Annotated in this window: 50 protein-coding genes and 1 pseudogene (2 of these 51 running past the window's edge); 16 read left to right on the top strand and 35 right to left on the bottom strand. The window is 67.9% G+C overall.

All coding sequences use genetic code 11. The annotated features are described in order from the left end of the window. The 5 genes from AC1G9C_RS02645 to AC1G9C_RS02625 all read left to right on the top strand — a co-directional run. On the top strand, positions 1–207 hold the 3' portion of the coding sequence (locus AC1G9C_RS02645) for an NADPH-dependent FMN reductase (RefSeq protein ID WP_021442511.1). 348 nt of this gene lie to the left of the window's left edge; only the last 207 of its 555 coding nucleotides appear in the window; its start codon lies beyond the left edge, outside the window; its stop codon occupies positions 205–207. A gap of 54 nt (positions 208–261) precedes the next feature. Further along, on the top strand, positions 262–1,188 hold the full coding sequence (locus AC1G9C_RS02640; protein WP_021442512.1) for an ion channel: 927 nt from the start codon (positions 262–264) through the stop codon (positions 1,186–1,188). 76 nt (positions 1,189–1,264) lie between these two features. After that, positions 1,265–1,840 carry a TetR/AcrR family transcriptional regulator gene (locus tag AC1G9C_RS02635; protein ID WP_480409382.1) on the top strand — a complete coding sequence of 192 codons (576 nt, stop codon included), beginning with the start codon at positions 1,265–1,267 and terminating at the stop codon, positions 1,838–1,840. Beyond that, on the top strand, positions 1,837–2,724 hold the full coding sequence (locus AC1G9C_RS02630; protein WP_021443314.1) for an alpha/beta hydrolase family protein: 888 nt from the start codon (positions 1,837–1,839) through the stop codon (positions 2,722–2,724). The genes AC1G9C_RS02635 and AC1G9C_RS02630 overlap by 4 nt, the downstream gene beginning before the upstream one ends. 405 nt (positions 2,725–3,129) lie before the next feature. Next, the gene (locus AC1G9C_RS02625) at positions 3,130–3,789 is read left to right on the top strand and encodes an endonuclease (RefSeq protein WP_480409381.1); all 660 of its coding nucleotides are present in this window, start codon (positions 3,130–3,132) and stop codon (positions 3,787–3,789) included. Between the two features lie 33 nt (positions 3,790–3,822). Here AC1G9C_RS02625 and hutC read toward each other — a convergent pair whose 3' ends face one another. The 9 genes from hutC to hutI form a co-directional block, all read right to left on the bottom strand. Further along, on the bottom strand, positions 3,823–4,536 hold the full coding sequence (gene hutC / locus AC1G9C_RS02620; protein WP_480409380.1) for a histidine utilization repressor: 714 nt from the start codon (positions 4,534–4,536) through the stop codon (positions 3,823–3,825). Positions 4,537–4,691: 155 nt separating this feature from the next. Beyond that, positions 4,692–5,831, bottom strand: a complete 1,140-nt coding sequence (locus tag AC1G9C_RS02615) for a hypothetical protein (RefSeq protein ID WP_480410382.1) — start codon at positions 5,829–5,831, stop codon at positions 4,692–4,694. Positions 5,832–6,097: 266 nt separating this feature from the next. Then, positions 6,098–7,630 carry a histidine ammonia-lyase gene (gene hutH, locus AC1G9C_RS02610; RefSeq protein ID WP_480409379.1) on the bottom strand — a complete coding sequence of 511 codons (1,533 nt, stop codon included), beginning with the start codon at positions 7,628–7,630 and terminating at the stop codon, positions 6,098–6,100. A 12-nt stretch (positions 7,631–7,642) separates the two neighbouring features. Beyond that, positions 7,643–9,178 (bottom strand): HAL/PAL/TAL family ammonia-lyase, encoded by a 1,536-nt coding sequence (locus AC1G9C_RS02605; RefSeq protein ID WP_480409378.1) that lies wholly within the window; start codon positions 9,176–9,178, stop codon positions 7,643–7,645. Then, positions 9,171–10,766 carry a BCCT family transporter gene (locus AC1G9C_RS02600; RefSeq protein WP_480409377.1) on the bottom strand — a complete coding sequence of 532 codons (1,596 nt, stop codon included), beginning with the start codon at positions 10,764–10,766 and terminating at the stop codon, positions 9,171–9,173. Before AC1G9C_RS02600 ends, AC1G9C_RS02605 begins: the two co-directional genes overlap by 8 nt. Before the next feature lie 89 nt (positions 10,767–10,855). Further along, positions 10,856–12,514, bottom strand: a complete 1,659-nt coding sequence (gene hutU / locus AC1G9C_RS02595; RefSeq protein ID WP_480409376.1) for a urocanate hydratase — start codon at positions 12,512–12,514, stop codon at positions 10,856–10,858. A 39-nt stretch (positions 12,515–12,553) separates the two neighbouring features. Beyond that, positions 12,554–13,879 (bottom strand): YjiH family protein, encoded by a 1,326-nt coding sequence (locus AC1G9C_RS02590; protein ID WP_480409375.1) that lies wholly within the window; start codon positions 13,877–13,879, stop codon positions 12,554–12,556. 91 nt (positions 13,880–13,970) lie between these two features. Next, complete coding sequence (gene hutG / locus AC1G9C_RS02585; RefSeq protein WP_480409374.1) at positions 13,971–14,906, bottom strand: formimidoylglutamase; 936 nt, start codon at positions 14,904–14,906, stop codon at positions 13,971–13,973. Beyond that, positions 14,896–16,113: an imidazolonepropionase gene (gene hutI, locus AC1G9C_RS02580; protein WP_480409373.1), complete on the bottom strand. Its 1,218-nt coding sequence runs from the start codon at positions 16,111–16,113 to the stop codon at positions 14,896–14,898. Before hutI ends, hutG begins: the two co-directional genes overlap by 11 nt. Positions 16,114–16,356: 243 nt before the next feature. Between hutI and AC1G9C_RS02575 the strand changes: the two genes are divergently transcribed. Beyond that, a complete protein-coding gene (locus AC1G9C_RS02575) occupies positions 16,357–16,950 on the top strand; it encodes a HutD/Ves family protein (RefSeq protein ID WP_480409372.1) in 594 nt (197 codons plus the stop codon). Between the two features lie 84 nt (positions 16,951–17,034). On the opposite strand, the gene AC1G9C_RS02570 is transcribed toward AC1G9C_RS02575, so the two are convergent. The 3 genes from AC1G9C_RS02570 to AC1G9C_RS02560 form a co-directional block, all read right to left on the bottom strand. Beyond that, positions 17,035–18,417, bottom strand: coding sequence for an aspartate aminotransferase family protein (locus AC1G9C_RS02570; RefSeq protein ID WP_480409371.1), 1,383 nt, complete (start codon positions 18,415–18,417; stop codon positions 17,035–17,037). A 61-nt stretch (positions 18,418–18,478) separates the two neighbouring features. Further along, positions 18,479–19,900, bottom strand: a complete 1,422-nt coding sequence (locus tag AC1G9C_RS02565; RefSeq protein ID WP_480409370.1) for an APC family permease — start codon at positions 19,898–19,900, stop codon at positions 18,479–18,481. 58 nt (positions 19,901–19,958) lie between these two features. After that, positions 19,959–21,452: an aldehyde dehydrogenase gene (locus AC1G9C_RS02560; RefSeq protein ID WP_480409369.1), complete on the bottom strand. Its 1,494-nt coding sequence runs from the start codon at positions 21,450–21,452 to the stop codon at positions 19,959–19,961. A gap of 204 nt (positions 21,453–21,656) precedes the next feature. On the opposite strand from AC1G9C_RS02560, the gene AC1G9C_RS02555 reads away from it, so the two are divergent. Together AC1G9C_RS02555 and AC1G9C_RS02550 are read left to right on the top strand one after the other, a co-directional pair. Beyond that, a complete protein-coding gene (locus tag AC1G9C_RS02555) occupies positions 21,657–22,571 on the top strand; it encodes a LysR substrate-binding domain-containing protein (RefSeq protein ID WP_122110197.1) in 915 nt (304 codons plus the stop codon). A 183-nt stretch (positions 22,572–22,754) separates the two neighbouring features. Then, complete coding sequence (locus tag AC1G9C_RS02550; protein ID WP_480409368.1) at positions 22,755–23,156, top strand: GFA family protein; 402 nt, start codon at positions 22,755–22,757, stop codon at positions 23,154–23,156. Between the two features lie 66 nt (positions 23,157–23,222). Here the strand turns inward: AC1G9C_RS02550 and argE are convergent, their stop codons facing one another. From argE to bioB, 15 genes and pseudogenes are all read right to left on the bottom strand, one after another. Continuing rightward, positions 23,223–24,380 (bottom strand): acetylornithine deacetylase, encoded by a 1,158-nt coding sequence (gene argE / locus AC1G9C_RS02545; protein WP_480409367.1) that lies wholly within the window; start codon positions 24,378–24,380, stop codon positions 23,223–23,225. A gap of 143 nt (positions 24,381–24,523) precedes the next feature. After that, the gene (locus tag AC1G9C_RS02540; RefSeq protein ID WP_122110194.1) at positions 24,524–25,198 is read right to left on the bottom strand and encodes a DUF1028 domain-containing protein; all 675 of its coding nucleotides are present in this window, start codon (positions 25,196–25,198) and stop codon (positions 24,524–24,526) included. Between the two features lie 10 nt (positions 25,199–25,208). Then, positions 25,209–25,631 carry a RidA family protein gene (locus AC1G9C_RS02535; RefSeq protein ID WP_021442260.1) on the bottom strand — a complete coding sequence of 141 codons (423 nt, stop codon included), beginning with the start codon at positions 25,629–25,631 and terminating at the stop codon, positions 25,209–25,211. A 4-nt stretch (positions 25,632–25,635) separates the two neighbouring features. Next, entirely contained in the window at positions 25,636–26,976 is a 1,341-nt protein-coding gene (locus AC1G9C_RS02530; RefSeq protein ID WP_480409366.1) for a flavin-containing monooxygenase, read from the bottom strand. A 299-nt stretch (positions 26,977–27,275) separates the two neighbouring features. Beyond that, a complete protein-coding gene (locus tag AC1G9C_RS02525) occupies positions 27,276–29,054 on the bottom strand; it encodes an acyl-CoA dehydrogenase C-terminal domain-containing protein (RefSeq protein WP_480409365.1) in 1,779 nt (592 codons plus the stop codon). A 163-nt stretch (positions 29,055–29,217) separates the two neighbouring features. Then, the gene (locus AC1G9C_RS02520) at positions 29,218–31,011 is read right to left on the bottom strand and encodes an acyl-CoA dehydrogenase C-terminal domain-containing protein (protein WP_480409364.1); all 1,794 of its coding nucleotides are present in this window, start codon (positions 31,009–31,011) and stop codon (positions 29,218–29,220) included. A 104-nt stretch (positions 31,012–31,115) separates the two neighbouring features. Beyond that, a pseudogene (locus AC1G9C_RS02515) lies at positions 31,116–32,401 on the bottom strand (GGDEF domain-containing protein). A 151-nt stretch (positions 32,402–32,552) separates the two neighbouring features. After that, positions 32,553–34,358 (bottom strand): phenylacyl-CoA dehydrogenase, encoded by a 1,806-nt coding sequence (locus AC1G9C_RS02510; protein ID WP_122110072.1) that lies wholly within the window; start codon positions 34,356–34,358, stop codon positions 32,553–32,555. 168 nt (positions 34,359–34,526) lie between these two features. Then, positions 34,527–35,258: a putative metalloprotease CJM1_0395 family protein gene (locus tag AC1G9C_RS02505; RefSeq protein ID WP_480409363.1), complete on the bottom strand. Its 732-nt coding sequence runs from the start codon at positions 35,256–35,258 to the stop codon at positions 34,527–34,529. A gap of 294 nt (positions 35,259–35,552) precedes the next feature. Next, positions 35,553–35,852 carry a hypothetical protein gene (locus AC1G9C_RS02500; protein WP_021445032.1) on the bottom strand — a complete coding sequence of 100 codons (300 nt, stop codon included), beginning with the start codon at positions 35,850–35,852 and terminating at the stop codon, positions 35,553–35,555. A 98-nt stretch (positions 35,853–35,950) separates the two neighbouring features. Next, on the bottom strand, positions 35,951–36,637 hold the full coding sequence (bioD, locus tag AC1G9C_RS02495; RefSeq protein ID WP_480409362.1) for a dethiobiotin synthase: 687 nt from the start codon (positions 36,635–36,637) through the stop codon (positions 35,951–35,953). Between the two features lie 82 nt (positions 36,638–36,719). Continuing rightward, positions 36,720–37,550 carry a malonyl-ACP O-methyltransferase BioC gene (gene bioC / locus AC1G9C_RS02490; protein WP_480409361.1) on the bottom strand — a complete coding sequence of 277 codons (831 nt, stop codon included), beginning with the start codon at positions 37,548–37,550 and terminating at the stop codon, positions 36,720–36,722. Between the two features lie 30 nt (positions 37,551–37,580). Next, complete coding sequence (locus AC1G9C_RS02485) at positions 37,581–38,309, bottom strand: alpha/beta fold hydrolase (RefSeq protein WP_480409360.1); 729 nt, start codon at positions 38,307–38,309, stop codon at positions 37,581–37,583. Then, complete coding sequence (gene bioF, locus AC1G9C_RS02480; protein WP_480409359.1) at positions 38,302–39,471, bottom strand: 8-amino-7-oxononanoate synthase; 1,170 nt, start codon at positions 39,469–39,471, stop codon at positions 38,302–38,304. The genes AC1G9C_RS02485 and bioF overlap by 8 nt, the downstream gene beginning before the upstream one ends. 92 nt (positions 39,472–39,563) lie before the next feature. Further along, positions 39,564–40,619 carry a biotin synthase BioB gene (bioB, locus tag AC1G9C_RS02475; protein ID WP_021444586.1) on the bottom strand — a complete coding sequence of 352 codons (1,056 nt, stop codon included), beginning with the start codon at positions 40,617–40,619 and terminating at the stop codon, positions 39,564–39,566. A 207-nt stretch (positions 40,620–40,826) separates the two neighbouring features. Here bioB and AC1G9C_RS02470 point away from each other — a divergent pair, with 207 nt between their 5' ends. The 5 genes from AC1G9C_RS02470 to rarD all read left to right on the top strand — a co-directional run bounded on the left by AC1G9C_RS02470 (position 40,827) and on the right by rarD (position 44,839). Next, positions 40,827–41,120 carry a hypothetical protein gene (locus tag AC1G9C_RS02470; protein ID WP_122110078.1) on the top strand — a complete coding sequence of 98 codons (294 nt, stop codon included), beginning with the start codon at positions 40,827–40,829 and terminating at the stop codon, positions 41,118–41,120. Between the two features lie 42 nt (positions 41,121–41,162). Further along, a complete protein-coding gene (locus AC1G9C_RS02465; protein WP_480409358.1) occupies positions 41,163–41,894 on the top strand; it encodes a double zinc ribbon domain-containing protein in 732 nt (243 codons plus the stop codon). A gap of 60 nt (positions 41,895–41,954) precedes the next feature. Further along, on the top strand, positions 41,955–42,719 hold the full coding sequence (locus tag AC1G9C_RS02460) for a TOBE domain-containing protein (RefSeq protein WP_480409357.1): 765 nt from the start codon (positions 41,955–41,957) through the stop codon (positions 42,717–42,719). A 56-nt stretch (positions 42,720–42,775) separates the two neighbouring features. After that, positions 42,776–43,750 carry a serine/threonine protein kinase gene (locus AC1G9C_RS02455; RefSeq protein WP_122110081.1) on the top strand — a complete coding sequence of 325 codons (975 nt, stop codon included), beginning with the start codon at positions 42,776–42,778 and terminating at the stop codon, positions 43,748–43,750. 195 nt (positions 43,751–43,945) lie between these two features. Then, positions 43,946–44,839: an EamA family transporter RarD gene (rarD, locus tag AC1G9C_RS02450; protein ID WP_021442079.1), complete on the top strand. Its 894-nt coding sequence runs from the start codon at positions 43,946–43,948 to the stop codon at positions 44,837–44,839. Between the two features lie 239 nt (positions 44,840–45,078). On the opposite strand, the gene AC1G9C_RS02445 is transcribed toward rarD, so the two are convergent. After that, positions 45,079–45,597, bottom strand: coding sequence for a glycine cleavage system transcriptional repressor (locus AC1G9C_RS02445; protein ID WP_480409356.1), 519 nt, complete (start codon positions 45,595–45,597; stop codon positions 45,079–45,081). A gap of 34 nt (positions 45,598–45,631) precedes the next feature. Next, positions 45,632–46,081, bottom strand: coding sequence for a GNAT family N-acetyltransferase (locus tag AC1G9C_RS02440; protein ID WP_021442081.1), 450 nt, complete (start codon positions 46,079–46,081; stop codon positions 45,632–45,634). Positions 46,082–46,584: 503 nt separating this feature from the next. Between AC1G9C_RS02440 and AC1G9C_RS02435 the strand changes: the two genes are divergently transcribed. The 3 genes from AC1G9C_RS02435 (at position 46,585) to AC1G9C_RS02425 (ending at position 51,610) form a co-directional block, all read left to right on the top strand. Further along, entirely contained in the window at positions 46,585–48,762 is a 2,178-nt protein-coding gene (locus tag AC1G9C_RS02435) for a malate synthase G (protein ID WP_480409355.1), read from the top strand. Positions 48,763–48,977: 215 nt separating this feature from the next. Beyond that, entirely contained in the window at positions 48,978–50,909 is a 1,932-nt protein-coding gene (locus tag AC1G9C_RS02430; RefSeq protein WP_480409354.1) for a putative nucleotidyltransferase substrate binding domain-containing protein, read from the top strand. After that, the gene (locus tag AC1G9C_RS02425) at positions 50,906–51,610 is read left to right on the top strand and encodes a 3'-5' exonuclease (protein WP_122110090.1); all 705 of its coding nucleotides are present in this window, start codon (positions 50,906–50,908) and stop codon (positions 51,608–51,610) included. Before AC1G9C_RS02430 ends, AC1G9C_RS02425 begins: the two co-directional genes overlap by 4 nt. Before the next feature lie 99 nt (positions 51,611–51,709). Here AC1G9C_RS02425 and trhP read toward each other — a convergent pair whose 3' ends face one another. The 6 genes from trhP to creD all read right to left on the bottom strand — a co-directional run. Then, the gene (gene trhP / locus AC1G9C_RS02420; RefSeq protein WP_480409353.1) at positions 51,710–53,017 is read right to left on the bottom strand and encodes a prephenate-dependent tRNA uridine(34) hydroxylase TrhP; all 1,308 of its coding nucleotides are present in this window, start codon (positions 53,015–53,017) and stop codon (positions 51,710–51,712) included. Between the two features lie 148 nt (positions 53,018–53,165). Then, positions 53,166–53,672, bottom strand: a complete 507-nt coding sequence (locus AC1G9C_RS02415) for a hypothetical protein (protein ID WP_397497742.1) — start codon at positions 53,670–53,672, stop codon at positions 53,166–53,168. Positions 53,673–53,763: 91 nt separating this feature from the next. Then, positions 53,764–55,533 (bottom strand): sodium:solute symporter family protein, encoded by a 1,770-nt coding sequence (locus AC1G9C_RS02410; protein WP_021442140.1) that lies wholly within the window; start codon positions 55,531–55,533, stop codon positions 53,764–53,766. Positions 55,534–55,539: 6 nt separating this feature from the next. Next, positions 55,540–55,800, bottom strand: coding sequence for a DUF4212 domain-containing protein (locus AC1G9C_RS02405; protein ID WP_021442141.1), 261 nt, complete (start codon positions 55,798–55,800; stop codon positions 55,540–55,542). A 411-nt stretch (positions 55,801–56,211) separates the two neighbouring features. Continuing rightward, positions 56,212–56,514: a hypothetical protein gene (locus tag AC1G9C_RS02400; RefSeq protein WP_480409352.1), complete on the bottom strand. Its 303-nt coding sequence runs from the start codon at positions 56,512–56,514 to the stop codon at positions 56,212–56,214. 48 nt (positions 56,515–56,562) lie between these two features. Continuing rightward, positions 56,563–56,616, bottom strand: partial view of a cell envelope integrity protein CreD gene (gene creD / locus AC1G9C_RS02395; protein ID WP_480409351.1) — the 3' end only. It continues 1,290 nt past the right edge of the window; only the last 54 of its 1,344 coding nucleotides appear in the window; the start codon falls outside the window, past its right edge; the stop codon is at positions 56,563–56,565.

Below are 56,616 nucleotides of genomic sequence, written 5' to 3'. Positions count from 1 at the left end.
CCGGGGGCCATCGGCGGCTTCGGCGCCAACCATGCGCTGCGCCAGTGCATGGTGTTTCTCGACGTCTACATGATGCAGCAGCCGGAGGCCTACCTCGGCGGCGCCGGCAGCTTCTTCGAGGAGGCCGGCATGCTCGGCGACGGCATCAGGCCCTTCCTGCAGAAGTTCATCGACGCCTATGCCGCCTGGGTGGCGCAGCACGCCTGACACCGGGGCGGGCGGCACGGGCTAGGCTTGAGGAAAGCGCCACGAGGCTCGGCCATGGCAACCATCCAGCCCGACGAGGGCTTCTGGCAGGACGCCGAAACGGACAAGCAGCACGCCGCACTGCGCGCCGCCCTCGAGCAGCGCGCGCGCAGCGGCCAGCCGATGCTCGGCTTCCAGCTGAAGAAGGCCGAGCTGGCCGGCATCGATCTGGTCAACCACGGCAGCCGCGCCGGCTTCGTCCTGCGCGATGCCGACCTGTACCGCGCCGACCTGCAGCACGCCCATCTGTTCGCCCTCGACCTGCGCGGCAGCTCGCTGATGAAGGCCGACCTGCGCCAGGCCAACCTGCACTGCGTCGACCTGCGCGACTGCAACCTGCTGGGCGTGCGCCTGGAAGGCGCGCGACTGGACAACGTGGTGTGGGATCGCCAACTGCTGCAGGAGCGGGTGGCGCGCGAGCTGCTGCGCCGCGGCGACGCCAGCGCGGCGCAGCAGCAGTTTCAGGAGGCCGAGGAAACCTATCGCAACCTGCGCCTGCACCTGGAACAGGCCGGGCTGTTCGAGCAGGCCGGCTACTTCTTCCACCGCGAGATGCTCATGCGGCGCCTGCAGATGCCACGGCTCTCGGCGCGGCGCCTGCTGTCCTGGCTGGTCGACCTGTTCTGCGGCTACGGCGAGAAACCGCTCAACGTGGTGCTGTTCTCCCTCGGCCTGATCGGCGTCTGCGGCCTGCTGTACTTCCTCACCGGGGTCAACCAGGGCGGCCAGACACTGGGCCTGAGCCTCGACCGCAGCCTGCTGGGCAACCTGCAGGACCTGCTCGCCTGTCTCTACTACAGCGTGGTCACCTTCACCACCCTGGGCTACGGCGACATCACGCCCGGCGGCCTGGCGCGGCTGATCGCCGCCGTCGAAGCCTTCGTCGGCAGCTTCACCATGGCCCTGTTCGTGGTGGTGTTCGTGAAGAAGATGACTCGCTAGCCTGGCGCATTTGCCGCCAGACGCGACCGGAATGCCGCTTGCCCGCCTAGACCGACCGGTCTACATAATCTCTCCCATGAACAAGACCACCCGCGACAAGCTGATCGACGCCATGATCGACGCCCTGCAGCGCAAGGGCCTGCACGGCGTCGGCCTGAGCGAACTGCTGGCCGACGCCGGCGCGCCCAAGGGCAGCCTCTACCACCACTTTCCCGGCGGCAAGAGCGAACTGGCGGTGGCCGCCATCGAGCGGGTCGGCCAGCGCGCCGAACAGGCCTTCGCCGTGCTGTTCGAGCACCAGCCCGAGCCGCTCGACGCCCTCGCCGCCTGGCTGCATGGCGCCCTCGGCCAGCTGCAGGGCAGCGCCTTCGAGCGCGGCTGTCCGCTGGCCACGGTGGCGCTGGAAAGCGGCCCCGAGGACGAGGACATCCGCGCCGCCCTGGCCACGGCCTTCGCCGCCATTCGCCGGGCGCTGCAACGCCAATTGCAGGCACACGGTTACCCCGAGGCCGAAAGCCTCGCCGCGCTGTTCGTCGCCCTCTACGAAGGCGGCCTGCTGCAGGCCCGCGTCGCCGGCAGCGCCGAGCCGCTGCGCCAGGCCGCCGACGCCCTGTTCCACCTGACCCGCCAGCAACGAGTGCCACTGCCATGAACCACGACCGCCCGACCATCCTCAGCGAAGCCGTAGCACTGGCGGCCCGCGACGGCTACCCGCTGACCGCCACCCTGTACCACGCGCGCGAACCCCGCGCGCAGTTGCTGATCGCCGGCGCCACCGGGGTGCCGCAGGGCTTCTACCGGCGTTTCGCCGAACACGCCGCCGCCCGCGGCTTCAGCACCCTGACCCTGGACTACCGCGGCGTCGGCCAGTCCAAGCCGGCCAGCCTGCGCGGCTTCGACATGGATTACCTGGACTGGGCGCACCTCGACCTGGCCGCCGCGGTGGATCAGCATCGGCACGGCGAACGCCCGCTGTTCATGGTCGGCCACTCCTTCGGCGGCCATGCCTTCGGCCTGCTGCCCAACCATGATCAGGTGACCGGCTTCTACACCTTCGGCACCGGCGCCGGCTGGCACGGCTGGATGCCCAAGGCCGAACAAGTGCGGGTGCTGGCCATGTGGCGGCTGATCGGCCCGCTGATGACGCGCTACAAGGGCTACCTGGCCTGGAGCAAGCTGGGCATGGGCGAGGACCTGCCGCTGGGCGTGTACCGCCAGTGGAAGCGCTGGTGCCGCTACCCGCGCTACTTCTTCGACGACCCGCAGATGCCCGGTCTGGCCGAACGCTTCGCCCGAGTCGCCACGCCCATGGTGGCGCTCAACACCCTGGACGACCTGTGGGCGCCGCCCGCCTCGCGCGATGCCTTCATGGCCGCCTACGTCAACGCGCCCTACCAGGCGCGCACGCTCGATTCGCAGGCCGAAGGCCTGGGCACTATCGGTCATATGGGTTACTTCCGCCCCGCCGCCCAGCGCCTGTGGGACGAGACGCTGGACTGGTTCGAGCGACTGCACGCCGAGCGACGCGCGGCCTGAGCCGATAGTGGTAGGGATGGGTGTGCGCGGCGCACCCTGCGGCGAGCTAGGCCAGCAGCGCGGGAATCCGAAGAGGTCGGGCGAACGCCCCAAAAAAGAAAACCCCGCGTTTGCGGGGCCTTGCAGACTGTAGTCCTGACATCCTTGATCTGCTCACCGTCCTGGCGGCTGTCCAGTGTGTCCCTGTTCGTTTGTGCGCTTCCTGCGCTGAATCCGTAAGCAGAAGAGTACGCCCGTGCCGAATCGCCCGACAGTGGCGATAAGCGGCAGCCTGTGTAAGCCATGGCTTACAGGCAACCAACCAAGCATTCGCTCGGGGTTATCTTGTGACGCGCGTCTTGCTAGACTCCGGCTTGTCCTACAAAAACAACAGACTCCGTCAACGGCGGTCATTGGGGCTCGATCATGCGCGCAGTCACCCTGATTCTCGGTTGCCTGGCAACAGCTTTTGGCACGTTCGTCCTGGCTTCTGGCCAGACTCAACTGGGCGATCCCAAGCAGGCCATCGCACAGGCCTTCTGGCAGGATCTCTACGGCGCCGGCGGCACCACGCTGTATTGCGCCAAGCCCTTCGACGGCGAGAGCGGCACCGTCACCGCCAGCCCGATCTACAGCAGCAAGCAGCTCAAGAGCGCGCTGCGCTGCGTCACCGACCGTCAGTGCACCATCATGAATCCGCGCTATCCCTACATCGCCGCGGACCTGCACAACCACTATCCAGCCCTCACCCGCGTCGAGCTGGCGCGGCGCAACGCCCAGTTCGCCGACCTGGCCGACGATGTGCCGAGCAAGTTCGCCGACATCGGCTGCGACCTGAAGACCAGCTTCCAACTGGTGGAACCGCGCGACGAGGCCAAGGGCAATATCGCCCGGGCGATCTTCTACATGCACGTCGAGTACGACCTGCCCATCGTCGGCCTGGTGTCGATGTACAAGGCCTGGCACCGGCTGGATCCGCCGGATGCCGAGGAGAAGGCGCGCAACGACAAGATCGAGGCGCTGCAGGGCACCCGCAACCGCTTTATCGACGATCCGTCATTGGTGGATCAGCTAATCAGCGATTGACGCGGGGGGTGCCGCGCGCACCCTACGGGCGGGTTATCCCCGGCGCTTATGCAGCGACCGCAGCTTGTAACGGTCGCCGGGATGGATCAGCCGCGCGTAGCTGATCAGGTGATCCTCCGACCAGGTGCGGCGGATCACGCTCAAACAAGGCATGGCCGGGTCGATCTGCAGCAGTTCGGCGGTAGGTGCATCCACCAGCACCGCCTCGACCACGTGCTCGATGTCCGAGATCGGGCAGCTGGCCACCAGCACCTCGTTGGGCGTGTGCTGGCTGAAGTCGGTGTCCAGGTAATGCGGCACCCAGCGCGGGTTGACGAAGCGATCCTCGAGCTGGATCGGCAGGCCGTCCTGCAGGTGCACCAGGATGCTGTGAAACACCTCCGCGCCCAGGCGCAGGCCGAGGCGCAGGGCCACCTCGTCGTCGGCGGCGATGGCCTCGCAGCGCACCACCCGGTTGTCGTAGACATGGCCGCGGCCGCGTACCTCGGCGGCGATGTTCATCACCTCATGCAGCGGCGACTCGGCCTTGCGGTCGGTGACGAAGGTGCCGAGTCCGGCCTGGCGCACCAGATAGCCCTGCTGCACCAGATTCTGGATCGCCTTGTTGGCGGTCATCCGGCTGACACTGAAATCGCGCGCCAGCTGCTCCTCCGGCGGGATCTGGTGGTTGACCGGATAGGCGCCGTCGCGGATGCGCTCGAGCAGGTATTCCTCGATCGCCCGGTAGCGGGGGGTTGTGCTGGTCACTGCGATTCCTTGGGTTGTACCCGAAGCGCAGATGATAGCCTCCCCTCTCGCCCGCGCGTAGGGACAACGGCGTGCGATTGCCACAATATGGGGCACAGGCCGGCGGATCGCCGACCTGTGCCTGTGACGCACTCAGCGCACCGCTTCAGGCTGACTCAGAAGTAGTAGCCGATATTGGCGTAGAGCTGATTTTCCCACTGGTCGCTGCCGCCACTGCCGAGGCTCTGGGTGTAGCTGCTGCCGCCCAGGTAAGGATCGTTCTTGCCATGCAGCCATTCCAGGGCGATCCACAGCTCCTTGAAGGAAAACGAGGTGCCCAGGATAAAGCGCTCGGAATCCTTGAAAGAACTTTCCGACTTGTCGAAGCGGCTGTAGTTGCCGTACAGCTTCACGCCGGAAAACAGCCAGTAGTTGCCCGGCAGGTCGTAGCTGAGGTCGGCCAGGTACAGGTTGCCCTTGGACGCCACGTTGAAGGTGCCGTCGAAACTGCCGAAGGTCACGACCTTGTCGGTACCGGCATTCTTCGGCTCCATCTGCTGCCGCGTCGCCTGCAGTTGCACGCCCCAGGGGCCGTTCTGCCCCAGGTAATGCGCAGCGAACACCGAGCGCCGGCCATCCTTGCCGGTGTCCTGGTTCTCCAGGGTCGAGGTCAGCAGCGAGCCGCCGATTTCCGACGACCAGCCGCCGACCCTGAGCTTGCGCGCCAGACGCAGCACCAGCTTGTTCTGCTCGTCGTTGTCGCTGCCGTCGGCCACGTAGTCGTCGGCGTCGGCGACGTTGGTCGAGAAGGACTTGCCGCCGCGGCTGGTGCCCGTCCACTGGCCGCCGTCACTGGGGTAGAAAGCGGCGTGGAGGCTCCAGTCAGCATCGTCCTTGATGTATTTGACGCCGAGGTTGTGCACGTCCTCCAGGCCGATGACGTTGCCCAGACCCAGGTAGAAGGTGCTGCCGTAATAGGGCAACAGGCCAAAGGGCATCTGATTGATGCCGACCTGCACCTGCTGCGTTTCATCGAACTTGTAACCTATCCAGGCCCAGGCCGGGAAAGAGACGTCGCCAATGCTGTCGACATAATCGTAGGGATAGGAGCCGCCATAGAAACGATACTGCGCCGAGCCGATCCAGGTCTCCGAACGGTAATTCACGTCGATGCGAAAAGTATCGAAGGACAACTTCTGGATATCCCGATCCGGGTCGTAGTCGAAACGCGCCCGCAGCGCCCCGCCGACGTCCAGATTCTCGGTCACCGGCGCCGCTGCCACGCCTTGCGCGAATAGCAGCGCGGCGCAAAACATATAGCGCGGTCGGTGTTTCTTATAGTTATCGAACAACATATGGTCACCCTCTATTTTTGTGTTTTTACGGACAAAGCCCTGCCGCAATGCCATGCAGCAGCTGGCACTCTTGTTGAACGTTGGAAACAGGCACGCAGGGGCTAGCCCCGCCCTGCAAGCGACGCGGAAGTTATTGCGAGTCGATGTTTAGCGCGCGGTTAGTTGTCCATGCACAGCCGCCCCTGGCTGTGCATGGCATCCGCCATCGCTGGCGCCGCGTCGGAGGGTTAGCCCGACGGCAACAGCCCGGCCGGCAGCAACGGCGTCAGCACCCGTTCGGCCAGCAGGTCGTTCGCCGCGGCGATATCCGGGGCGAAGAAACGGTCTTCCACGTAGTAGGGCACCTTGGCGCGCAGCGCCTGACGCGCCTGCTCCAGCGCCGGCGAGCTCTTCAGCCCTTCGCGGAAATCCAGGCCCTGACAGGCGCCCAGCCATTCCACGGCGAGCACGCCGCGGGTGTTGGCGGCCATTTCCCACAGGCGCTTGCCGGCCGCCGGGGCCATGGACACGTGGTCTTCCTGGTTGGCCGAGGTGGGCAGGCTGTCGACGCTGTGCGGGTGGGCCAGGGCCTTGTTCTCGCTGGCCAGTGCGGCGGCGCTGACCTGGGCGATCATGAAGCCGGAGTTGACCCCGCCGTTGGCCACCAGGAAGGGCGGCAGCTGCGACATGTGCTTGTCCATCATCAGCGAGATGCGGCGCTCACTCAGCGCACCGATCTCGGCGATGGCCAGGGCCAGATTGTCGGCGGCCATGGCCACCGGCTCGGCGTGGAAGTTGCCACCGGAAATCACCTCGCCCTCGGCGGCGAACACCAGCGGGTTGTCCGATACCGCGTTGGCCTCCACCGCCAGCACCTCGGCGGCCTGGCGCAGCTGGGTCAGGCAGGCGCCCATCACCTGCGGCTGGCAGCGCAGCGAGTAGGGGTCCTGCACCTTGTCGCAGGCGGCGTGGGAGCGACCGATCTCGCTGCTGGCGCCGAGCAGATGGCGATAGGCGGCGGCCGCGTCGATCTGCCCGCGCTGGCCGCGGGCGGCGTGGATGCGCGCATCGAAGGGCGCTCGCGAACCGAGCATGGCCTCGACGCTCAACGCCCCGCAGACGCTGGCGGCGGCGTACAGGTCCTCGGCCTCGAACAGCCCGCGCAGGGCGTAGGCGGTGGACACCTGGGTGCCGTTGAGCAGGGCCAGGCCCTCCTTGGCCGCCAGGCACATCGGCTCCAGGCCGGCCAGCGCCAGCGCTTCGGTGGCCGGCAACCACTCGCCCTTGTGCCGCGCCTGGCTCTCGCCGAGCAGGATCAGCGACATATGCGCCAGCGGCGCCAGGTCGCCGGAGGCGCCCACCGAGCCCTTGAGCGGGATATGCGGGTAGACCTCGGCGTTGACCAGGGCGATCAGCGCCTCGATCACCTGCCGGCGGATGCCGGAGAAACCACGCGCCAGGCTGTTGATCTTCAGCAGCATGATCAACCGCACCATGGCGTCGTCCAGCGGCTCGCCGATGCCGGCGGCGTGCGACAGCACCAGCGAGCGCTGCAGCTTTTCCAGGTCGGCGTTGGCGATGCGGGTCTGCGCCAGCAGGCCGAAGCCGGTGTTGATGCCGTAGGCGGTGCGGCCCTCGGCGACGATCTGGTTGACGCAGGCGACGCTGGCGTCGATGGCCGGATAGGCGCTGGCATCCAGGGTCAGGCACACGGGCGTCTGGTAGGCGACGCGCAGGTCGGCCAGGGTCAGCTGGCCGGGGCGAATATGCAGAACGGGCATGACTCTACTACCTCAACAGTCGATGGGCGCCAGCTGCTCGCGCAGCGCGGCCAGAGTGTGGGCGTCGCGCAGCAGCTGGTAGCAGGCGCGGATATCCAGGTACAGCGGGTGTTCTTCGGTGTAGTGGGCGACCCGCTCGCGCAGGCGTTGCCAGGCGTGCCCGGTGCCGGTGCCGAAGGGCCGGTGCTCGATGAAATCGAAGGCCTGGGCCGCCAGCAGGTACTCGATGGCGAGCACATGGAAGGCGTTGTCGAGCGCCTTGTCCAGCTTCAGCGCGGCGCTCTCGCCCAGGCTCAGGTGATCCTCCTGCAGACCCGAGGTGAGGAAGTTGTCGGTCACCGCCGGCAGCGCCAGGCGCTTGTTGTCCGCCACCAGCGAGGCGGCGCTGTACTGGGCGATCATCATCCCCGACTTGACCCCGCCCTCGGCGGTGAGGAACGCCGGCAGGCTGTTGGCCTGCGGCGTCACCAGACGGAAGGCGCGGCGCTCGGCGATGCTGCTCCACTCGCACACGGCGATGGCCAGCAGGTCGCAGGCCAGCGCCACCGACTCGCCGTGGGGGTTGGCCTGGGAGATGATCCGATGGCCCTCGCCCTGGCGCACCACCAGCGGGTTGTCGGTGGCCGAGTTGAGCTCGTCGACCACCTGCCGGGCGGCGTGCCGCAACTGGTCGCGGCAGGCGCCGTGGACCTGGGGAATCGAACGCAGGCTGAGGGCATCCTGCAGGCGCTCGCCCTGACTCAGCTCCAGCACCCGACTGCCGGCCAGCAGCCGGCGCAGGTTGGCGGCGCTGCGCTGCATGCCGGGGTGCGCCTTGCGCTGGATCGCCGCCGGGTCGATGGCGTCGAGCTGGCAGCCGAGCGCCTCGAAACTCATCGCCGCGACGACGTCGGCCCAGTCGGCCAGGGCGCTGGCATCGGCCAGGGCCAGGCAGGCCAGGCCGGTCATCGCCGGGGTGCCGTTGACCAGGCTCAGGCCATCCTTGGGCCCCAGCGTCAGCGGCGCCAGGCCGATGGTCTGCAACGCCTCGCTGGCGGCAAGACGGCGGCCGGCCAGCTCCACCTCGCCGACGCCGAGCAGGGCCAGGCCGATATGCGCCATGTGCGAGAGGTAGCCGACCGAGCCCTGCGCCGGCACCTGCGGCAGCAGGTCGTGCTCGAGCAGCTGCAGCAGCCCCTCCACCACCTGGCGGCTGACGCCCGAATGACCGTGGCTGTAGTTGACCACCGCGCAGCAGATGATCGCCCGTACCTGCTCGGCGCGCAGCGGCGCGCCGATGCCGCAGGCGTGGCTCATCAGGGTATGCCGCGACAGGCGCTGCAGCTCGTCGGGCGCCAGCACCACGTTGCACAGCGCGCCCAGCCCGGTATTGATGCCGTAGTGCGCCTGGCCCGAACCGGCCATGGCCAGCACCGCCGCCCGCGCCTCGTCGATGCGTGCCCAGGCCCCCGCCGACAGGCGCAGCGGCCGGCGCTGGCGGGCCACGGCCACCACCTGCTGCCAGTCGACCGCGCCGTCGCCGATGACGATTTCCGCCTGACTATTCATTCACCACTCCCGCCAGCGGCGCCGGCTCGTCGACTCGTTCGCCATTCGGCTCGTGCCGCTTGAAGATAAACACCCGGGCTGCCGCGGCGACAATCAGGATGAACAGGAACAGCACGCTGAAACCGCCGGCCGCGGCCAGGTACTTGATGCCCTCGACGCCCTGCGCGCCACCGCCGTAGGCGACCATGATGAAGGCAATGACGCCGATCGACAGGCCCCAGATCACCTTCTGCCGCTTCGGCGACTCCTCGTCCGCACGGATGTCGTGGGTGCAGATCGAGGCGATGGTCGAGGTCATCGAGTCGGCCGCGGTGGCGAAGGAGAGGATCAGGGTGAAGATCGCCAGCGGCACCAGGATCACCGCCAGCGGCAGGTGCTGGAGGAAGCCCCAGAGCCCGGCGACCGCGCCGTTCTCGCTGACGATGCGCACCAGGTCGAGAGTGCCGTCGAGCTGCCACTTGATCGCCGAGCTGCCCCAGATGGCGAACCAGACGATGCCGAACAGCGACGGCAGGATCCAGTTGATCACCAGGAACTCGCGCAGGGTGCGGCCATAGGAGATGCGCGCGAGGAACAGGCCCATCAGCGGCGCATAGGCGATCCAGATCGACCAGTCGTACATGGTCCACCAGGTCACCAGCGCCTCGCCGCCGGACTCCTTGGTGTCGAACGACCAGAGGAAGAAGTTGCTCAGCCAGTAGCCGATGGAGGTGGTCGACAGGCTGAGGATGTAGCTGATCGGCCCGACCACCAGCAGGATGACCACGAAGGCGTAGAAGATGTAGGCGTTGATCGACGACAGCAGGCGGATGCCGCGTTTGAGCCCCGACAGCGCCGAGGCGATGAAGATGGTCGCGATCACCAGGGTCAGCAGCAGCCAGGTCATCGGCGTCGGGCGGATGCCGTACTGCGACTCGATGCCCGAACTGATCAGCGCCAGGCCGGCGCCGAGCGACGAGGCCAGACCGAGGGCGATGGCCAGCACCGACACCACGTTGACCAGCGAGCGCACCAGCGGCCGCTGTTCGTGACGGCCGATCACCGGAATCAGGGTCGAGGCGATGGAGAACGCCTGGCGGCGGTTGTAGTGCATGTAGCCGATCATCAGGCCGACCACCGAATACATGGCGTAGGGAATGAAACTCCAGTTATGGAAGCAGCGCGCCAGGGCGAAGATCGCCGCCTCGGCGCTGCCGGGGGCGAAGGTCTGGTTGCCGATCTCGCCGTAGACGTTGCCCAGGTAGATGATCGGCTCGTTGACCGAGTAGGTCACCACGCCGGTGGCGATGCCGCCGGTCAGCGCCATGGCGAAGGTGGTGGCCATGGAAAACGCCGGTTTGGCGTGCGCCCCACCGAGACGAATGTCGCCGGCCTTGGAGAAGAAGATGTAGGCGGTGACCGCCAGTGCGGAAATGGCCAACAGCTGGTAGAGCCAGGCGAAATCGACCAGGGAGAAGTAGAAGATGCCCTTGGCCACCCGGACCAGGGCCGCGTTGTCGACCAGCCCCAGGACGACCGCGAGAAGAATGATGGTGAAGGCGGGGACGAACACCCCCACGTTCAGGCGTTTACGGCTACTTGTATTCATTGTTGCCTGCCTTTTCTGGGAACAGCGTTAGGAGGTCTGCCGACGCCGTGGGCCTCTGCCGCCCACGCCGCCGGCGTTGCGCACGATGCTCAGAGCATCGGCAGATCGAGGCCCTGTTCCCTGGCGCAATCGATGGCGATCTGGTAACCGGCATCGGCGTGACGCATCACCCCGGTGCCCGGGTCGTTGCGCAGCACACGGCCCAGGCGGGCGCGGGCCTCGGGCGTACCGTCGGCGACTATCACCACCCCGGAATGCTGCGAGTAGCCCATGCCCACGCCGCCGCCATGGTGCAGCGAGACCCAGGTGGCGCCGCCGGCGGTATTGAGCAGGGCGTTGAGCAGCGGCCAATCGGACACGGCGTCGGAGCCGTCCTGCATGGCCTCGGTCTCGCGGTTGGGGCTGGCCACCGAGCCGGAGTCCAGGTGGTCACGGCCGATCACCACCGGCGCCTTCAGCTCGCCGCTGGCGACCATGTCGTTGAACGCCTGGGCCAGGCGCGCGCGGTCCTTCAGGCCGACCCAGCAGATGCGCGCCGGCAGGCCCTGGAAGGCGATGCGCTCGCGGGCCATGTCCAGCCAGCGGTGCAGGTGCTCGTCGTCCGGGATCAGTTCCTTGACCTTGGCGTCGGTCTTGTAGATGTCCTCGGGGTCGCCGGACAGCGCGGCCCAGCGGAACGGGCCGATGCCCTGGCAGAACAGCGGACGGATATAGGCCGGGACGAAGCCGGGGAAGTCGAAGGCGTTGGCCACGCCCTCCTCTTTCGCCATCTGGCGGATGTTGTTGCCGTAGTCGAAGGTCGGCACGCCCATCTTCTGGAAGTCGAGCATGGCGCGCACGTGCACCGCCATCGACTGCTTGGCGGCCTTGACCACCGCCTCGGGCTGGCTCTTGCCGCGGGCCACGTACTCCTCCCAGCTCCAGCCGGACGGCAGGTAGCCGTGCAGCGGGTCGTGGGCACTGGTCTGGTCGGTGACCATGTCCGGGCGCACGCCGCGGCGCACCAGCTCCGGCAGCACGTCGGCGGCGTTGGCGCAGAGGGCGATGGACACCGCCTTGCCCTCGGCGCAGTACTTGTCGATGCGCGCCAGAGCGTCGTCGAGATCGCTGGCCTGCTCGTCGACGTAGCGGGTGCGCAGGCGGAAGTCGATGCTCGATTGCTGGCACTCGATGTTCAGCGAGCAGGCGCCGGCCAGGGTGGCGGCCAGCGGCTGGGCGCCGCCCATACCGCCCAATCCCGCAGTCAACACCCAACGGCCCTTGAGGTTGCCGCCGTAGTGCTGGCGGCCGGCCTCGACGAAGGTCTCGTAGGTGCCCTGGACGATGCCCTGGCTGCCGATATAGATCCAGCTGCCGGCGGTCATCTGCCCGTACATGGCCAGGCCCTTGCGGTCCAGCTCGTTGAAGTGCTCCCAGTTGGCCCAGTGCGGCACCAGGTTGGAGTTGGCCAGCAGCACGCGCGGGGCGTCCGGGTGGGTCTCGAACACGCCCACCGGCTTGCCGGACTGGATCAGCAGGGTCTGGTTGTCTTCCAGGCGCTTGAGCACCTCGACGATCTTGTCGAAGCACTCCCAGTTGCGCGCGGCGCGGCCGATGCCACCGTACACCACCAGCTCCTTGGGGTTCTCGGCCACCTCGGGGTCGAGGTTGTTCATCAGCATGCGCAGCGGCGCTTCGGTCAGCCAGCTCTTGGCGGTCAGCTGATTGCCGCGCGGGGCGCGGATTTCGGTATCGCGGAACTTGGTCATCTTGCGGGCTCCTGTGGAGAACGAGTTGAGGGTGGGCGGTCAGAGCCAGCCCAGAAATTGTGCGAGGTAGGCCAGGGGAATGGCGAACAGCAGGCTGAGCAGGGTGCGCTGCAGCCAGATCAGCAGCAGGTGGCCCAGGCTCAGGGGAATCCGCGTGGCCAGCACGCAGGGAATCGAGGCGGAGAGAAACAGCACGCTGCTGACCGAGACGATGGCGGTGACGAACTTCACCAGCACGTCGGCGTCCTTGAGCAGCATCGCCGGCAGGAACATCTCCGCCAGGCCGGCGGAAATGGCGCGGGCCACCTGCATCGGCTCGTCCAGGCCGAACAGCCAGGTCAGCGGGTAGAGCAGCACGCCGAGCGCATCGAACAGCGGGGTGTACTTGGCCGCGAGCAGCCCGAGCAGGCCGACGGCGAGAATGCTCGGCAGGATCGCCGCGGTCATGCGCAGGCCATCGAGGAAGGTTTCACGCAGGGCCGAGCCCAGCGACGGCGCGTTGCTGGCCTGTTCCATCCCGGCGCGCCAGGCGCTGCCCAGGCGGCTTTCACCGGGCTGCAGCGGCGCCTCGGGCGTGGACTCGGACGGCAGTCGCGACAGCGGGTAGATGCGCGCGCTGACCGCCGTCACGGCGAAGGTCACCGCCATGGCGCCCCAGAAGTACAGGTTCCACTGCCCCATCAGGCCCAGGGTCTTGGCGATGATCACCATGAACGGCGCCGACACGGTGGAGAAGCCGGTGGCGATGATCGCCGCCTCGCGCACGCTGTAGTGCCCCTGCTGGTACATGCGGTCGGTGATCAACAGGCCCACCGAGTAGCTGCCGACGAAGGAGGCCACGGCATCGATGGCCGACTTGCCCGGCGTGCGCCAGATCGGTCGCATCACCGGCTGCATCAGCACGCCGATCAGCTCCAGCAGGCCGAAGCCGATCAGGAACACCAGCGCCAGCGAGCCCAGCGGCACGATCAGCGCCAGGCTGAGCACCAGTTTCTCGAACAGAAACGGCAGCATGTCCGGCTGATACAGCGCCTGCGGGCCGAGTTGCAGCAGGTAGGCGGCGCCGATCAGCAGGCCGAACACCTTGAGCACGCTGAACACGCTGTGGGTCAGGCTGCGACGCCAGCTGCCGTCGAACCAGGGCGCCAGCGCGCCGTAAAGCATGAACAGCAGCGCCACGCCGATCACCAGCGGCCGCGCATGCAGCTGCAAAGCGCTGGCGGCGTGGTCGAGGAGGATGGTCGAACGCCCGCCGATCTCGAACGGCACGAAGAACAGCAGCAGGCCGATCAGGCTGTAGCCGAGCAGGCGCGCCAGGGCCCGCGAGCGCGACACGCCGGCGCTCAACGGCAGGGACTCAGACATGGCGCGGCTCCTGGCCGCGGCGGCGGGCGGTGGTGAACATGGTGGTTTCCTCGTAGTTGTTGTTGTGCGGGAAAGGGCCGGGCTTGCGTGCTCAGAGGCTGAGCAGGTGGATCAGCCGCGCCGCCACCTTGGCGGTGCGGTTGTCGATGTCGTATTCGGGGTTGAGCTCGGCGAGATCGGCCAGGCGCAGCTTGCCGCTGCCCTTGAGCCGCTCGATCAAGGGCTCGAGCAGCTCCAGGCGCACCCCGCGCGCGGCCGGGGCGCTGACCCCGGGGGCCTCGCAGGCCGGCAGCACGTCGATGTCGATGGTCAGGTAGAGCACGTCGCAGGCGGCGGCAAAGGCCTCCAGCTCGGCGCCGATGGCGTCGAGGCTCGACTCGCGAATCTCGCGGTCCTCGCGCACCAGCACGCCGAGGTCGGCGGCACGCTGGAACAGCGCGCGGGTATTGCTGGCGCGGCTGACGCCGAGGCAGGCGTAGCGAAACGGCCAGCCGCGCGCGGCGCACTGCTCGGCGATCTGCGCGAAGGGGGTGCCGGAGGAATGCACATGGGCCGGGTCGCGCAGGTCGAAATGGGCGTCGAAGTTGACGATGCCGATCCGCGGGGCATGGTTGCCGGAGAGGTGCTCGGCCAGGCCGGACCAGCTGCCGAAGGCCACTTCGTGGCCGCCGCCGAGCACCACGGGGAAATGGCCGGCATCCAGCAGCGCGCAGACGGTGCGCCCGAGGCGGGCCTGGGCCGCTTCCAGGTCGCCGTCCTCGCAGACCATGTCGCCAGCATCGTAGGCCGGTGCCTGGCGGTGCCAGGCCAGGTTGGCCAGGGCCTTGCGCATCGCCAGCGGCGCGGCGGCGGCGCCGACCCGACCATGGTTGCGGCGCACGCCCTCGTCGCAGGCGAAGCCGAGCAGGGCCAGGCCCGGCTGGCTGTCGCGGCCAAGGGCGCGAATGCGCTGGTGCCAGCGCGGGCTGTCCGGCTCGGGGTCGGTACGCCCGCCCCAGGCCTCCATGGAATGGCGATCAGCGTGCATGAACGAGTTCTCCGTTGAAGATGCGCTGGCGCAGGCGGCCGGCCTGGACGGCGTAGGCCAGTTCGGCCGGGGACTGCACATCCCACAGGCACAGGTCGGCGGGCGACCCGACCTCGATCCGCCCCAGGTCGGGGCGGCCGAGGGCGCGGGCGGCCTGGGCGGTCATGCCGCTCAGCGCCTCGCGCGGGGTCAAGCGAAACAGGGTGCAGGCCAGGTTGGCCATCAGCGTGGGCAGGCAGATCGGCGAGGTGCCGGGGTTGGCGTCGCTGGCCACGGCCATCGGCACACCGTACTGGCGCAGCAGCGCGATGGGCGGCAGCTGGGTTTCGCGCAGCACGTGGAAGGCGCCGGGCAGCAGCACGGCAACGGTGCCGGCCTCGGCCATGGCGCGCACGCCGGCTTCGTCGAGGTACTCGATATGGTCGGCCGACAGCGCGCCGTAGCGCGCGGCCAGGGCGCTGCCGCCGAGGTTGGACAGTTGCTCGGCATGCGCCTTGAGCGCCAGGCCATGGGCCTGGGCCGCCTGGAAGATGCGCTCGCACTGCGCCGGGGAGAAGCCGATGCCCTCGCAGAACACGTCCACCGCATCGGCCAGGCCCTCGGCGGCGGCCGCCGGGATCATCTCATCGCAGACCAGGGCCACGTAGTCGTCGGCGCGGCCGGCGTACTCCGGCGGCAGGGCATGGGCGCCGAGCAGCGTGGTCAGTACGCGCACTGGGCGCAACTCACCAAGACGACGGGCCACGCGCAGCATCTTCAGCTCGTCCGCCAACGTCAGGCCGTAGCCGGACTTGATTTCGACCGTGGTCACGCCATCGGCCAGCAGCGCATCGAGGCGCGGCAGGCTGGCGGCGATCAGCTCGTCCTCGCTGGCCGCGCGGGTGGCGCGCACGCTGCTGAGAATGCCGCCGCCGGCGCGGGCGATCTCTTCGTAGCTCGCCCCTTCCAGGCGCTGCTCGAACTCGCCGGCGCGATTGCCGGCATAGACCAGGTGGGTGTGGCAATCAACCAGGCCGGGGGTCATCACCCCGCCGCGACCGGCGCAGGCGGCGCCCTGGGCGAACGCCTCGTCGAACTCGCGCACCGGCCACAGGCCGGCGATGCGCTCGCCTTCGACCAGCAGATTCATCGGCTCGTCCAGCTGGGTCAGGCCATCGAAGACCCGCACGTCGCGCCACAGCTGTTTCGGGGTTGGGAATGCCGGCATGGGATTCTCCGCATTTATTTTGTATATACAATATGAGCCATCCGGGCGAGCGTCAAGCCATGCGAGGGAAAATGACCAGATGGTCAAAGGGCCTTTTCAAACCGATGGATACTGGCTGAATCAGCCTAAATAGAGCGATCAAAGCCGCCAAACAAGGTGGCACCGGCCGCGCGCCGAGCAATGACCGCTGGTCGCCCGAACACAATGTATATACATTAGACTGAAACCACCCAGGAGGCTGCCATGCCCCATAGCCTGCTCGACCTCGCCACCGCCCGTGCCATGCCCTGGAAGAATGGCGGCGGCGAAACCCTGGAACTGGCCATCGCCCCGGCGGGCGCCGGCCTGGACGACTTCGCCTGGCGTATCAGCAGCGCGCGGGTCGCGGCGGACGGGGCGTTCTCGCGCTTTGCCGGCGTCGATCGCAGCCTGGCGTTGCTCAGTGGCGCAGGGCTGCGCCTGCGGCGTGGCGACGGCCGTGTCGAGGAATTGTTCAGCGGCGGCGCGGTGGCGCAGTTTCCCGGCGAGGAGGCGATCGCCGCGACGCTGGTGGACGGCCCGGTCGGCGACCTCAACCTGATGACCCGACGCGGTGTCTGGCGCCATCGCCTGGCCCCGCTACGGCTGCATGGGCGGCAGGAATTGCACAACGATGCGGCGGTGATGCTGCTCTGGTGCCAGGCTGGCGCGGGCATCGAGTGTCGGCTGCCGGACGGCGAGATGCAGCGGCTGGAAAGCGGCCAGGGATTGCTGCTGGAAGACCAGCCCGGGCCACTGGCGCTGCAGGCGCCGCAGCCCGCCCTGCTCTATCTGGCCTGGCTGTATCGGCAGGGTTGACGCCCGCGGCAGCTGTCCCGCGCCCGCGAACGAAAAAAGGCGCAGCCCCTTCGAAGCTGCGCCTCGGTCCTGCCACGCTGGCCGCTAGAGCACGCCGATCTCCCGCGCGGTCTGGTCCACCGCCAGCTTGGTCTTGCTGACCAGCTCGTCCAGGTCGCTGCGCGTGGCCACCAGCGCCGGGGCCATGATCATGCGCCCGCCGGTGGCGCGGATGATCAGGCCGTTGTCGAAGCCGATGCTGCGGCAGCGCCAGGTCAGCTCGGTTTCGTTGGCGAAGCGCGTGCGGCTGGCCGGGTCCTCGCTGAGCTGCAATGCCGCGACCAGGCCGCTGCCCTGGATCTCGCCGATCAGCGGGTGGCCGGCGAACGCCTCGCGCAGGCACTGCTGCAGGTAGGGGCCGGTATCGACCTTGACCCGCTCGACCACGCCTTCGTCGCGCAGCGCCTTGATATTGGCGATGGCCACCGCCGCCGCCACCGGGTGGCCGGAGTAGGTCAGGCCGTGGGCATAGACCCCGCCCTGCTCCACCAGGGTGTCGGCGATGCGCTTGGAGAGCACCAGACCGCCCATGGGGATATAGCCCGAGGTCAGGCCCTTGGCGATGGACAGGGTGTCGGGCTGGAAGCCGAAGTGCTGGTGAGCGAACCACTCGCCGGTGCGGCCAAAACCGCCGATCACCTCGTCGGCGCACAGCAGCACGTCGTACTGGCGGCAGATGCGCTGGATCTCCGGCCAGTAGCTTTCCGGCGGGAAGATCATGCCGCCGGCGCCCTGGAACGGCTCGGCAATGAACGCTGCGACGTTCTCGGCGCCCAGTTCGAGGATCTTCTCCTCCAGCTGCAGCGCGCAACGCCGGCCGAATTCGGCCGGACTCAGCTCGCCGCCGGCGGCGAACCAGTAGGGTTCGTCGATATGCGCAATATCGGGAATCAGTCCTCCCATCTCGTGCATAAATTTCATCCCGCCCAGCGCGGTGCTGGCCAGTGTGGAGCCGTGGTAGCCGTTCCAGCGGCCGATCATCACCTTCTTCTGCGGCTTGCCGACAATCTGCCAGTAGCGGCGCACGGTGCGGATCAGCACCTCGTTGGCCTCCGAGCCGGAGTTGGTGTAGACGGCGTGGCTGTAGTGGCTCGGCAGCAGGCTGAACAGCTGCTCGGAGAGCTCCACCACCGCCGGGTGGGTGGTGTGGAAGAACATGTTGTAGTACGGCAGCTGCTCCAGCTGGCGGCTGGCGGCGGCGGCCAGGTCCTTGCGGCCGTAGCCGAGGTTGGTGCACCACAGGCCGGACATGCCGTCGAGGTAGCGCTGGCCGTCGTTGTCCCACAGCTGCAGGCCTTCGCCGCGCACCATAACCCGCGGGCCTTCGGCATTCAGCGCCTTCTGGTCGACGAAGGCATGGATGTGGTGGGCCGCGTCCAGTTGCTGATAGTCGCGGGTGGTACGGCTGGGGATGTGGGGGACTGTCATGGCAGTGACCTCGCCTCGATGGGTTGTCGGGTGCCGGGGCCGGGCCCCGGCGGAAAATCGGTTAGTTACGGGCCAGCACCTGCTCCAGCGGCTCCGGGGTGAACAGCGGTTTGCGCATCACCAGCTTGATCCACAGCACCGCGATCAGCGACACCAGGCCAAGCACCGCGCCGGCGCTGTAGAAGATGCGCGCGGTCATCTCCGGGCTGGGCGATACGTAGTAGATCGACACCAGCATGCCGGCGATGCCGAGCAGCTGCGGCAGCGGGTAGAACGGCGTCTTGAACGGCCGCGCCAGGTCCGGGTAGCGGCGACGCAGGGCGATCACGTCGAGGTGGCAGATGATGTAGGCCAGCAGCCAGGCGATGGCCGCGGCCAGCAGCAGCAGGCCGATGGCGCCCGGGTCGTCGCCCATCAGCAGCACCGGTGCGCCGGTGATGGCGGCGACGAACAGCACCGCCACCCAGGGCGTGTTGAAGCGCTTGCTGAGCCGCTTGAACTGCGGGAAGGCCTGGCCGTTGACCGCCATGCCCAGCAGCATGCGCGGGATGGCCGCCAGCGAGGTGTTGACCGTGCTGCAGGTGGCGGTGACCGCGGCGATCACCAGGAAGATCTTGCCGCCCTCGCCGAGCAGCGCGGTGGCGAACAGGTAGTGCGGCAGCGCGGCGCCGGCCAGCTCCGCCTGCGGCACGTAGAACAGCGCGCCGATGGAGTACAGGGCGATGGTGACGAAGATCACCCCGACGCCGAGCATCATCGACCAGGGAATGTTGCGCTCCGGCTGCTTGGATTCCTCCACCAGCGGGCAGACGAACTCGGCGCCGACGAAGCCCCAGATGGCCAGCGCCACCAGGGTCAGCACCCCGGCGCCGAGCGGGTTCCAGTCGTTGCTCAGCACCCCCTCCAGCGCCGGCTGGCTGCCGCTGCCGGTCACCGCGGTCAGGCCCAGGGCCAGCAGCACGATTACCATCACCAGCGCCAGGGCCGACTGCAGGCGGGCGAACAGGTCGATGCCGAGCAGGTTGAGCAGGGTGAACAGGATCAGCACGCCATAGGCGATGCTCATGCTGGGGAACACCCCGGGGTAGACCTCGCCGATGATCAGGTCGAGCAGCAGCAACTCGGCCGACAAGGCGAACATCGCCACCACCACGTAGCCGGAGAAGGTGGCGAGGATCGCCGGGAAGTGCCCCAGGGCCACCTCGGTGTAGCTGCTCAGACTGCCGGCGCGGGGAATCATCAGCGCCAGTTCGGAGAACGACATGACGTAGGTCAGAGCGAGGAAGAAAGCCAGGGTCAGCGGGATCAGAAAGCCCAGCCCGGCGATGCCGGCGCCCTGCAGCATCAGCACCATCACGCCCTGCGACACCACCAGGCCGATGGCCACGGCGAGCAGGGCGCCGAGGCCGAGGCGGGCCCGGGACTTGGCGACGGGCCGCTCCGTGGCCAGGGTGGAAGCGAGGCTGATATCGGGATCGATCATGGTGGTTCTCCTGCAATCTTGTTGTTGTGACAGGTGGAACGACGGGCCCGCGCGCGGCTCAGCCGCGCAGTTGAACCCAGGTGGTTTTCAGCTGGCTGTACTTGTCGAAGGCGTGCAGCGACAGGTCGCGGCCGAAGCCGGACTGCTTGCAGCCGCCGAACGGCACGCAGACGTCGAGGGCATCCACGGTGTTCACCGACACGGTGCCGGCGCGCAGGCGCCGGGCCACGCGGTGGGCGCGGTTGAGGTCGTCGGTCCACAGCGAGGCGGCCAGGCCGTAGCAGCTGTCGTTGGCCAGGCGCAGGGCCTCGTCCTCGCTGTCGAAGGCGGTCACCGCCAGCACCGGGCCGAACACCTCCTCGCGGGCCAGGCGCATCTGCGGCCGCACGCCGGTGAAGATGGTCGGGGTGATGAAGTTGTCCGAGCCGCCCACGCGCAGGCGCTGGCCGCCGCAGGCCAGCCGCGCGCCCTCGCCCTGGGCCTGGTCGATAAAGGCCATGATCCGTTCGGTCTGCCGCGCCTCGACTATGGCGCCCATGCGGCTGGCCGGATCCAGCGGGTCGCCCGGCTGCCAGTCGCGCGCGTTGGCCAGCAGGCGTTCGACGAACTGGTCGTGGATGGAGCGCTCGATCAGCAGCCGCGAGTTGGCCGAGCACACCTCGCCCTGGTTGAAGAAGATGGCGAAGGCGGCCTTCTCCGCCGCCAGGTCGAGGTCCTGGCAGTCGGCGAACACCAGGTTGGGGCTCTTGCCGCCGCATTCCAGCCACACCTGCTTGAGGTTCGACTGCGCGGCGTAGGCCATAAAGTACTTGCCCACCTCGGTGGAGCCGGTGAAGGCCAGGCAGTCGACATCCATATGCAGGCCGAGGGCCTTGCCGGCGCTCTCGCCCAGGCCCGGCACCACGTTGAGCACGCCTTCCGGCAGGCCAGCCTCCAGCGCCAGCTGGGCCAGGCGCAGGGCGGAGAACGGCGACTGCTCGGCGGGCTTCAAGACCACCGAGTTGCCGGCGGCCAGCGCCGGGGCCAGCTTCCAGGCGGCCAGGTCGAGGGGGAAGTTCCACGGCACCACCGCGCCTATCACCCCCAGCGGTTCGCGGCCGATGGTGGCCAGGGCATTGCTGGCGGTGGGCGCGACCTGGTCGTAGAGCTTGTCCAGCGCCTCGGCGTACCAGGCGAAGACCTGCGCGGCGCCCGGCACGTCGAGGTTGTAGGCATCCAGCACCGGCTTGCCCATGTTCAGCGAATCGAGCAGCGCCAGCTCCTCGCGGTGGGCCAGGATCAGCTCGGCCAGGCGCAGCAGCACCGCCTTGCGTTCGCGCGGCGCCATGCGCGGCCAGGGGCCCTGCTCGAAGGCGCGGCGGGCGCTGGCCACGGCGGCGTCGACATCGGCGCCGTCGCAGGCGGCGACATTGGCCAGCAGCTTGTTGGTCGCCGGGTTGATCGACGCGAAACTGGCGCCGGATGCGGCCGGGCGCAGACGCCCGTCGATCAGTGCGCCGGTGGGGAAAGCCTGGGCGGCAGCCCGCTGCTGCCAGTCGGAGAGTTGCAACATCGCCTCGATCCTCGCCACGGCCGTGATGGGCGGCCCTTGTTGTTGTCGAGGTCGATGGTGGCGCAGGGGGGAAAACAGCGAAATTAGTAAATATATGCTCGCGACTTATGAAAAAACTGGGCTGCTGGCGACGGGCGCTGGAGTATGTTGAGGCCTGGAAATCCATGACAAGACGGGTCTGCAGATCCGCGCCGGAGGAGCCCAATGGCCACCTACACCTTGCGTCAGCTCAAGTACTTCGTGACCACCGTGGAATGCGGCAGCGTGGCCGAGGCCTCGCGCAAGCTGTATATCGCCCAGCCGTCGATCTCCACCGCGATCAAGGGCCTGGAGGACAGCTTCGGCCTGCAGCTGTTTATCCGCCACCATGCCCAGGGCGTGTCGCTGACACCGGGCGGCGCGCGCTTCTACAAGAAGGCCCAGGAACTGCTGCGCATGGCCCGCGAGTTCGAGCAGAACGCCCTGGCCGACAACGACGTGATCGCCGGGCAGATCGATATCGGCTGCTTCGAGACCGTCGCCCCGCTCTATCTGCCGCGCCTGATCGCCGGCTTCAACGCGCTCTACCCCGGGGTGGAGATCCGCATCCGCGACGGCGAGCAGCAGGAGCTGGTGCAGGGCCTGACCGCCGGGCGCTTCGACCTGGCCATCCTCTACGCCCACGACCTCGACGCCACCATCGACAGCGAACCGCTGATGGCGCCGCAGAAACCCTACGCCCTGCTCCCCGAAGGCCACCGCTTCACCGGCCAGGCCCAGGTGTCACTGCGCGACCTGTGCCTGGAACCGATGATCCTGCTCGACGTGCTGCCGAGCCGCACCTACTTCGTCAGCCTGTTCGAGGAGCTGGGCCTGACGCCCAACATCGTCTTCAGCTCGCCGTCGATCGAGATGGTGCGCGGCATGGTCGGCCAGGGCTTCGGCTTCTCCCTGCTGGTCACCCGCCCGCACTCGGAATGCACCTACGACGGGCGCAAGGTGGTGATGGTGGACATCGCCGAAGAGGTCAGCGGCTCCGGCCTGGTCGCCGCCTGGCTCAAGCGCGCGCAACTGACCAAGCCGGCGCAGCTGTTCGTCGACTACTGCAAGGAGCAGTTGGCGGCGGGAGACAGGGGCTAGGGGCTGGACCATTCGGCCGGGCATCGGCGCCGGCACCCAGCGCCGCGCCAACATAGCAGGCTGGCAAGATGCGTGATGCCCGGACCGCAGCAGCGCACTCTCCCTCGACCAGGAGCGGCGCTTTGCCCAGGCGCCGCGCGCGGTCTAGGCTTGCCTCCAGGTCTGTCGCCCGGAGACGCCGCCATGCTCAAGACCTATCGCGGCAGCTGCCATTGCGGCGCCGTGCAGTTCGAGGCCGAGCTCGATCTCGAACAGGACTCCTACCGCTGCAACTGCTCGATCTGCCGGCGCACGCGCTTCTGGGTCGCGGTGGCCAGACCCGAGGACTTTCGCCTGCTGGCTGGCGCGGACATGCTGAGCGAGTACCGCTTCCATAGCCGCAAGAACCAGCATCTGTTCTGCAAGCACTGTGGCGTACGCGCCTTCGGTATCGGCAACGACACGCCCATCGGAACTATGTACGGCGTCAATATCGGTTGCCTGGAAGGGCTGAGCGAGGAGGCGCTGGCACGCATCCCGATCCGCTGTGTCGATGGCCTCAACGACCACTGGCAGACGGCGCCGGCGTTCTGCGCCCACCTGTAGGCGGTGGTTGCGAAGGCTCCCGGATGGCATCCAGGCTAACTGGCCCGGATGCCATCCGTGGGCGTTTCAGGCGTCCTGCTGCAGCCACTGCGCCAGCCGCGCCAGCAGCGCGTCGCAGGCGTCCAGCTGGGCCAGGCTGACGAACTCGTCGGGTTTATGGCCCTGCTCCATGCTGCCGGGGCCGCAGATCACCGTGGCGATGCCGGCTTCGTCGAACAGCCCGCCCTCGGTGCCGAAGGCCACGGTGCTGAAATCCCGCGAACCGCTGAGCAGCGCCAGCAGCTCGGCGGCCTCGCCCTGCGGGTCGGTGGCCAGGCCCGGGTAGGCCGACAACGCCTGGAACTCGATGGCGCTGGCCGCACTCACCGCACGCATCTGCGGCAGCAGCTCGGTTTCGGCGTAGGCGCGCAGATCACGCGCCACCTGCTGCGGATCGTCGGCCGGCAGCGCGCGCACCTCGAAGTCGAACTGGCATTCGGCCGGGACTATGTTCAGCGCCCGGCCGCCCTGGATCAGGCCGGTCTGCACCGTCGAATAGGGCGGGTCGAAACGCGTGTCGCGGCGCGCCGGCGCGGCCAGCTGCGCACCGATCTCGCCGAGCCTGCCGATCAGCTTGGCGGCGTACTCGATGGCGTTGACCCCCTGCGGCGCGTAGGCCGAGTGGCAGGCGGCGCCGTGCACCTGGCAGCGCATCGCCAGCTTGCCCTTGTGGCCGAGCACCGGGCGCATCTCGGTGGGTTCGCCGATCAGGCAGATGGCTGGGCGCTCGGGGCTGGCGCGCAGGCGTTCGACCAGGCTGCGCACGCCGAGGCAGCCGACCTCCTCGTCGTAGGAGAAGGCGATATGCAGCGGCCGGCGCAACGGTCGTGCGAGCAAGCGCGGCACGGCGGCCAGCACGCAGGCGATAAAGCCCTTCATGTCCGCCGCGCCGCGGCCGTACAGCAGGCCGTCGCGCTCGGTCAGCGCGAAGGCCGGCACGCTCCAGGCCTGGCCGTCCACCGGCACCACGTCGCTGTGCCCGGAGAGCATCACCCCGCCGCCGCCGGCCGGACCGATGCGCGCATGGAGGTTGGCCTTGCTGCGCTCGGCGTTGTAGTCCAGCTCGCAACTCAGGCCGAGGCCCTCCAGGTAGTCGCGGACGAAATCGATCAACGCCAGGTTGGAGTCGCGGCTGACGGTGGGAAAGGCGATCAGGCGGGCGAGCAGGTCGCGACTGGTGAACATGGGCTGTTTTCCCTGAAAAAATGGGGCTCGAAGGGCTGGTGGACGAAAGAAGCGTCGTCCACCCTACTGGGCATCACGCGGGCAATTCGTAGGGTGGATGACGCTTCATCCATCCACCAAGCAATGCCAGATCATCGTCCGCCCTACTCGTCCCCCGGCACGCCATAGCTGGGCGCGGCGGTGGGGTCGAGGGCGCGGGTCAGGTAGTCCTGCATCTGCGGGGCATAGGCCTGCCAGAGTTTGTCCAGCTCGCCGATGGGGTCCTGCTCGGCCCAGTCGACGCGCAGGTCGACCATCGGCCAGGTCAGGTCGCCGACCACCTTGAGCGCCGCCGAATGCACCGGCCCGGCTTCGCCGCCGGCGGCCATGGCCGCGTGCATCGCCGCCAGCAGGCGCTCGGCCAGTTGCCCCGGGCTCTGTTCGAAGGCGCTGACCAGCGCCTCGATCACCGCCGCGGAGGCCAGCAGGTTGCCGGCGGCCACGCATTGTTCGCCGGCCAGGGCGTTATGCACGCCGAGCGCCTGGCTGCCGGAAAACAGCGCGCTGCGGCCCTGGCCGTCGAGCACCGCGACCTGGCGGTACTGGCTGTAGCCGTTGCGGGCCAGGGCCTGGTCCAGCGCCGCGGCGGGCTCGTGGCCGGCCTCGAGCAAATCGAGGATCTGCGGGCCGAGGGCCGGCAGGGTGACGTTCTGCGACGCCACCGCGCCGACCCCGGCGCGCAGCCAGGGGCAACGCGCGCCGACGGCGATGCTCGACGAGCTGATGGCGATGCCCAGCTGGCCAGTTTCGGCGCAGCGGCCGACGATGGAAAAGGTCATGGGCGGCTCCTTAGCGTTGCCAGTCGTCCGGGATCACCGCGATCACGTCGATCTCCATCAGCCACTGCGGCTGACCGAGGGCCGAGACCACCAGGCCGGTGGAGATCGGGAACACGCCCTTGAGCCACTTGCCGACCTCCTGGTAGACCGCCTCGCGGTAGCGCGGGTCGATCAGGTAGGTGGTGGTCTTGACGATGTGCGACAGGTCGCTGCCGGCCTCTTCCAGCAGCTGCTTGACGTTCTTCATCGCCTGCTCGGTCTGCGCGCGGGCGTCGCCGAGGCCGACCAGACGGCCCTCGAAGTCGGTGCCGACCTGGCCGCGCACGTACACGGTGTTGCCGGCGCGCACGGCCTGGCACAGGTCGTTGTCCAGGCTCTGGTTCGGGTAGGTGTCTTTGGTGTTGAACATGCGGATGCGGGTATGGGTAGGCATCGACTTACTCCCAGGAGGCGGCTTGTTGGAGGGTGCTGGCCTGACGCTGCGCGGGGTCGCGGTACTCGGCGTACTTGCGCTGCGTGGCGATGTGATCGGCGATGTGCTTGGCGTCGTGCCACACGCCCCAGATAAAGGTGGAGCCGCGGCGCGACAGCCAGGGCAGGCCGACGAAGTACACCCCGGGTTCGCTGGACACGCCGCGCTGATGCCGCGGCTTGCCCGCCGCGTCGAAGGCGTCGACCTGCAGCCAGCTGAAATCCACGGCGTAGCCGGTGGCCCAGATGATCGAGGCGATGCCGGCGGCGGCCAGGTCGAGTTCGCGAATCGGCTGGCGGATGCACTCGGCGTCCGGGTAGATCCGGCGCGCCTCGGGCTCCTCCGGCAGGTCGAGGCCGTTGCGGGCGATATAGGCGTCGGCGGCATCGAGCAGCGCCAGGTAGTTCTCGTCGCCGCGCGCCAGGTTGTCCGCCAGGTCGTCCTGGAAGCGCACCAGGCCGCCGTCGAACGCCTGGGTCAGGCCGACCAGGGTCATGCCCTGCTGCGCCAGGCGGCGAAAATCGATGGTCTCGCCGCCGCGCGCGCCGCTGACGGCGATGGTCACGTGCTCCTTGCCCGGCTGCGCGGCCTCGGCGTCCCACAGGCCGAGCACGCCCAGCCACCAGCAGAAGTCGCGGTTGCGGTAGCTGCGCGGCGGCCGGTCGTGCGGGCCCACCGAGAGGTAGACGCGGCGCCCGGCGCGCATCAGCTCGTCGGCGATCTGCACCCCCGAGGAGCCGGCGCCGACCACCAGCACGCCGCCCTCCGGAAGCTGCTGCGGGTTGCGGTAGGCGGCCGAGTGGATCTGGTAGAGCGATTCGTCCTTGGGCGCGATAGCCGGGATCACCGGGCGCTGGAAGGGGCCGGTGGCGGAGACCACGCGGTTGGCCTGGATCACGCCGGCGGAGGTCTCCACCGTGAAGCCGGCGCGGTCGGGGTTGCGCCGCACGCGCCGCACCTCCACGCCGGTGCGGATCGGCGCGTCGAACTGGCGGGCGTAGGCCTCGAAGTAGTCCGCCACCTGGTCCTTGGCGGCGAAGGCGTCGGGGTCGAGGTCGAATTCCCGGCCGGGGAAACGGTCGTGCCAGGCCGGGCCGTTGGCCACCAGCGAATCCCATCGCCCGCTGCGCCAGGCTTCGGCGATGCGGTTCTTCTCCAGCACCAGGTGCGGCACGCCGAGCTTGCTCAGGTGCTCGCTGACGGCCACGCCGGCCTGGCCGGCGCCGACCACCAGGGTGTCGATTGCCGCGGGCACGGCCGTCGCATCCCGATAGGGCTGAAAGGCAGTTTGATTCAGGTCGGTCATGGCAGGGTTCCTCGGACGCTGATCGTTGTTGTTGTGCTGTCGCGGCTAGCCGCTGGGTGTTGGCCGCATTCTGTGCAGCGCGAGGGATTCGCGAAATTATGTTTTTTGTCGTCGCTGGCGAGGAAAAAGCTGCAGGCACGCCAAGCCCGCGGCCTGCGGGGCGAATGCCTGGGGCTATAGGATTTTTAGCGTTAGCAGCGACAAATCGGCGATGGGCCTGGTGTGCGCGGCGCACCAGGGGGCGAAAACGCAAAAGCCCCGGCACTGGGGCCGGGGCTTTTGGGTGTCGCCGGAGGCGCTTAGAACTGCGCGGCGTCCAGCAGGTACAGGCTCTCGCTACCGGCCTTGACCGAGGCGCTCAGCGAGTGGATGCGCGGCAGCAGGCGGGCAAAGTAGAAGCGTGCGGTGCCCAGCTTGCTGGCGTAGAACTCGTCCTGCCCTTCCTTGCCCAGCGACGCGCGGGCCATCAAGGCCCACATATAGGCGTAGGCGGTGTAGCCGAACACCTGCAGGTACTCCACCGAGGCGGCGCCGATCTCGTTGGGGTTGTTCTTGGCGCGGTCCAGCACCCAGGCGGTCAGCTCATCCAGGTTCTGCACGGCAGCCGCCAGCGGCTTGGTGAACTCGTCGAGATTGGCATCGGCCGAAGCGATGAAGGCCTTGATCTCGTCGGCCAGGTGCTTGTAGTAGCTGCCGCCGCTGCCGACTATCTTGCGCCCCATCAGGTCCAGCGACTGGATGCCGTTGGTGCCTTCGTAGATCTGGGTGATGCGGCAGTCGCGCACCAGCTGCTCCTGGCCCCACTCGCGGATGAAGCCGTGGCCGCCGAAGATCTGCTGGCCGTGCACCGTGGTTTCCAGCGCCATGTCGGTGAGGAAGGCCTTGGCCACCGGGGTCAGCAGCGCCACCTGTTCCTCGGCACGCTTGGCGGTGGCCGGATCGATGCTGTACTTGGCGGTGTCGAGCTGCATGGCGACGTAGCTGGAGAAGGCGCGACCGCCCTCGTTCAGCGCCTTCATGGTCAGCAGCATGCGGCGCACGTCCGGATGCACGATGATCGGGTCAGCAGCTTTGTCCTGGGCCACCGGGCCGGTCGGCGCACGGCTCTGGATGCGCTCGCGGGCGTATTCCACGGCGCTCTGGTAGCTGCGCTCGCCCAGGGCCAGGCCCTGGATGCCAACGCCCAGGCGCTCGTAGTTCATCATGGTGAACATGGCCGCCAAGCCCTTGTTCACTTCGCCCACCAGGTAGCCGGTGGCGCCGTCGAAGTTCATCACGCAGGTAGCCGAGGCCTTGATGCCCATCTTGTGTTCGATGGAGCCGCAGGAAACGGCGTTCTTCTCGCCCAGCGAGCCGTCGGCACCCACCATCACCTTGGGCACCAGGAACAGCGAGATGCCCTTCGGCCCGGCCGGGGCGTCCGGCAGCTTGGCCAGCACCAGGTGGATGATGTTCTCGGTCAGGTCGTGTTCCCCGCCGGTGATGAAGATCTTGGTGCCGCTGACCTTGTAGCTGCCGTCGGCCTGGGGTTCGGCCTTGGTGCGGATGATGCCGAGGTCGGTGCCGGCGTGCGGCTCGGTCAGGCACATGGAACCGGCCCAGACGCCGGCATACATGTTCGGCAGGTACTGCGCCTTCAGTTCTTCGCTGGCGTGGTTGAGGATCGACAGGCAGGCGCCGGCGGTCAGCATCGGGTACAGGCCGAAGGACAGGTTGGCCGAGTTGACCATTTCCTCGACCTGGGCGCCGATCACCTTGGGCATGCCCATGCCGCCGAACTCCGGCGAGCCGCCGACACCGACCCAGCCACCCTCGGCGTAGGTCTGGTAGGCCTCGGGGAAGCCGGCCGGGGTCTTCACCGCGCCGTTGTCCCAGGAGCAGCCCTCTTCATCACCGCTGCGGTTCAGCGGGGCGATGCTGCCGGCGGTGACCTTGCCGGCTTCTTCGAGGATGGCGCTGGCGGTCTCGGCATCGACCACCTCGGCCAGGGCCGGCAGCTCGGCCCAGAGCTTGGAGACTTCGAAAACTTCATTGAGCACGAAGCGCATGTCGCGCAGGGGGGCTTGGTAATCGGCCATGGCACATCCTCGGAAAACGGAGTTACGTGAGGACTCCGAGTTTAATGGAACAACTTTATAGACACATAGGGTCGTGTTGTGACCAATTATTCACTAAAAGTTCGCATCCGCTTGATATGAAAAAGCCCGCCAACAGGCGGGCTCCAGTGACCACGACCGCCGGTCAGAAGGCGAAGTGTTCGGCCGGCAGTTCCATCATGCAGGCGCTGCCGGCGGCCAGGGCCAGGCGGTGCGCCTCGGTCCGCGGCAGCAGGCGCTGGAAGTAGAAGGCGCAGGTGGCCAGCTTGGCCTGGTGGAAGCCGCCGTCGTCGCCAGCCGCCAGCTTCTCCTGGGCCACCACGGCCATGCGCAGCCAGAAATAGGCCAGGGTCAGGTAGCCCGAATACATCAGGTAGTCGACGGAGGCGGCGCCGACCTCGTCCGGATTCTTCATCGCCGCCATACCGACCTGCTGGGTCAGCTCGCCCCATTGCTGGTTCAATGCGGCCAGCTGGGCCACCTGCGCGCCGAGCTGCGGATGCCCGGCCTGAGCCTCGCAGAACTTGTGGACGATCTTGGTAAAGCCGCGCAGCAGCTTGCCCTGGCTGCCGAGCACCTTGCGCCCGAGCAGGTCCAGCGCCTGGATGCCGTTGGTGCCCTCGTAGATCGGCGCGATGCGGCAGTCGCGCACCAGCTGCTCCATGCCCCATTCGCGGATATAGCCGTGGCCGCCGAACACCTGCATGCCGAGGTTGGTCGCCTCCAGCCCGGTCTCGGTCATGAAGGCCTTGCAGATCGGGGTGAGGAAGGCCAGCAGGTTCTCCGCCTCCTCTCGCGCCTCGGCGCTTTCGGCCTGGTGCGCCACGTCGAGCAATTGCGCGGTGAAATAGGCCAGCGCGCGGTTGCCCTCGTTGAAGGCCTTCATGGTCAGCAGCATGCGGCGCACGTCGGGGTGCACGATGATCGGGTCGGCGGCCTTGTCCGGTGCCTTCGGCCCGCTCAGCGCGCGCATCTGCAGGCGTTCGTTAGCGTACTTCAGCGCGCCCTGGAAGCTCGCCTCGCCGAGACACAGGCCCTGCATGCCGGTGCCCAGGCGCGCGTGGTTCATCATGGTGAACATGCAGGCCAGGCCCTTGTTGGCCTCGCCGATCAGGTAGCCGCTGGCGCCGTCGAAGTTGATCACGCAGGTGGCCGATGCCTTGATGCCCATCTTGTGCTCGATGGCGCCGCAGCTCACCGCGTTGCGCGCGCCGGCCTCGCCTGCCGCATCGGGCAGGAACTTGGGCACGATAAACAGCGAGATGCCGCGGGTGCCGGCCGGCGCGTCGGGCAGCTTGGCCAGCACCAGATGGACGATGTTCTCGCTCATGTCGTGCTCGCCGGCGGAGATGAAGATCTTGCTGCCGCTGATCCGGTAGCTGCCGTCGGCCTGGGGCACGGCGCGGGTCTTGATCAGGCCCAGGTCGGTGCCGCAGTGCGCCTCGGTCAGGCACATGGTGCCGGTCCAGCGGCCTTCGCTCATGCGGCTCAGGTAAGTCTGCTTCTGCGCCTCGCTGCCATGGGCATGGATCGCCGACATGGCGCCGTGGGTCAGGCCCGGGTACATGGCCCAGGACTGATTCGCCGAGGCGACCATCTCGCTGACGATCAGCCCCAGCGACTGCGGCAGGCCCTGGCCGCCGTAGGCCGGGTCGGCCGCCAGGCCCATCCAGCCGCCCTCGGCGTACTGGGCGAAGGCCTCCTTGAAACCCTTGGGCGTGCTCACCTGGCCCGCGTCGAAGCGGCAGCCCTCCTCGTCGCCGCTGCGGTTGAGCGGCGCCAGCACCTGCTCGCAGAACTTGGCGCCTTCCTCGAGGATGGCGCCGAGCATGTCGGGGCTCGCCTCGCTGGCGTCGAGCGCGGCGTAGTGGGCGGGAAAGGCGAAGACATCGTCGATCAGAAAGCGCATATCGCGCAGCGGGGCCTTGTACTCGGGCATGGCGGTTCTCCATTCGGGCAGCGGTCAGGTCGCCCCACGCTACTGCCGCACGGCGGCCGGCAACAACGACAGTTGGCCGGCTGAATGCGCGGCCATAAGCGGCCTCAGTCGGCTTCGCCGGCCAGCTTCACCGCGCCGCGGCGCTGGCCGGCGCTGCGGATGCAGTTGCGCCCGGCGGCCTTGGCGCTGTACAGCGCCTTGTCCGCCGCCTTGATCACCGCCTGCGGGCTGCGCTGCTCGGCCTGGCGCGCGGCCACGCCCATGCTGACGGTCACCGACACCTCGCTCGCGCCCTTGCCGCCGCGGCGCTGCTTGCCCTGCTGGTCGCTGCGCGGACGACTCTGCTTGTCGCGCAGCTGCATGCGGTAGTGCTCGATGGCCAGGCGCACCGCCTCCAGATGGGGCTGGCACTGCTCGAGGCTCTTGCCGGGAAACAGCAGGGTGAATTCCTCGCCGCCGTAACGGTAGGCCTTGCCGCCGCCCCCGACCTTGCGCAGCTGGCTGGCGACCAGGCGCAGCACCTGGTCGCCGACGTCGTGGCCGTGAGTGTCGTTGAAGTTCTTGAAGTGATCGACGTCGACCATGGCGATCACGTAGTCGCGGCCCAGGCGCTGCAGGCGTTCGTTCAGCGCGCGCCGCCCCGGCAGCCCGGTGAGCTCGTCGCGAAAGGCCATCTGGTAGGCCTCGTGGGCCACCGCGGCGACCAGCATGAGCATCGCCAGGCTGCTCATCACCTGCAGCGCGTGGGGCAGGATGAACACCTGCGGCAGCATCCACAGCACGCCGAGCAGGCCGCACAGCTGCGCCGCGTGCAACGGCCGCGGCTGCCGCAGGTACTGCAGCAGCAGGGCGACGAAGGCCAGCAGAAACAGCGGATAGGCCAGTTGCGCCAGGCTCATCCAGGCGCCGTGCAGGCTCGGCCAGTGGATCGCCGCCAGCCACTCGGCCAGCCCCTGCGGATAGCGCCGCGCCAGGCCCAGCGCCAGCCCCCCCAGCGCCAGCAGCACGGCGCCGCGGGCGAGCAGGTCCTGGGCCAGGTGCGAGCGCTCCTCCCAGCACCCGTAGAGGGCATAGAACAGCGGCAACAGCAGGCAGACCAGATGGAACACCAGGGCCGCATCCTCGCGCACCTGGCCGCCGGCGCGGAAATGGTCACCTGGATGTCGAGCAGGAAATAGGCGAGGTACAGCACCAGCAGCAGGAACAGCTCGCGCTGACGGCCGTAGCCCAGGCAGAAGGCGCCGCCGAGCAGCAGCAACAGGGTCGGCAGTACATTGAACAGCGAGACGAAGAACTCGCTCAGCACCGGCAAACGCGCCGCCAGCAGCCCGCCGAGCAGCAACGGCAGCGAAGACAGGAAATGGCTGAGGCGCAGGCTGGCGAGACGCATCGCGGCAACGTCCATCACGGAGATGACGGCATTTTGCCTGCTTGCTGCGGCGAAAACAGCGACGGGTTGCGACATTCCGTTATCGCCAGCGCACCGGCATAAAAAAACGCCGCCCCGAGGGGCGGCGTTCTTCGACCAGCGGATGGCAGGCTTAGAAGCCCAGGGCGAAGTGCTCTTCGTCCATGTCCATCAGGTTGCTGGCGCCGGACAGCATGGCTTCGACGTGCATGCGGGTACGCGGCAGGATACGCGCGTAGTAGAAGCGTGCGGTCTGCAGCTTGGCCTTGTAGAAGGCCTCGTCGCCGCTGCCGGCCGCCAGTTTCTCGGCCGCCAGGCGCGCCATGTCGGCCCAGAAGTAGGCCAGGCAGGCGTAGCCGGAGTACATCAGGTAGTCCACCGAAGCGGCCCCGACTTCCTCGCGGTCCTTCATCGCCGCCATGCCGACCTTCATGGTGATGTCGCCCCACTCCTTGTTCAGCTTGGCCAGCGGCTCGACGAACTCCTTGACGGCGTCGTTGGCCTCGTTGGCCTGGCAGAACTTGTGCACGATCTTGGTGAAGTTCTTCAGCGCGCCGCCCTGGGTCATGAGGATCTTGCGACCCAGCAGGTCGAGGGCCTGCACGCCGGTGGTGCCTTCGTACATCATCGAGATGCGGCAGTCGCGCAGGTTCTGCTCCATGCCCCACTCGCTGATGAAGCCGTGGCCACCGTAGATCTGCATGCCGTGGGAGGCGGACTCGAAGCCCACTTCGGTCATGAAGGCCTTGGCGATCGGGGTGAGGAAAGCCAGCAGTTCGTCGGCGGCTTTCTTCTCTTCTTCGTTCTGGCTGTGCTGAACGATGTCGACCTGCTTGGCGGTGAAGTAGACCATGGCGCGGTTGCCTTCGGCGAAGGCCTTCATGGTCAGCAGCATGCGGCGCACGTCCGGATGCACGATGATCGGGTCGGCGGCTTTTTCCGGCGCTTTCGGGCCGGTCAGCGAACGCATCTGCAGACGCTCGCGGGCGTACTTGATGCCACCCTGGAAGCCGACTTCGGCGTGGGCCAGGCCTTGCAGCGCGGTACCCAGGCGAGCGGTGTTCATGAAGGTGAACATGCAGTTCAGGCCCTTGTTGGCCGGGCCGATCAGGAAGCCGGTGGCGCCGTCGAAGTTCATCACGCAGGTGGCGTTGCCGTGGATGCCCATCTTGTGCTCGATCGAGCCACAGGACACCGCGTTGCGCTCACCGACGCCGCCATCGGCCGAGGGCAGGAACTTCGGCACGATGAACAGCGAGATACCCTTGGTACCGGCCGGCGCATCGGGCAGGCGGGCCAGGACGATATGGACGATGTTGTCGGCCATGTCGTGCTCGCCAGCGGAGATGAAGATCTTGGTGCCGGAGACCTTGTAGCTGCCGTCGGCCTGCGGTTCGGCCTTGGTGCGCAGCATGCCCAGGTCGGTGCCGCAATGCGGCTCGGTCAGGCACATGGTGCCGGTCCACTCGCCGGACACCAGCTTGGTCAGGTAGGTGTGTTTCTGCTCGTCGGTGCCGTGGGCGCTCAGGGTGTTCATCGCACCGTGGGACAGGCCCGGGTACATGCCCCAGGACCAGTTGGCCGAACCGACCATCTCGCTGATGGCCAGGCCGAGGGATTCCGGCAGGCCCTGGCCGCCGTGCTCGACGTCGTGCGCCAGGCTCGGCCAGCCGCCTTCGACGAACTGCTGATAGGCCTCTTTGAAGCCGGTCGGGGTCTTCACGCCGGATTCGCTCCAGGTGCAGCCCTCGATGTCACCCACACGGTTCAGCGGCGACAGCACCTGCTCGCAGAACTTGGCGCCTTCTTCGAGGATGGCGTCGACCATGTCCGGAGTGGCGTCCTGGCAGCCAGGCAGGCTCTGATAGTGCGCTTCGTAGCCCAGCAGTTCGTCACGGACGAAACGAATATCACGCAAGGGGGCCTTGTAATCAGGCATAGCGGTAAACCTCTGCGGTGGATTCCTAGTAGTTGGGGTGACCGGCTTGTCGGTCGCTTTCGGGATCACTCCCGGCTGCTGGGCCACGCATTCGCGGCCCAGCAATCAAACAGGCGTTTGAAACATACGTTTACGCCACCCCCTTGTCAAGCGCTGCCAATCGCCCGGCTAGGCGAGCAGATCGATGCGCGAATCCGGCGCCGGCCATTCGCCCAGGCGCCGATACAGCTCAAGACTAGGCGCTGGCGGCAAGGGCTGCTGCGCGGCGCGGTCTTCTTCGTCGCCTTCCTCGGCGTCCCGCTCGGCCTGGCGCGCCTCGGCCGCGGCGACGGCCTCCGCGCGGCGCAGCTCGGCCAGTTCCACCCGCGCCTGAGCCGCCTGCGCCTGGGCCTGGGCGGCGACGCGCAGGTCCTGCGCGGACGGCTCGACCGGCGCCAGCGCGGCACGCAGGACCACCTCCATCTTGCGCAGGGTGGCTTCGGGATCATTGGGCACGGGGGCGGTGTCGATGCTGACTTCGCCGGAAACGGCGTAGCGCTGGCCGTCCGGGCCGCGCTTGAAGCTGTAGCTGGGCGCCCCGGCGTACTGCCCGCCCACCGCGGCATGGGCCTGCTCGTGGGCCCGCACTTCGCGGTCGCGCTGGCTCAGCTCGGCGATTTCCAGTTGTTCGAGACGTTGCTGCTGCGCACTGGGCTCGCCGTCGCCACGGCCATCGCGCTCGGCCGAGCGATCCGCCTCCTCGCGCCCGGAAGCGGAGGAGTCGGCCTGCGCCTCCTGCGTCGGGGCGGCAGGCGGCTGATCGGCGCGAGCGATATCGGGGGAAACTGCGGCCGAGAGTGGCCGGGCCGGCGCGACGGGCGGCGAGGGGACGAACGACGGCAGGCTGCTGCCGATCTGCATATGCTCCCTCCTACCCCGCAATTGGCCGCATCCGCGGCCGGGGTAATGAACTTAGAGCCTATTCACGATCTGGCGAGCTAGAGCCATGCAAGGCGCTACGTTAGTAACAGCCTCCGGCTGGTCAAAACAGGCCAAGGCCGGTCGGAGTCGCGCTCGACTTTACGAGCTGTATATGAGCGGTACTCGCTTCGCTCGCCCCTCCGGGGCCGCACTGAAGTGCGTTAGCCGCAGGCGGCTTGCTGAGCCTGTTTTTAACGCAGCAGGGCCGACGCACGGCAGATCGTGGATAGGCTCTCAGGCACGCGTATCGATCAGGGTGCCAAGCACCTCGTCGGCGGTTTCCACGACGCGCGCACTGGCGCGCACCTCGTTCTCGCCGACGCGCAGGGCGACCAGGCTTTGCGCCAGGTCGGGGCGAGTCTGTTCGGCGGCTTGCGGCGCCGAATTGACCTGATTCTGCGGCGGGGTCTGACTGCCTTGCGGCGGCTGGCTGACGGCGTTGCTGGCGATCTCGCTGGCTGCCTGTTCGACACGGCGCTGCCCGGCCTGAATGCCGCTCAGACCCGAATTGAATGCGTTGGCAGAGATTTCCATCGGCAGCTCCCGGCGCGATTAGAACCTAATGGCCGGTATTGAAGCAGAAACTGCCTAAAAAACGTACAGGCAAAAGGCTATGGTCGGGTAACTGCTTATTACCGCTGAACCAGCCGGTCGAGATCCAGATGCGCCGCCACCGCCGCCGGGCTTGCCTGGGCCAGACGTGGCACGCGCCCCAGGCAGGGCGCCGCCAGGCGTTCGGCGAGGGTGGCGAGGTTTTCCTCCAGGCGCGAGGTCTGCGCATCGACCACATTGGCCACCCAGCCGGCCAGGCGCAGGCCGTCGCGCTCGATGGCCTCCATGCTGAGCACGGCGTGGTTGATGCAGCCCAGGCGCACGCCGACCACCAGGATCACCGGCAGGCCCAGGGCCACGGCCAGGTCGGAGAGGTTCTCGCCGCCGGCCAGCGGCACGCGCCAGCCGCCGGCTCCTTCCACCAGGGAAAAATCGGCACCCTTGGCCAGGATCGCGCGCACCGGGCCGAGCAGGCTGGCCACATCCAGCTGCACCCCGGCCTCGCGCGCCGCCAGGTGCGGGGCGATGGCCGGGGCGAAGGCCAGCGGATTGACCTCCTCGTAGCGCAGCGCCAGCGAGCATTCGCCGAGCAGGGCCAGGGCATCGTCGTTGCGCAGGCCGTCTGCGGTCATGGCGCAACCGGAGGCCACCGGCTTGGCCGCCGCGGTGCTCAGTCCGCGCCGGCGAGCGGCATGCAGCAAGCCGGCGGCGATGGTGGTCTTGCCGATTTCCGTGTCCGTTCCGGTAACGAAGTAGGCTTGAGTCATCAGTCGAACCCTCTGCCGAAGTGGTCTTGCCGGCTTCTCATGCCGAGCCGGGTATCCGTTCCGGTGACGAAGTAGGCGTGGGTCACTGCGGGTGCTCCATTCGATCCACGCTCAACGGCTTCTGCAGCACGCCATAGACCACCTGGTAGGTGGCCGGCAGCCCCTCGGCCTGACGGAAGCCCTCGTAGGCCTCGATCAGCGCGCGAATCCGCGCGCGCCCGGTCAGCCCGCCCGGCCGCCCCGGGTTGAGGTTGTGCGCGCCGAGGTCCTTGAGCGAGGCGGTCAGGCTGCGCAGGTCGGGAAAATGCAGCACCTCGGCCTGGCGCTGCAGGCTCAGCAGCTGCAGCTCGCCGGCGGCGCACAGGCGCTGGTAGTCCTCGAAGCGGCGAAAGCGGTTGACGTGGACGAAGCCGTCCACCGCCTGCCAGCTGCCCTGCAGCTCCTGCAGGGTGCCCACGCACAGGCTGGAAAAGGCCAGCACGCCGCCCGGGCGCAGCACCCGCGCCGCCTCGCGGAGCACCTGCGGGAAATCGGCGCACCACTGCAGCGCCAGGCTGGAGAACAGCAGGTCGAGGCTGGCGGCCTGCAGCGGCAGCGCCTCGGCATCGCCGGCGACGAAATGCGCGGCGCCACCCAGCGGCCGGGCGTGGCGCAGCATGCCCTCGGCGATATCCACGGCCAGGCCCTCGCTCCGCGGGAAGCGCGCGCCCAGGGCGCGGGTGAAATGCCCGGTGCCGCAGCCCAGGTCCAACCAGCGCGCCGGCTGCAGCGAGGCGGGCAGGCGCTCGAGCAACTGCGCGCCGACGCTGCGCTGCAGCGCGGCCACCGCATCGTAGCTGTCCGCCGCACGGGAGAAGGAGGCCGCGACCTGGCGCTTGTCCGGCAGACCGCCGGGCTGGGCATGCTCGCTCATGGTCGGCCCCCGCGGAAGAAAGCCAGCACCCTACGACTCACCATCACTGGCCTCGCGGATAAACTCGAGCAGCAACGCCGCCAGGGCCTGCGGCTGTTCCAGCACGAAGGCATGGCCGCAGCCTTCCAGCACATCCACCTCGCCGGCCGGCAGCAGGGCCAGCAGCGCTGCGCCAGCCGCGGCCGGTACCAGGGCGTCCTGCTCGGCCAGCAGGTGCAACTGCGGCCCGGTGAAGGCGGCCAGCGCCGCGCGATTGTCCAGGCTCGCCAGCACCTGAAGCCCGGCCAGCAATTGCGCGCCAGCCGCCTCGGTCAGCGCCGCCTGCAGGCGGCGCGCCAGGGCGCGGGCGTCGCTTGCGCCCTGGGCGCAGAGCATGGCGAAACGCTTGAGGGTGGCGCCGGCGTCCTGCGCACAGCCGGCCTCGAACGCGGCGAAGGTCTCGACCGGCATGGCGCTCGGCCAGCCCTCGCGAGCGACGAAGCAGGCATTGGCGGCCAGGCTGATCAGCCCCCGGCAACGCGCGCCACGGCGCGCCGCCAGCGCGGTGGCGAGCATGCCGCCGAGCGACCAGCCGGCCAGCCAGCAGTCTTGCGGCAGGCGCGCGTCCAGCTCATCGAGCCAATCGTCCACTGCCGCCGAGGTCAGCGCCGGCAGTTCGCACCATTCAACCCGCAGCTGGTCACCCAGCGCCTCGGCCAACGGCTGCAACAGGGCGCTGTCCAGGCCCCAGCCGGGCAGCAGGATCAGTCGTTCAGTCATGCTCTTGCACCTGCGGCCAGCACTCGGCCAACGCCTCCAGCAACAGCTCCAGCTGCGCCTCGCTGTGCGCCGCGGACAGGGTCACGCGCAGCCGCGCGCCGCCGACCGGCACGGTGGGCGGGCGGATGGCGCCGACCAGCAGGCCGCGCGCCTTGAGCAGTGCCGAAAGCTTGAGGGCACGGGCACTGTCGCCGACCAGGATCGGCTGGATCGGCGTCGGGCTGTCCATCAGGCTCAGGCCGATCTCGGCGGCGCCGGCACGAAAGCGCGCGATCAACTGGTTCAGGTGCTCGCGGCGCCAGCCTTCGCTGCGCAGCAACTCCAGGCTCTTCAGGGTGGCGCAGGCCACCGCCGGCGGCTGGCTGGTGGTGTAGATATAGGGGCGGGCGAACTGGATCAGGGTCTCGATCAGTTCCTCGCTGCCGGCGACGAAGGCCCCGGCGGTGCCGAACGCCTTGCCCAGGGTGCCGACCAGCACCTGTACCTCGTCCAGGCCCAGGCCGAAGTGTTCGACTATGCCGCCGCCGGTGGCGCCCAGCGGGCCGAAGCCATGGGCGTCGTCGACCATCACCCAGGCCTGCGTGGCGCGCGCCTCGGCGCACAGCGCGGGCAGATCGGCGAGGTCGCCGTCCATGCTGAACACGCCGTCGCTGACCACCAGGCAGTTGCCGCTGGCCTTGCGCAGGCGATTGGCCAGGCTCACCGCATCGTTGTGCAGATAACGCGAGAAGCGCGCCCCGGACAGCAGGCCGGCATCCAGCAGCGAGGCGTGGTTGAGGCGGTCCTGCAGCACGCTGTCGCCCTGCCCGACCAGCGCGGTGACCACCGCCAGGTTGGCCATATAGCCGGTGGAGAACAGCAGCGCGCGCGGCCGCCCGGTGAACTCGGCCAGCGCCGCTTCCAGCTGGTGGTGCGGCGTGCTGTGGCCGATCACCAGGTGCGAGGCGCCGCCGCCGACGCCCCACTTCTCGGCGCCGGCGCGCATGGCAGCGATCACCTCGGGGTGATTGGCCAGGCCCAGGTAATCGTTGGAGCAGAAGGCCAGCAGCTCGCGGCCATCGACCTGCACCAGCGGCCCCTGCGGTGATTCAAGCAGCGGGCGTTGGCGATAGAGGTTGGCGGCGCGGCGCTCGGCGAGGCGAGTGGCAAGATCGAAGCTCATGGCAAGACCTGGTGGATAACCGCAAGCGGGTTATCCACCCTACAGAAGGACTACGTAGGGTGGATGACGCGAAGCTCATCCACCGCCTGACTTCAGACCGCGGCGTTATAGAACAGCTTGGAATCGCGCTGCTCGACCAGGGCCTGCTCGATGGCGGCCTGGTGCACCTCGTCGGCATGCTCCTCGCGCTCCTCCGGCTTGATGCCGAGGCGTTTGAACAGGGCCATGTCCTTGTCCGCCTGGGGGTTGGCGGTGGTCAGCAGCTTCTCGCCGTAGAAGATCGAGTTGGCGCCAGCCATGAAGGCCAGGGCCTGCATCTGCTCGTTCATCTGCTCGCGGCCGGCGGACAGGCGCACGTGGGATTTCGGCATCATGATCCGCGCCACGGCCAGGGTGCGAATGAAGTCGAACGGATCGACGTCCTTCTCCTCGGCCAGCGGCGTGCCCTTGACCTTGACCAGCATGTTGATCGGCACGCTCTCCGGGTGCTCCGGCAGGTTGGCCAGCTGGATCAGCAGGCCGGCGCGGTCGTCCACCGATTCGCCCATGCCGAGGATGCCGCCGGAGCAGATCTTCATCCCCGCCTCGCGCACGTAGGCCAGGGTCTGCAGGCGCTCGCCGTAGGTACGGGTGGTGATGATGTTGCCGTAGAACTCCGGCGAGGTATCCAGGTTGTGGTTGTAGTAGTCCAGCCCCGCCTCGGCCAGCGCCTGGGTCTGCTCCTGATCCAGCTTGCCCAGGGTCATGCAGGTTTCCAGGCCGAGTTTCTTCACCCCTTTGACCATCTCCAGCACGTAGGGCATGTCCTTGGCCGACGGGTGCTTCCACGCCGCGCCCATGCAGAAACGGGTGGAACCGATGGCCTTGGCCTCGGCGGCGGCCTTGAGCACCTTCTCCACCTCCATCAGCTTTTCCTTGTCCAGGCCGGTGTTGTAGTGGCCGGACTGCGGGCAGTACTTGCAGTCTTCCGGGCAGGCGCCGGTCTTGATCGACAACAGCGTCGAGACCTGCACGCGGTTGGCGTCGAAGTGCGCGCGGTGCACCGTCTGCGCCTGGAACAGCAGGTCGTTGAACGGCTGTTCGAACAGCGCGCGGACTTCGGCCAGCGACCAGTCGTGGCGGGTGGGGGTGGCGGCGGTTGCACTCATCGGGAGCTTCCTTCGACGCTAGGCGGCGTCTGTTGTCGGGGCCCGCGCACGGGGCGACGGGACGTTCAGGCTTAGGGCATCATAAGTGGCCTTTGGATGCTGTCAACCGCCAACAAGACACAGGTTTACCACTGATCGTTTATTGATCAATCGAACTTTCATACTGGCACCTGGCCAAACCCCTATCGCGTCATCGGAATCTTCTGCATGCAGCTAACCGGCTTTTTCGACTGGCTGGGCCACACCCTGGGCAGCGCCATCCGCTTTATCGTCGATCTGTTCTCCGGCGCCCTGGGCGCGGTGGCCGACGCCATCGATGCGTTCCTCGGCGGCATGGCGCGGGCCATCGGCATGGACGTGTCGATCTTCAGCCTCGTCCTGCTGATCCTCGGCCTGCTGTTTCTCTACAAGGGCGTGCGCGCGCTGCTGCGCAAAGCCATCTTCGCCGGGGTGATCTGGCTGCTGCTGGGCCTGGTGCTGATGGGCTGGCTGATCCGCTGAGCGCCGGCTAGGCTCAGGGCTTTCGCTCACGGACGAGCCGCCATGCCCCTGCTCCCCCTCACGCTTCCCGCCTGGCTGCAACCGCGCCGCCATTGCCAGCTCTGCGACGAGCCCGCCGACCACCCCCGACACGCCATCTGCAGCGCCTGCGAGACCGAGCTGCCCTGGCTCGGCGCGCAGTGCCAGGTGTGCGCGGTGCCGCTGCCGATGGCCGGCCTGATCTGCGGCGCCTGCCAGCGCCAGACGCCGAGCTTCGCCCGGGTGGAGGCGCCGTGGCGCTATGCCTTTCCGGTGGACAACCTGATCACCCGCTTCAAGCACCAGGGCCAGTGGCCGCACGGCCGGCTGCTCGCCGAGCTGCTGGCCGAACACCTGCAGCACGCCTACGACGAAGGTTTGCCCAGGCCGCAGGCGCTGCTGCCGGTGCCCCTGGCGCGGCGCCGCCAGCGTCGCCGCGGTTTCAACCAGGCGCAGATGCTCGCCGACTGGCTCGGCCGCCGCCTGCAGTTGCCGGTGCACGGCGACTGGCTGCAACGGCGCCTGGACACCCCGGCGCAGCAGGGCCTGGACGCCGCCACGCGCAAGCGCAACCTGCGCCAGGCCTTCGCCCTCGACGCCGGCGCCGAACTCGCCGGGCGCCACCTGGCACTGGTCGACGACGTGCTCACCACCGGCGCCACCGCCGGCATTCTCGCCCGCCTGCTGCGCCGCGCCGGCGCCGCGCGGGTCGACGTCTACTGCCTGGCGCGCACGCCGCGCCCCGGCGACGGCTGACTTGACTTGCCGGTCAGAGTCGCGCAACGTGCCGCCCATCGCCCTTGCCATCCGCACCCCATGGCCCAGCCCGATCCCCTCGCCCAACTGCTCAGCCGCCGCCCGCAACGCCTGGCACTGCTCGAGCAGATCGCCGTACAAGGCTCGATCACCCGCGCCGCCAAGGCCGCCGGACTCAGCTACAAGGCCGCCTGGGACGCCATCGACGAACTCAACAACCTCGCCGAACAGCCACTGGTCAGCCGCAGCGTCGGCGGCAAGGGCGGCGGCGGCGCGCGCCTGACCCCGGCCGGCGCCCGCCTGCTGGCCCTGCATCGGCGGGTGCAGGCACTGCAGGCGCAGCTGCTGCAGGCTGCCGAGGACGACGCCGACCTGCAGCTGCTCGGCCGCCTGCTGCTGCGCACCAGCGCGCGCAACCAGCTGAGCGGCCGGGTGCGGGCGATCCAGGCGCAGGGACGCAACGATCTGGTCGAACTGGAACTGCCGGGCGGCGCGCTGATCCGCGCGCAGATCACCCGCGACAGCACCGAGAAACTCGAACTGAGTGCCGGCGCCGGCGTGGTGGCGCTGATCAAGGCCGGCTGGCTGGAACTGCAGCCGCTGTCGGCGCCGCTCGATCCCGCACGCAATGCCCTGGAAGGCTGGATCGAGCAGGTCCTGGCGGCGGACGACGGCCCCAGCGAAGTGCGCATCGGCCTGGCCAGCGGCCAGACCCTGTGCGCCCTGGTCGACCCGGCGCGCCTGGCGCAGCTGGGCCTGCGCGCCGGCGACCCGGTGCGCGCGCAGTTCGCCGCCAGCCAGGTATTGCTCGGCACCCAGGTCTGACCCCGCTGGCCGGGGACAAAGGGCTACACTGTGCGCCCTAGCGCGCGGAGCCTGTCATGAGCCATCCCTTCTCCACCCTCACCCCGGACCTGGTGCTCGACGCCGTGGAGAGCCTCGGTTACCTCAGCGACGCCCGCGTGCTGGCGCTCAACAGCTACGAGAACCGCGTCTACCAGGTGGGCATCGAGGACGAGGCGCCGCTGATCGCCAAGTTCTACCGCCCCGACCGCTGGAGCGATGCGGCGATTCGCGAGGAGCACAGCTTCAGCTTCGAGCTGGCCGAATGCGAGGTGCCGGTGGTGGCGCCGCTGCTGCGTGACGGCGAGACCCTGTTCGAGCACGGCGGTTTCCGCTTCGCCCTGTTCCCGCGCCGCGGCGGGCGCGCGCCGGAGCCGGGCAACCTGGATCAGCTGTACCGCCTCGGCCAGTTGCTCGGCCGCCTGCACGCGGTCGGCGCCAGCCGCCCCTTCGCCCACCGCGAAACCCTGGCGGTGGACAATTTCGGTCACGCCTCGCTGGCTACCCTGCTGGGCGGCGGCTTCGTCCCGCGCAGCCTGCTGCCGGCCTACGAGTCGGTGGCGCGCGACCTGCTGGCGCGCCTCGATCAGCTGTTCGCCCGCGTGCGCTACCAGCCGATCCGCCTGCACGGCGACTGCCACCCCGGCAACCTGCTGTGCCGCGACGACAGCTTCCACATCGTCGACCTCGACGACTGCCGCATGGGCCCGGCGGTGCAGGACCTGTGGATGATGCTGGCCGGCGAGCGCCACGAGCGCCTCGGTCAACTGGCCGAGCTGATGGACGGCTACCAGGAATTCCACGACTTCGACGCCCGCGAGCTGCCGCTGATCGAGGGCCTGCGCGCGCTGCGCCTGATGCACCACAGCGCCTGGATCGCCCGACGCTGGGACGACCCGGCCTTCCCCCTGGCCTTCCCCTGGTTCGCCGGCGAGCGCTACTGGGGCGACCAGATCCTCTCCTTGCGCGAGCAACTGGCGGCGCTGGACGAGGAGCCGCTGCGGCTGTTCTGAGACGTAGCCCGGATGAGCCTTGCAATGATCGCCGGCAAGCCGGCCCAGACCGATACAGTTGCCCGCGCCGCGTAAACTTTGCCTTACGACTTTCCCGGCACGCGGCCATGGAGAAAAACTGAACGAACAGACAAGCCCGGGGCCCGGGGACTAGAATTCCGCGGCTACCGTTAGCTGCCTAAGCAAGGACTCCGCATGGCCACCGCCAACCCGCGACGCGGGTATCTCCTCGGCCTCACCGCCTACGTCATCTGGGGCCTGTTCCCGCTCTACTTCAAGGCCATCCAGAGCGTGCCGGCACTGGAAATCATCGTCCACCGGGTGCTCTGGTCGGCACTGTTCGGCGGCCTGCTGCTGCTCGTGTGGAAACACCCGGGCTGGTGGCGCGAGCTGCGCGACCATCCCAAGCGCCTGGCGGTGCTGGCCGGCTGCGGCCTGCTGATCGCCACCAACTGGCTGGTCTACGTCTGGGCGGTGAACAACGAGCGGATGATCGAGGCCAGCCTGGGTTACTACATCAATCCGCTGATCAACGTGCTGCTCGGCCTGCTGATTCTCGGCGAGCGCCTGCGCCGCCTGCAGTGGCTGGCCGTCGGCCTGGCCGCCCTCGGCGTGCTGCAGCAGGTCTGGCAGCTGGGCAGCCTGCCCTGGGTGTCGCTGGTGCTGGCGCTGACCTTCGGCTTCTACGGGCTGATCCGCAAACAGGCGCCGGTCGCCGCCCTGCCCGGCCTGGTGGTGGAGACCTGGCTGCTGCTGCCGGTGGCGCTGGCCTGGCTGGCCCTGCACCCGGCGGCGGCGAGCAGCCAGGCGAGCTTCTGGACCAGTAGCGAGGCGCTGTGGCTGGCGGCCGCCGGGCCCATCACCCTGGTGCCGCTGGTGTGCTTCAACGCCGCAGCGCGCCACCTGCCCTACACCACCCTGGGCTTTCTGCAGTACATCGCGCCGACCCTGGTGCTGCTGCAGGCCATCCTGCTGTTCGACGAGCACTTCGCCCCCAGCACCCTGCTGGCCTTCGCCTGCATCTGGGCCGGGCTGGCGGTGTATAGCCTGGATATCTGGCTGAGCCTGCGCAAACGTCCGAGCGTGTAAGGGGGTGCGCACAGCGCACGCACTCGGCTGAGCAGAAAACACCCAACCGCCGCCAGGCTGCGTCAGCCCTGGCGCGGCGCCTTTCGGCCCCAGCCCAGCCACAGCTCCCCCCGGCATTTGCGCACAAACCTTTGATCCTGCTGATTTTTTAGCCAGGCAAAGAAAAACCCCGGGGCACTAGAGGGTGCGCCGGGGCTCCCCAGCTTATCCACAGGCTGATCCACGCCAGCCGTGGATATTCAGTCCTCCTGACGCAGATTCAGCTCCACCATCAGGTCGTCGGCCAGGGTCTCCAGGCGCGCCTGCAACTGCTCCAGCGGCAGCGTCTCCGGCACCGCCAGCAGCGCCTCGGCGGTGAACAGCAGCTCGCCGCTCATCGGCGCCGGTGCCACTTCGGTCAGCAGGCTTTCCAGGTTGACACCCTGCTCGGCCAACAAGCGGGTGATGTCGCGCACGATACCGGGGCGGTCGTTGCCCACCAGCTCCAGGCGGATCGCGGTGAAGCGTCCGCCCGGCTCGCTGCCGCTGACCGCCAGTTGCACACGAATGCCCTGCGCACCGAGCGCCTCCATGGCCTTGATCAGACCGCCGTGCGCCTCGGCCGGCACGTCCACCCGCACGATGCCGGCGAACTGCCCGGCCATGCGCGCCATGCGACTTTCCAGCCAGTTGCCGCCGTGCTCGGCGACGCAGGCGGCGAGGCGCTCGACCAGCCCCGGTTGATCCTCGGCAATCACCGTCAGTACCAGATGATCCATGTACTACCTCACTCGTTCACAGGATTGGAAAGGCTCAGCCGCGCAGCGCCAGCCAGTAGGTGAGAAATTGCTCGTCGCGCACATAGCCCAGGCGCTCGTACAGGCGCTGCCCGGCCAGGTTGGTCTTCGCCGTTTCCAGCTGCAGGCCGCAGGCGCCGCTGGCCTCGGCATGAGCACGGGCGGCGTTCATCAGCGCCGCGCCGACGCCGGCGCGGCGAGCCGACTCGTCGACATAGAGATCGCTGAGCAGCCAGGCCGGTTCCAGCGCCAGGGACGAGTGGAAGGGATAGAGCTGGACGAAGCCCTGGGCCGCGCCCCGCTCGTCGCGGGCGATCAGCAGCTGCGAGTCGCCGCGCTGCAGACGCTGGCGGAGAAAGGCGGCGATCTCCGTCTCGGCCCGCGGCACCTGGTAGAAGGCCAGGTAGCCGGCGAACAGGCGGGTGAGGTCGACGAGGTCGGCGGCAACGGCGGCGGATACCGGCATGGCAGGCTCCAGAACGGGTCAGCGCAGTATAGGCGAAGGCGGCGTAGGCCATATTCGTCCTCTTGTCAGTAGCCCGCGCAATTAATCGTGTACGTTTTTACAATTTTTATGAAACAATAGCGCACTTTTTTGCATACACAGCGTATCCAACGTGACCGTGCAGAGCCTTCCGGTCGCAGACTGACGCACACCCACTGCATTTCCCCGAAATCTTGATGTAGTATGCCGCGCCTCGGACTACAAGACGGCAAACCCGTCTCCGACGAGCCCCTCTAAAAACGTAGGCGAGGTAGCCAGCGCCAGGCGCAACGACCAACGGGAGTAACAGCCGAAGGCTGGCCCGAAGGGTGAGCGCCAGCGAATCGAACGGGCGAAGAAGCGGAGTTTACTTGGTGTAAATGAGCCTTCTGAGCCTGTTTCTAACGCAGCGATGGCAACGCAGGTAGTTTTTAGAGGGGCCCGAAGCGGCTATTGAGTAGAGCTCAGAGAGAGTGAGGCAAGTGATGACTGAACGCGTTCAAGTCGGTGGCCTGCAGGTCGCCAAAGTCCTGTACGACTTCGTGAACAACGAAGCCATCCCCGGTACCGGCATCGCTGCCGACCAGTTCTGGGCCGGTGCCGCCGCGGTCATCAAGGACCTGGCATCGAAGAACCGTGCCCTGCTGGCCAAACGCGACGAACTGCAGGCGCAGATCGATGCCTGGCACCAGGCGCGCCAGGGTCAGGCCCATGACGCCGCTGCCTACAAGGCCTTCCTCCAGGAAATCGGCTATCTGTTGCCGGAGCCGGAAGACTTCCAGGCCACCACCGCCAACGTCGACGAAGAGATCGCCCGCCTGGCCGGCCCGCAGCTGGTGGTACCGGTGATGAACGCGCGCTTCGCCCTGAACGCCTCCAACGCCCGCTGGGGCTCGCTGTACGACGCCCTCTACGGCACCGACGTGATCAGCGAAGAAGGCGGCGCCGAGAAGGGCAAGGGCTACAACAAGGTGCGCGGCGACAAGGTCATCGCCTTCGCCCGCGCCTTCCTCGACGAGGCCGCGCCGCTGGCCGCCGGCTCCCATGTCGACTCCACCGGCTACAAGATCGTTGACGGCAAGCTGGTGGTTTCGCTCAAGGGCGGCAGCAACAGCGGTCTGCGCGACGACGCGCAACTGATCGGCTTCCAGGGCGAGGCCAGTGCGCCGGTCGCCGTGCTGCTCAAGCACAACGGCCTGCACTTCGAGATCCAGATCGACGCCGCCAGCCCCATCGGCAGCACCGACGCCGCCGGCGTGAAAGACGTGCTGATGGAAGCCGCGCTGACCACCATCATGGACTGCGAAGACTCGGTCGCCGCCGTCGATGCCGACGACAAGGTGGTGGTCTACAAGAACTGGCTGGGCCTGATGAAGGGCGACCTGGCCGAGCAAGTCGCCAAGGGCGGCCAGACCTTCACCCGCACCATGAATCCGGATCGCGTCTACACCAAGGTCGACGGCTCGGAACTGACCCTGCATGGCCGCTCGCTGCTGTTCGTGCGCAACGTCGGCCACCTGATGACCAACCCGGCCATCCTCGACGCCGAAGGCAACGAGATTCCGGAAGGCATCCAGGACGCGCTGTTCACCAGCCTGATCGCGGTGCACAACCTGATCGGCAACACCACGCGCAAGAACACCCGCACCGGCAGCGTGTACATCGTCAAGCCGAAGATGCACGGCCCGGAAGAAGTCGCCTTCGCCAGCGAAATCTTCGCCCGCGTTGAGGATGTGCTGGGCCTGGCCCGCAACACCCTCAAGGTCGGCATCATGGACGAGGAGCGCCGCACCACCGTCAACCTCAAGGCGTGCATCAAGGCTGCCAGCGAGCGCGTGGTGTTCATCAACACCGGCTTCCTCGACCGCACCGGTGACGAGATCCACACCTCCATGGAAGCCGGCGCCGTGGTGCGCAAGGCCGCCATGAAGAGCGAGACCTGGATCGGCGCCTACGAGAACAACAACGTCGACGTCGGCCTGGCCACCGGCCTGCAGGGCCGCGCGCAGATCGGCAAGGGCATGTGGGCCATGCCCGATCTGATGGCCGCCATGCTCGAGCAGAAGATCGCCCACCCGCTGTCCGGCGCCAACACCGCCTGGGTCCCCTCGCCGACCGCCGCCACCCTGCACGCCCTGCACTACCACAAGGTCGACGTGTTCGCCCGTCAGGCCGAACTGGCCAAGCGTACTCCGGCCTCGGTGGACGACATCCTGACCATCCCGCTGGCCAAGGACACCAGCTGGTCAGCAGAAGAAATCCGCAACGAGCTGGACAACAACTCGCAGGGCATCCTCGGCTACGTGGTGCGCTGGATCGACCAGGGCGTCGGCTGCTCCAAGGTGCCGGACATCAACGACGTCGGCCTGATGGAAGACCGCGCCACCCTGCGCATCTCCAGCCAGCTGCTGGCCAACTGGCTGCGCCACGGCATCGTCAGCGAAGCCCAGGTGATCGAAAGCCTCAAGCGCATGGCGCCGGTGGTCGACCGGCAGAACGCTAGCGACCCGCTGTACCGCCCGCTGGCTCCGGACTTCGACAACAACGTCGCCTTCCAGGCCGCGCTGGAGCTGGTGATCGAAGGCACCAAGCAGCCCAACGGCTACACCGAGCCGGTGCTGCACCGCCGTCGTCGCGAGTTCAAGGCCAAGAACGGTCTCTGATTCGCTGCCGCAGCAGAGAAACCGCCCTTCGGGGCGGTTTTTTATTGGCCGCGCGCAGGCCGCGGCGGTCGGCGCGGTCGGCGCGTTGGGCTTCGCTGCGCTCAGCGCCAACCTAGGGCGGCGGCAGCCCCATCGCCCCCCTACTTAGGTGCAATGGCCAAGTCCCACGCGCGCGGCCACACTGGCAGCATCTCGAAACTGCGAGGCGCAAGCCCATGAGCAAGGCCGACGCCCTGGCCGATGCGGGCAAGACCGCGGTGCTGCAGAACATTCACGGCACCATGGAGTTCCTGCAGAAGTTTCCGCCCTTCAACCAGATGGACACCGCCCACCTGGCGTTTCTGGTCGAGCACTGCCAGCTGCGCTTCTACGGCGAAGGCGAGTCGATCATCAAGCCGAGCGACGGCCCGGTCGAGCACTTCTACATCGTCAAGCAGGGCCGGGTGCATGGCGAACGCCCGCACAGCGCGCGGCGCGGCACCGAGACCACCTTCGAGATCACCGCCGGCGAATGCTTTCCGCTGGCCGCGCTGATCGGCGAACGCGCCACCCGCACCGAACACCTGGCCGCCGAGGACACCTTCTGCCTGCTGCTGGCCAAGCACGCCTTCGTCAAGCTGTTCGCCGTGTCCAACCCGCTGCGCGACTTCGCCCTGCGCGGGGTCAGCAGCCTGCTCGACCAGGTCAACCAGCAGGTGCAGCTGCGCGCGGTGGAGACCCTCGGCGCGCAGTATTCGCTGGATACCCGCCTGGGCGAACTGGCCATGCGCCAACCCATCGGCTGTGCCCCCGTCACGCCGCTGCGCGAGGCGGTGCGGCTGATGCACGAACAGCACGTCGGCAGCATCGTCATCGTCGACCCGGCCGAGCGGCCGCTGGGCATCTTCACCCTGCGCGACCTGCGCCGGGTGGTGGCCGACGGCGTCGACCTGGCCCAGCCGATCAGCAACCTGATGACCCCCAGGCCCTTCCACCTGGCGCCGGACGCCAGCGCCTTCGACGCCGCCATCGCCATGACCGAGCGGCATATCGCCCACGTCTGCCTGGTGGAACACGAGCGGCTCTGCGGGGTGATTTCCGAGCGCGACCTGTTCAGCCTGCAGCGCGTCGACCTGGTGCACCTGGCGCGCACCATTCGCCACGCCGGCAAGATGGAGACCCTGGCCGGGCTGCGCAGCGACATCCGCCTGCTGGTCGACCGCATGCTGGCCCACGGCGCCAGCTCGACGCAGATCACCCATATCGTCACCCTGCTCAACGACCACACCGTGTGCCGGGTGATCGAGCTGACGATCGAGGAAATGGGCGATCCGGGCGTGCCCTTCACCTGGCTGTGCTTCGGCAGCGAAGGTCGCCGCGAGCAGACCCTGCACACCGACCAGGACAACGGCATCCTCTTCGAGGCGGCCGACGCCGCCGAGGCCGCCGCCATTCGCGGGCGCCTGCTGCCGCTGGCCGCCACCATCAACCAGCGCCTGGCGCAGTGCGGCTTCACCCTGTGCAAGGGCAACATCATGGCCAGCAACCCGGAGCTGTGCCTGTCGCGCCAGGAGTGGTCGCGGCGCTTCGCCGGCTTCGTGCTCGAGGCCACCCCGGAAAACCTGCTGGGCTCGACCATCTACTTCGACCTGCGGGCGATCTGGGGCCCGGACGAGGGTTGCGAGCAGCTGCGCGAGGAACTGCTCGGGCGTATCGGCAACAACAGCCTGTTCCAGCAGATGATGGCCGAGAACGCCCTGCGCCAGCGTCCGCCGGTGGGGCGCTTCCGCGACTTCGTGGTGGTCCGCTCCGGCGCCGACAAGGACACCCTCGACCTCAAGGTGCAGGGCCTGACCCCCTTCGTCGACGGCGCCCGCCTGCTCGCCCTGGCCCACAACGTCGCCGCGGTCGGCACCCTGGAGCGCCTGCGCGCGCTGGTGGCCAAGGGCGTGATCGAGGCCCAGGACGGCGCCGCCTTCGAGGAGGCCTACCACTTCATCCAGCAGACCCGCATGCAGCAGCACCAGCTGCAGGCGCGCGACGAGCTGCCCTACTCCAACCGGGTCGACCCCGACCGCCTCAACCACCTGGACCGACGCATCCTGCGCGAGTCCTTCCGCCAGGCGCAGCGGCTGCAGAGCAGCCTGGCCCTGAGGTATCAGCTATGAGCAAGTTTACCTGGTTCACCGGGCGCGGCCCGGCCCTGACCCAGCGCCAGCTGGAGCGCCGCCGCGAGCTGGCGGCCCCGGCCGCGCTCGACGAGCGGCCGCTGCACGCGCAACGTTTCGTCGTCCTCGACCTGGAGACCAGCGGCCTGAACATGCGCCGCGACCAGGTGCTGTCGATCGGCGCGGTGGTGATCGAGCACGGCGCCATCGACCTCAGCCAGCAGTTCGAGTGCACCCTGCAGCGCGACGGCCACCAGGCCAGCGCCAGCACCCTGATCCACGGCATCGCCCCCAGCGAGATCGCCCGCGGCGAGGAGCCGGCCGAGGCCCTGCTGGCCTTCATGGAGTTCGTCGGCGACAGCCCACTGCTGGCCTACCACGCCGAGTTCGACCAGCGCATGCTCGCCCGCGCGCTCAAGGAAAGCCTGGGCCAGCGCCTGCAGCATGCCTTCTTCGACGTCGCCGAACTGGCCCCGCTGCTGTGCCCCAAGGCCAAGCTGGCGCACGCCGGGCTGGACGACTGGACCCGGCATTTCGGCCTGCAGGTGCAGCAGCGCCACCACGCCAGCGCCGACGCCCTGGTCACCGCCGAGCTGGCCCTGATCCTGCTGAGCAAGGCCCGCCAGCAGGGCCTCGACAGCCTGCCGGCGCTGCTCCAGGCGCTCAACAGCCGGCGCCGCCAGCGCGCCTATTCGCTGTAGCCTGCGCCGACGATCCGGGCGTAAGGTGGATAACGCTCTTTCTATCCACCACGGCGAAGCCGCAACACCCCCCGGTGGATGGAGAAAGCGCCACTCACCCTACAGGTCGCGCAGCAGCAGGCCGTATTCCAGCGACAGATTCTCCGGCAGCGGTAGATAGAGCACATGACCGTCGCCCGGGGCCACGTCCACCGCCTGGCCCTGGCGGTTCTCCAACTGCGCCAGGGAGAAACGCCGATTGCCCTGCGGGGTCATCAGCTCCAGCCAGTCGCCGAGGGCGAAGCGGTTCTTCACCCGCACCTCGGCCAGCGCGCGGCGACGTTCGCCGGTCAGCTCACCGACGAACTGCTGGCGCTCGGCGCGCGAGCTGCCGCGCTCATAGTTCTGGTACTCGTCGTGCACATGGCGGCGCAGGAAACCCTCGGTGTAGCCGCGGTTGGCCAGTGACTCCAGGCGCTGCATCAGGCCCCTGTCGAAGGGCCGTCCGGCCAGGGCGTCATCGATGGCCTGACGGTAGGCCTGGGCGGTGCGCGCCACGTAGAAATGACTCTTGGTGCGCCCCTCGATCTTCAGCGAATGCACCCCCATGCGCAGCAGGCGCTCGACGTGCTGCACCGCGCGCAGGTCCTTGGAGTTCATGATATAGGTGCCGTGCTCGTCTTCGAACGCGGTCATTTCATCATCCGGTCGCCCAGCCTCCTGCAGTACGAATGCCTGAGTGGTTGGCGTGCCCTGGCCCAGGGTCGGCTCGACCACACGGACGATTTCGCCGAGTTGGTTCTCGCCAGCCGGCGTGGCCTGGTACTGCCAGCGACAGGCATTGGTGCAGCTGCCCTGGTTGGGGTCGCGGCGGTTGATGTAGCCCGACAGCAGGCAGCGCCCGGAATAGGCCATGCACAGCGCGCCGTGGACGAACACCTCCAGCTCCATGCCGGGCACCTGGCTGCGGATTTCCTCGATCTCTTCCAGTGCCAGCTCGCGCGACAGGATCACCCGGCTCAGCCCCTGCTGCTGCCAGAACCGCACGCTGGCCCAGTTCACCGCATTGGCCTGCACCGACAGATGGATCGGCATCTGCGGGAAGTGCTCGCGCACCAGCATGATCAGCCCGGGGTCGGACATGATCAGCGCATCCGGGCCCATCGCGATCACCGGTTCCAGGTCCTTGAGAAAGGTCCTGAGCTTGGCGTTGTGCGGGGCGATATTGACCACCACGTAGAAGCGCTTGCCCTGGGCATGGGCTTCGGCAATGCCGAGGGCCAGGTTGGCGTGGTCGAACTCGTTGTTGCGCACGCGCAGGCTGTAGCGCGGCTGCCCGGCATAGACCGCGTCGGCGCCGTAGGCGAAGGCGTAGCGCATGTTCTTCAGGCTGCCGGCCGGCGACAGCAGTTCGGGAAAACGGGGCATGACCGCAAGCTCGAAAAATCGGGGGCTGGCGATTCTAGAGAGCTGGCCGACGCAGACATTGATCTGGGTCTATCGGGCGCGCAAAAGCGCCCGGGCGAGACGATGGGTCAGGATGGTGCGCCGTGCGCGTTCACCGCAAAGCGGCGCGCTAGCGGCACACCTGCAGGTAGAGCGGATCGTCCTTGGCGATGCGCTTGAGCTGATCGAGCTGCGGCTGCTTCTGCGCGTTCAGCGGCAGCAGTTCGGCGCTGTCGCAGTTGAGCAGGTGCGCCTGGTGCGCGACGTGATCGATGTGCTGCTTCTCGAAGCGGTAGAGCATGAATTCGGCGACCACCCGGCCGTCGAGCTCGCGCGTCACCACGCTCGTGCTATCCAGCACGGTAAAGGCCGTGATCATCGGCACGAAGTAGCTCCAGGGGCGCCAGAACACGTGGCCGGCCTCGCTGGCCACCACCACCGACTCCTGCGGCTGGCGCTGCTGCTGATGCTCGAACCAGGAGTACTCGTAGAAGATCTGGTAGCCCAGCATCCCCAGGCCGCCGAACAGCGGCACTATCCACTTCGGCAGTTTGTTGCGCGTCAGCTTTCGCAGCAGCAGGGCGATACCGGCAGCGCCGAGCCCCGCCACCACGATGGCAAGCAAAGTCCATAACATTCGACTGTTCCTGAAATAAGACGGGCCTCCACTGGAGGCCCGTCCGTTAGACCCTGAACCATCGACCGATGGCCTCAGGCCTGGATTATGCTCAGTGGCTCAGCGCGCCACCAGCACCTTTCGGAGTACGCACGCTTTCCACCAGGTCCTGGATTTCCTGCGGCGGAGCGGTGGTCAGCATCGCCACGGCATAGGCCACGCCGAAGTTGATCAGCGCACCGATGGTACCGAAGGACGCCGGGGAGATACCCATGAACCACTGGTCCGGGGTATTGGGCAGCATGTTGGTCTCCGGAATGAAGAACCAGCCCAGGTAGGTGAAGATGTACAGCAGGGTCACCACCAGACCGGCGACCATGCCGCAGATCGCGCCCTTGTCGTTCACCCGCTTGGAGAAGATGCCCATCATCAGCACCGGGAACAGCGTGGCCGCGGCGATACCGAAAGCCAGCGCCACCACCTGCGCGGCGAAGCCTGGTGGATTCAGGCCCAGGTAGGTCGCCAGCAGAATCGCGGCAGCCATGGAGATCCGCGCCGCATGCATCTCGTTCTTCTCGCTGATCTTCGGATTGATCAAGGTCTTGATCAGGTCGTGACTGATCGCCGAAGAAATCGCCAGCAACAGCCCCGCCGCCGTCGACAGTGCCGCGGCGATGGCGCCCGCCGCGATCAGCCCCACCACCCAGCCGGGCAGGTTGGCGATCTCCGGGTTGGCCAGTACCAGGATGTCGTTGTTGACGGTCAGCTCGTTGCCGTTCCAGCCACGCTCCTGAGCGGTCGCGGTGAAGGCCGGGGCGGCATCGTTGTACATCTGGATGCGGCCGTCGCCGTTCTTGTCCTGCCAGGCGATCAGACCGGTCTGTTCCCAGGTCTTGACCCATTCCGGACGCTCTTCGTAGGCCAATGCCGGGGCAGTAGCACCTTCCGGATAAATGGTGGTCGCCAGGTTCAGGCGCGCCATCGAGGCCACGGCCGGCGCGGTGAGGTACAGCAGGGCGATGAAGATCAGGGTCCAGCCAGCGGACCAACGGGCGTCGGCCACCTTCGGCACGGTGAAGAAACGGATGATCACGTGCGGCAGGCCGGCGGTACCGATCATCAGCGACATGGTGAACAGCACCATGTTCAGCTTGTTGTCGACATCGGCGGTGTAGGCGGCGAAGCCCAGTTCACGCACCACTTCGTCGAGCTTCTGCAGCAGCGGCACGCCGGAGTCGACGTGGTCGCCGAACAGGCCCAGCGGCGGGATCGGGTTGCCGGTCAGCTGCAGGGAGATGAAGATCGCCGGGATGGTGTAGGCGATGATCAGCACCACGTACTGCGCCACCTGGGTGTAGGTGATGCCCTTCATGCCGCCGAATACGGCATAGGCGAACACCACGGCCGCGGCGATCCAGATGCCGGTCGAGTTGCTCACTTCGAGGAAGCGCGAGAAGGCCACACCGGCACCGGCCATCTGCCCGATCACGTAGGTGACCGAGATGATCACCAGGCAGATCACCGCCGTCAGGCGTGCGCCGCGGCTGTAGAAGCGGTCACCGATGAAATCCGGCACGGTGAACTTGCCGAACTTGCGCAGGTAGGGCGCCAGCAGCATGGCCAGCAGCACGTAGCCGCCGGTCCAGCCCATGAGGAAGGTGGAGTTGGCGTAACCGCCGGCGGCGATCAGGCCAGCCATGGAGATGAAGGACGCGGCCGACATCCAGTCGGCGGCGGTGGCCATGCCGTTGGTGACCGGGTGCACGCCGCCACCGGCGACGTAGAACTCCTTGGTCGAGCCCGCGCGGGCCCAGATGGCGATACCGATGTAGAGCGCGAAGGACGCACCCACGAACAGCATGTTGATGACGAATTGGCTCATGACCTCTTACTCCTCGACGCCGAATTCTTTATCGAGTCTGTTCAGTCTCCACGCGTAGTGAAAAATGAGGCCGATAAATACGAGAATGGAGCCCTGCTGGGCGAACCAGAATCCGAGGTCAGCGCCGCCGATCATGATGCCCGCGAGCATGGGTCGGAGAATCATGGCGAAGCCGTAGGAAACCAGCGCCCAGACAACCAGGCTCCAGGTGATGAGCCGCACATTGGCCTTCCAGTAGGCCGCGGCATTTGCTTTTTCAGAAGTCATAGACGCCTCCGGTTATTGTTATTCTGATGCAGCTTCAAACTAGCAGCAGGCCCCGGCAAACCGACAGATAGACATTGGTATTAGCCGCCTGGGGACGTTCCGAGCGTAGTTGTCTTTCCCCAGCTAACAGGCACTTGCACCAGCGTCGGCGGCCTAAAATCAACGGGGACGACTTTGGTCTAAGGAAACGCTGAAATAGCCGTCATTCCCGCGCAGGCGGGACAGCAGCTTTATCGCTGAACCGCGCTTGCGCTGGCCCGCCGGGGAATAATCCAGAACCTGCGTAATCCCTGGCCCCCCGTGCAGATTCGCCGCGCAATCGCCCCTGCCGCGCCTGCGCGAACAACCCGGCGATACGCCGCGCCAACAGATGCCCGGCACGCGCCTCCTCGCGCAGACCTATATGCCCGCTCATGGCCGATACCACAGGCGCATAAAGCCCAGCGCCAGCAGCAGGCCGACCTGGCCCAGCGCCGCACAGAGCGAGAGGAAGGAGCGCAGCGTGCCGTTGTTCGTAGCGTCCTGCATGCCGGTCAGGGCATTCCAGAAGCCCTCGGGCAACAGCATCAGGCTCAGGCTTGCGAGCGGTTTGCCGGTCAGCAGCAGGCCGTCGATCAGGTCGAACCAGCCGGCGAACATCAGGCCGATGAGGATCATCACCGCCACCACCAGGCCCAGGGCCAGGCAGGCGGAAAACTGCATGAACAGACGCATGGGATCAGCTCCAGAGAAGGGGCGCGGCCCACGCCGCGCCGATCGGATTCAGGCGTGCGGAGCAGTGCGGCCGACGCCGTACCAGTCCAGCTTGCGGGTCAG

The organism is Pseudomonas sp. ABa2 (assembly GCF_056676075.1).
This window is presented reverse-complemented; position numbering and strand designations above follow the sequence as displayed.

Coding starts and splice junctions, on each gene's coding strand:
- AC1G9C_RS02615 (WP_480410382.1), bottom strand. CDS start 5,831: ATGTTTTGCGCCGCGCTGCTATTCGCGCAAGGCGTGGCAGCGGCGCCG.
- AC1G9C_RS02600 (WP_480409377.1), bottom strand. CDS start 10,766: ATGAATACAAGTAGCCGTAAACGCCTGAACGTGGGGGTGTTCGTCCCC.
- AC1G9C_RS02430 (WP_480409354.1), top strand. CDS start 48,978: ATGAGCAAGGCCGACGCCCTGGCCGATGCGGGCAAGACCGCGGTGCTG.
- hutU (WP_480409376.1), bottom strand. CDS start 12,514: ATGACCAAGTTCCGCGATACCGAAATCCGCGCCCCGCGCGGCAATCAG.
- AC1G9C_RS02455 (WP_122110081.1), top strand. CDS start 42,776: ATGAGCCATCCCTTCTCCACCCTCACCCCGGACCTGGTGCTCGACGCC.
- AC1G9C_RS02485 (WP_480409360.1), bottom strand. CDS start 38,309: ATGACTGAACGACTGATCCTGCTGCCCGGCTGGGGCCTGGACAGCGCC.
- AC1G9C_RS02525 (WP_480409365.1), bottom strand. CDS start 29,054: ATGGCCGATTACCAAGCCCCCCTGCGCGACATGCGCTTCGTGCTCAAT.
- AC1G9C_RS02465 (WP_480409358.1), top strand. CDS start 41,163: ATGCCCCTGCTCCCCCTCACGCTTCCCGCCTGGCTGCAACCGCGCCGC.
- argE (WP_480409367.1), bottom strand. CDS start 24,380: ATGTTCACCAGTCGCGACCTGCTCGCCCGCCTGATCGCCTTTCCCACC.
- AC1G9C_RS02535 (WP_021442260.1), bottom strand. CDS start 25,631: ATGCCTACCCATACCCGCATCCGCATGTTCAACACCAAAGACACCTAC.
- AC1G9C_RS02435 (WP_480409355.1), top strand. CDS start 46,585: ATGACTGAACGCGTTCAAGTCGGTGGCCTGCAGGTCGCCAAAGTCCTG.
- AC1G9C_RS02460 (WP_480409357.1), top strand. CDS start 41,955: ATGGCCCAGCCCGATCCCCTCGCCCAACTGCTCAGCCGCCGCCCGCAA.
- AC1G9C_RS02445 (WP_480409356.1), bottom strand. CDS start 45,597: ATGGATCATCTGGTACTGACGGTGATTGCCGAGGATCAACCGGGGCTG.
- hutG (WP_480409374.1), bottom strand. CDS start 14,906: ATGCACGCTGATCGCCATTCCATGGAGGCCTGGGGCGGGCGTACCGAC.
- AC1G9C_RS02640 (WP_021442512.1), top strand. CDS start 262: ATGGCAACCATCCAGCCCGACGAGGGCTTCTGGCAGGACGCCGAAACG.
- AC1G9C_RS02625 (WP_480409381.1), top strand. CDS start 3,130: ATGCGCGCAGTCACCCTGATTCTCGGTTGCCTGGCAACAGCTTTTGGC.
- AC1G9C_RS02440 (WP_021442081.1), bottom strand. CDS start 46,081: ATGCCGGTATCCGCCGCCGTTGCCGCCGACCTCGTCGACCTCACCCGC.
- AC1G9C_RS02510 (WP_122110072.1), bottom strand. CDS start 34,358: ATGCCTGATTACAAGGCCCCCTTGCGTGATATTCGTTTCGTCCGTGAC.
- AC1G9C_RS02505 (WP_480409363.1), bottom strand. CDS start 35,258: ATGCAGATCGGCAGCAGCCTGCCGTCGTTCGTCCCCTCGCCGCCCGTC.
- AC1G9C_RS02565 (WP_480409370.1), bottom strand. CDS start 19,900: ATGATCGATCCCGATATCAGCCTCGCTTCCACCCTGGCCACGGAGCGG.
- AC1G9C_RS02425 (WP_122110090.1), top strand. CDS start 50,906: ATGAGCAAGTTTACCTGGTTCACCGGGCGCGGCCCGGCCCTGACCCAG.
- hutH (WP_480409379.1), bottom strand. CDS start 7,630: ATGCCCGTTCTGCATATTCGCCCCGGCCAGCTGACCCTGGCCGACCTG.
- AC1G9C_RS02500 (WP_021445032.1), bottom strand. CDS start 35,852: ATGGAAATCTCTGCCAACGCATTCAATTCGGGTCTGAGCGGCATTCAG.
- rarD (WP_021442079.1), top strand. CDS start 43,946: ATGGCCACCGCCAACCCGCGACGCGGGTATCTCCTCGGCCTCACCGCC.
- bioF (WP_480409359.1), bottom strand. CDS start 39,471: ATGAGCTTCGATCTTGCCACTCGCCTCGCCGAGCGCCGCGCCGCCAAC.
- bioB (WP_021444586.1), bottom strand. CDS start 40,619: ATGAGTGCAACCGCCGCCACCCCCACCCGCCACGACTGGTCGCTGGCC.
- bioD (WP_480409362.1), bottom strand. CDS start 36,637: ATGACTCAAGCCTACTTCGTTACCGGAACGGACACGGAAATCGGCAAG.
- AC1G9C_RS02405 (WP_021442141.1), bottom strand. CDS start 55,800: ATGACTTCTGAAAAAGCAAATGCCGCGGCCTACTGGAAGGCCAATGTG.
- AC1G9C_RS02400 (WP_480409352.1), bottom strand. CDS start 56,514: ATGCGTCTGTTCATGCAGTTTTCCGCCTGCCTGGCCCTGGGCCTGGTG.
- AC1G9C_RS02590 (WP_480409375.1), bottom strand. CDS start 13,879: ATGTCTGAGTCCCTGCCGTTGAGCGCCGGCGTGTCGCGCTCGCGGGCC.
- AC1G9C_RS02470 (WP_122110078.1), top strand. CDS start 40,827: ATGCAGCTAACCGGCTTTTTCGACTGGCTGGGCCACACCCTGGGCAGC.
- AC1G9C_RS02550 (WP_480409368.1), top strand. CDS start 22,755: ATGCTCAAGACCTATCGCGGCAGCTGCCATTGCGGCGCCGTGCAGTTC.
- AC1G9C_RS02575 (WP_480409372.1), top strand. CDS start 16,357: ATGCCCCATAGCCTGCTCGACCTCGCCACCGCCCGTGCCATGCCCTGG.
- trhP (WP_480409353.1), bottom strand. CDS start 53,017: ATGCCCCGTTTTCCCGAACTGCTGTCGCCGGCCGGCAGCCTGAAGAAC.
- AC1G9C_RS02540 (WP_122110194.1), bottom strand. CDS start 25,198: ATGACCTTTTCCATCGTCGGCCGCTGCGCCGAAACTGGCCAGCTGGGC.
- hutI (WP_480409373.1), bottom strand. CDS start 16,113: ATGCCGGCATTCCCAACCCCGAAACAGCTGTGGCGCGACGTGCGGGTC.
- AC1G9C_RS02635 (WP_480409382.1), top strand. CDS start 1,265: ATGAACAAGACCACCCGCGACAAGCTGATCGACGCCATGATCGACGCC.
- AC1G9C_RS02605 (WP_480409378.1), bottom strand. CDS start 9,178: ATGAATAGTCAGGCGGAAATCGTCATCGGCGACGGCGCGGTCGACTGG.
- AC1G9C_RS02555 (WP_122110197.1), top strand. CDS start 21,657: ATGGCCACCTACACCTTGCGTCAGCTCAAGTACTTCGTGACCACCGTG.
- AC1G9C_RS02410 (WP_021442140.1), bottom strand. CDS start 55,533: ATGAGCCAATTCGTCATCAACATGCTGTTCGTGGGTGCGTCCTTCGCG.
- AC1G9C_RS02570 (WP_480409371.1), bottom strand. CDS start 18,417: ATGACAGTCCCCCACATCCCCAGCCGTACCACCCGCGACTATCAGCAA.
- AC1G9C_RS02520 (WP_480409364.1), bottom strand. CDS start 31,011: ATGCCCGAGTACAAGGCCCCGCTGCGCGATATGCGCTTTCTGATCGAC.
- AC1G9C_RS02415 (WP_397497742.1), bottom strand. CDS start 53,672: ATGTTATGGACTTTGCTTGCCATCGTGGTGGCGGGGCTCGGCGCTGCC.
- AC1G9C_RS02560 (WP_480409369.1), bottom strand. CDS start 21,452: ATGTTGCAACTCTCCGACTGGCAGCAGCGGGCTGCCGCCCAGGCTTTC.
- AC1G9C_RS02630 (WP_021443314.1), top strand. CDS start 1,837: ATGAACCACGACCGCCCGACCATCCTCAGCGAAGCCGTAGCACTGGCG.
- bioC (WP_480409361.1), bottom strand. CDS start 37,550: ATGAGCGAGCATGCCCAGCCCGGCGGTCTGCCGGACAAGCGCCAGGTC.
- AC1G9C_RS02530 (WP_480409366.1), bottom strand. CDS start 26,976: ATGACCGACCTGAATCAAACTGCCTTTCAGCCCTATCGGGATGCGACG.